This window comes from Lysinibacillus sp. NPDC092081 (assembly GCF_044755845.1).
GTDB lineage: Bacteria > Bacillota > Bacilli > Bacillales_A > Planococcaceae > Lysinibacillus.
The window spans coordinates 172,185-225,000 of record NZ_JBIVRU010000005.1 but is presented as its reverse complement, the minus strand read 5'-3'; the positions used below and the strand labels follow the sequence as shown (position 1 = coordinate 225,000).

The following is a 52,816-nucleotide window of genomic DNA, read 5'->3' as shown; positions in this document are numbered from 1 at the left end:
ATCGCAGACCAACTTTTGTTCTCGACTAATGCAACTTATGATAGCCTTAGATTATCTGGCATTCAATTATAATTTTTGGAGGTTTATATGAATACCTTAAAGGATTTAGTTTTATTAACGCCTTTTGATAAAGTCTGGGAGAAAATCGTTTTGCATTATCCAAATAGAATTGAAGAAAATTTTAGAGTTTTATATGAAAAACTTCATATTATTGACCTAAAAGACAATTATTCAAATCTGTTTATCTACATAAATGCGTTTGAAAATGATGAAAATGATGAAAATGATGAACCAGTTTTCCAATCATCTTTCGATGAAAATAATAAAAGCCTATATTTTGATGTTTCGGGAAGAGATGATGATCATATTGGGTATTCACTTGTTGGTAATAGTTTTAATGAGTGGTTAAATTTTTATATTGATTCAGACACTTTAGACTCAATGAGTGTTGAAAGTATTCTTGCACATTGTTTGTGGGAAATGACGTATTTTGGTTACGATAATTTTGATAATGAATATAAAGATTGTTGATTTCCTTGTTTATAAGAGGTAAGAAAAGGACTCCCTTGAGAGGTCCTTTCGTTCTTTGCCGTAATCAACAATATTATTTAACAGAGTTTTTTTATATGACGAATTGTAATATTAAGTGCAACACCAAGACAAAATAGAAAACGCCCATAACGATTCCGTGTAAAATGTAAGTTACCACACTAAACATCATACGGAGGAATCGTTATGAGCTATAAACATCTTACCATATCTGAACGTTCAAAAATAGAAACACTTCTTGCTTTAGGTTTCTCGATTCGTGCGATTGCCAAACAAATTAAGCGAAGTCCATCCACTGTGTCTCGCGAATTAAAACGTCATTTTAATTGCTCAGTAGAAGTTGCACAAAAGCGCTATAAAGTTAATAAATCGAACTGTGGTGCCAAGTCAAAATGTACACCTGAGTTAAAAGACGCTGTTCAAGAAAAATTGCGGGCTACTTGGTCACCTGAACAGATTGTCGGACGATTATTTCAAGGTAAACTCAGCTTTAAAACCATTTACCGCTGGATTTATGAAGGGTTACTTGAAGTCCCTCTCACGACGTTACGCCAAAAAGGAAAACGTCAAAAACCAATGGAAACCCGTGGTCTATTTAATGTCGGTACCCCGATTTCAAAGCGCCCAAAAGAAGTCCGTAAACGTGAAAAATTTGGTCACTGGGAGCTCGATACCGTAGTTTCTAGCCGTGGTAAAAGTAAAGGGTGTTTTGCAACATTTATCGAGCGGATGACCCGTTGGTACGTAGCCATTCCAATGCCAGACCGCTCTGCTCAGTCGATGGAAGAAGCAATAAAAACACTAGTCCATGCTCTACCAAAAGACAGTTTTCAAACGGCAACGACTGATCGAGGCAAAGAATTTAGTTGTTATACAAACTTAGAAAAAGACTTGAATATCCAAGTTTATTTCGCAGATCCTTACTCTTCTTGGCAGCGGGGCAGTAATGAAAATGCGAATGGTTTACTACGTGAATTTTTCCCTAAGCGAACAGACCTAGCTAGGGTAAGCAAAGATGAATTAAAAAAGGCGTTATATTTAATTAATAATCGCCCAAGAAAATGCTTGGGTTGGAAATCTGCACACGAAGCGTTCATGGAGCAAGTGTTGCACTTAATTTGACAAAGTAACATATCCAAAAGAATATTAAAGAATAGCAATATATATAAGAGACATTTCAACCAAGTGATTGGTGAAATGTCTCTTTACTATATTTTATACAGTTGCTGCTCGTAGCTCTATACGGCGAATCTTACCAGAAGTTGTTTTTGGTAGTTCATCAATAAAGACAATACTACGAGGATATTTATAAGGTGCTGTTAATTCTTTAACGTGCTCCTGTAGTTCTTTTGTTAACTCGTCCTCATCACGATCTCTGAAGCCTTCTCGCAAGATGACAAAGGCTTTAACAATATGCCCTCTAATTTCATCTGGTGCTGCGACTACAGCACATTCTTGGACAGCTTCATGTTTATTTAAAGCATCCTCTACCTCAAATGGCCCAATTGTATAGCCTGATGAAATAATGATGTCATCTCCTCGACCTTCAAACCAGAAGTAGCCGTCTTCATCGCATTTGGCTTGGTCACCAGTAATATACCAATCTCCACGGAAAGCAGCTTGTGTACGTTCAGGTTCACGATAGTACTCTTTAAATAGAGCAGGAGATGATTTGTGTACTGCAATATCTCCAACTTCTCCAATCGGTGCCTCGTTGCCTTCATAATCTATGATACGGATAATATTGCCTGGGGTAGGAACACCCATTGAACCCGGACGTAACTCAGTATGTTCAAGTGTGCCGATTAATAAAGTATTTTCCGTTTGGCCATAGCCATCACGCACTTTAAGACCAAAGTTGTTCATAAATATTTCGATGACTGGTCGATTTAATGGTTCACCAGCAGAAACAGCGCTACGTAGAGAAGATAGATTATAGTCTTTTAAATTATCAAGCTTCGCCATAATTCGATATTCTGTTGGAGTACAGCATAAAACATTGATCTTTTCATCTTGAAGCAGTTGAAGGTATGTTTTTGCATCAAATCCTCCGTGGTATACAAATGCAGTTGCACCCAGCATAATAGTCGATAAAAATGGGCTCCAGATCCATTTTTGCCACCCTGGAGCTGCAGTAGCCCAAACTAAGTCACCTTCACGTACACAAAGCCATTGAGAAGCGGCTGTTCTAATATGTGCATATCCCCATCCATGTGAATGGACAACTCCTTTTGGTTTGCCAGTGGTGCCAGATGTATAAGAAAGAAATGCCATATCGTCTCTTTTAGTAGCAGCTGCTGTAAATGTATCTGGTTGTGTACTTGCCAATTTATCTAAAGATGTCCAATCACCTGTAACAGTACCTATAACCAATTTATTATTTAAAGCTTCTACTGAAGAAGTAATACGATCTATCTCACCAGTGAACGCTTCATAGGCAATTACTGCCCTTGCAGAAGAGTGCTCCATACGATACTCTAAATCACTTGCACGTAACATTTCTGAACATGAAATAGGAACAATTCCAGCCTTTAGACAGCCAAGGAAAACAAAATAAGCCTCAGGCAGACGTGGAATAATAACTAATACGCGATCACCTTTTTGAAGCCCCTTCTTCGTCAAGGCATGCGCGTATTGATTCATTTTTTGAACAAGTTCAATATAGGAAATTGTTCGGCGATCCTGTTGAGTATTTAACCATCGTATTGCTTGACGATCGCTATCGTGAGAAAATTTCTCCAATTCCTCTGTAATATTATAGAACTCTGGTGCAATTAAATCGTTTGTTACCATGTGAACATTCCTCCCCCAAACAAATTTAATAGAAAATTCTTAAAACTATTTTCATTTTAACAATTACAATAATATACAGCAAGAATATTCTGTACATAAAATAGAAATATTAGATTTAATAGAGAACTATTAGGATTCTGGTTAATGTACAGGAAAGTTTCGACAAAAAATATAAAAATTTTCACAAAAAGTATTGCATAATTTATAATGCTTGCTATAATAATAAATGTACTGAGAGAGGTTTTAAAAACCAAATTGAATAGTATTGTTCCGAAGTAGCTCAGTTGGTAGTAGCACCTGACTGTTAATCAGGTTGTCGCAGGTTCGAGTCCTGCCTTCGGAGCCATTTTTTTGCCCATTTTTAAAATAATGATGTTATACATATAATAAATTATAAAAAAAGTGTTGCATTGGGAAGAAAGTAATGTTAATATAAATATTGTCTTGTTTGAGACATAAGAAATGGCCCCTTGGTCAAGTGGTTAAGACACCGCCCTTTCACGGCGGTAACACGGGTTCGAATCCCGTAGGGGTCACCATTTTTAAAGCATTGTAGTAATGCAAAGGCTTAAAAAGAAAATAAACTGTGAAGAAATAAACACCTGTTTCTATGGAGGATTAGCTCAGCTGGGAGAGCATCTGCCTTACAAGCAGAGGGTCGGCGGTTCGAGCCCGTCATCCTCCACCATAATGTGTTATTTCGGAGGGGTAGCGAAGTGGCTAAACGCGGCGGACTGTAAATCCGCTCCTTAGGGTTCGGCGGTTCGAATCCGTCCCCCTCCACCAGTTTTTATAAATGATTGGGGTATAGCCAAGCGGTAAGGCAACGGATTTTGATTCCGTCATGCCTAGGTTCGAATCCTAGTACCCCAGCCATTTTTATATTTTGAGCCATTAGCTCAGTTGGTAGAGCATCTGACTTTTAATCAGAGGGTCGAAGGTTCGAGTCCTTCATGGCTCACTTTTATAGAATAAAGCATATTCAAAAGTGTAACATTAACTACAGATACTAATCTCTTGCTGAAAACAGCAGGAGATTTTTTTATGCGCTATTTAATTGTATAAATATTCACGAAATTGTAAGGTTGAGCCAGAGAGGATATAGGCTTTACAATAGTCTTATAACTTAAAGGGGGTATGAAAAGATGAATAAACTAAATATTTCTATTATTGGGGTACCAACTGATTATGGGCAAACTCGCAGAGGGGTAGATATGGGGCCAAGTGCTATCCGTTATGCAGGTGTTGTAGAACGCTTAGAAGCTATTGGGCATGTAGTACATGATCAAGGGGATATACGTGTTAGTCAAAAGGAAGAAGGCACTATTGTTGATAAACAGCTACTTAATTTAGAGGAAGTTATCGATGTAAGTACATCCTTAGCAAACCGCGTAAATGAAGCAATTGAACAAAAGGCGTTTCCGCTTGTACTTGGTGGCGACCATAGCATTGCTATTGGCACACTTGCAGGGCTTGGTGAGCATTATAAAAATTTAGGCGTTATTTGGTTTGATGCGCATGCTGACCTAAACACACCTGAAACGACACCGTCTGGCAATATACATGGTATGCCGTTAGCTGTTAGCATTGGGCTCGGTCATGAACGCTTAGTGAAAATTCGTAATGATGTACCAAAAATTAAACCTGAAAATGTCATTATTATTGGAGCACGTTCCGTAGATCCGGGAGAACGTGACTTAATAAGTCAGCAAGGAATCAAAGTGTATACAATGCACGAGGTAGATCGTCTTGGAATGACACGTGTAATGGAAGACGCTCTTGCTTATTTAAGAGAGCGTAATGTAGATGGTTTGCATTTATCACTTGATTTAGATGGGTTAGATCCACTTTATACTCCAGGAGTTGGGACACCTGTACCTGGTGGTATTACATATCGAGAAAGCCACTTGGCGATGGAAATGCTTCAGGAATCAGGTATGCTAACATCTGCTGAATTTGTTGAGGTTAATCCAATTTTAGATGAAAAGAATAGAACAGCTGATGTTGCGGTAGCGTTAATGGGCTCCTTATTAGGTGAAACCCTAGTTTAAAGAAATTTGACAAAAAATTGCCTATTGCCACAATCTATAAAAATCTTTTGTTATAATTAATAACAAAATGAAACTTTTCTTATCGATGGGCCGTAAAGTATAAGACAGTTGTAAAGGTGGAGAAATCAACACAATGGATGCGTTAGTAAACAAGAAAATAAAACAAGTGCTTAAAGGCGATCAAAACGCATTTGCAGATATTGTGAGTCTCTATCAGCACAAACTGTACCAAGTATGCTATAGGATGTTAGGGAACAAACAAGAATCTGAGGACATTACACAAGAAGCGTTTGTTCGTGCCTATATGAACTTGCATACTTTTGATCAGAAAAGAAAATTTTCAACGTGGCTTTATCGCATAGCGACAAACCTTTGTATAGACCGTATCCGGAAGAAAAAGCCGGATTACTATTTAGATGCGGAAGTAGCTGGTACAGAAGGGCTTGATATGTATTCGCAGATCGCAGCAGATGACCAGCTACCGGAGGAACAGATAGAGCAAATGGAATTGCAAGATCGCATTCAATATGAGATTGGCCGTTTGCCGGATAAATATCGTTCAGTTATAGTATTGAAATATATTGAAGAATTATCATTACAGGAAATTAGCGAGATTTTAGATATGCCTCTTGGAACGGTGAAAACGAGGATTCACCGCGGACGTGAAGCATTACGTAAGCAATTAAACAATCTGTAGGAGGGAAGCGTCATGAATACTTGTCCAGAGCATGTAATAGACTATATCCATGATTATTTAGATGGTGACATTAGTCGTGAGCATGAGCAAGAGTTAAAACGACATTTGCATACATGCAGTGATTGTAAACAATTGATGCAGGAATTAAGTGAAACAATCGCCTTTGTGAAGAGTGCTTCCCACATTACAGCGCCTCCGCATTTTGAAGAAGCCGTGATGGCTCGTTTACCGAAACCCAAAAGTCGTGTAGGCATGCAAAAATGGATTCGCCGGCATCCATTCTTTGTGGCAGCAGCAGTATTTTGTTTATTCATGAGTGCAACTTTACTAGGTAGTTTCATGGATGATCAACAGTTCTCCGTGACCAAACAGCCAAACCTAGTTGTTGAAGGTCAAACGGTTATTGTGCCGAAGGGAGAAGTTGTAAAAGGCGATATTGTTGTTAAAAATGGTGATTTAATTGTTGAGGGTGAAGTGGATGGCAATGTCACTGTTATTAATGGACAGTATATGGCATCTTCGGCAGTTGTTTCAGGAAAAATAGAAGAAATTGACGAAGTATTCGAATGGCTTTGGTATACGATTAAAAACTCAGTGAAGTCTGCTGTAACATTCGAGGAGAAGCAAGCAACTAAATAACACTCTATACGTCCTAATAGATAGTGCACGTGAGAGGCTGAAAGGTCTACTCTTTTGAGTAGACTTTTTATTTGAAAAAAGTTACATTTGTTAAGAATGTGCTATACTTAAATGTGTATGGATTCGCAATGAAAAGTGGGGGATGCCACGTGCAAATTATCGAACATTTCGCTAATTTAACACCTGTGAATATTGTTATTAACTTATTAGATGTACTGCTCGTATGGTACGTTATTTATAAAATTTTAACCCTCATTAAAGGTACGAAGGCTGTCCAATTATTAAAAGGAATTTTCGTAATTATTATTGCGCGCCTTGCTACAGACTTTTTTGGGTTAGAAACGTTAGGTTGGATGTTAAAACAAGTCATCGAGTTCGGTTTCTTGGCAATTATTATCATTTTTCAACCTGAAATAAGACGTGGTCTTGAACAAATTGGTAGAGGGAAGTTATTCCAACGTTCAATTAGTCAAGTCGAGGAAGAACAAACAAGGCTTATTGAAGCTATGAAGAAATCTGTTAGTTATATGGCCAAACGTCGTATAGGGGCGTTAATTTCTATTGAAAAAGAAACTGGTCTAAATGAATATATCGAAACGGGCATAGGTCTAAATGCTGAGATTTCATCTGAGTTACTTATCAACATTTTTATACCTAATACACCGCTTCATGATGGGGCAGTTATCATGCAGAAAGATAAAATATCGGCAGCAGCTTGTTATTTACCGCTTTCTGAGAGTCCTTTTATCTCAAAAGAGCTTGGGACACGCCACCGTGCTGCACTTGGATTAAGTGAAGTGACAGATGCCATTACTATAGTCGTATCAGAGGAAACTGGTGCCATTAGTATTACACTAAATGGTAATCTGCATCGAAATCTTGCTTTAGAGGAATTCGAAGAACTGTTACGTAAAATGTGGTTTGGATCAGCACAGGAATCAAATGCAGCCTCTAAGTTAACTTGGAGGGGGAAAAAGAATGGATAAAATGATGGATAGCCCTTGGGTGTTACGAATCGTTGCGCTATTTTTAGCCTTGTTGTTATTTTTCTCCGTTCGTACCGAATTATCTCCTACAAATAAAACAATAACGAGTGAGCAAACAGAGGTAATTCGCGATGTACCGGTAGATGTTTTTTATGACGATAAGAACCTCATTGTAACAGGGATACCAAAGACGGTGGATGTTACGATAAAAGGTCCAATGCCACTTGTTATACAAACAAAGGCAACGAAAGATTTTTCTGTATTTGTGGATTTAAGCAAATTACTTATAGGTAAGCATAATGTTAAACTACAATACGAAAATATTTCTGATAAGTTGCAAGTTACATTAGACCCTGCAACTGTAAATGTAAACATTGAGGAAAAGGTCACACAAGAGTTTCGTGTTGACCCTGAGATGAGTAATCGTTTAATTGAAGAAGGATATATTGTAAACGGCATGACTGCTAATCCAGCTACGGTGTATGTTACAGGTGCCAAAAGTGCAATTGAAAGCATTAGCTATGTAAAAGCTACTGTAACGGGTGAACAAGGCTTGAAAGAACCGTTCTCACAGGTAGCGGCAGTTAAAGTACTAGATCGTGATTTAAATAAGTTAGACGTGACGATTGAACCGGGAACTGTGAAGGTACAAGTAGATATTGGAGCATACAGCAGAGAGTTACCTGTTGTGCTGAAGGAAATAGGGAAAGCGGCTAATGGTATTACCGTCAACCAATTAACATTGAGTCCCGCAAAGGTGAGAGTATACGGTAGAAAATCTATTATAGATGCTTTAGCTGCAATACCACTAGAGGTTGACCTGTCAAAAATTACAGAATCAAAAACTTATGAATTTGATGTAAAATTACCAGAAGGTGTGACAAAAATATCTGAATCAAAAATTAAAGTGAAAGCAGATATTACGAAGGAAGAGCAGGAAAAAACAACAACGACTCCTACTCCTACACCTACTCCTTCGAACCCTTCGGAGGAATCTAGCACTCCTTCTGAGAACAATACGTCGCCTACTGAGAAAACAGAAGATATTGATTCTTAAACAATAACTGACTATAATTTTATTTTGATTCAGTAGAGATTTCGTTCTCTATCGGTAAGGGTATTCATTTTCGGATTAGAAACATTAACGAGAAAAAGTTGCTCAGGCTAAAATCAAAATACCCTAGGCTAAATTTATCTGTGCCGATTTAAAGTCCAGGTAAATTACATGGGGCATAATTAATAGTTACCAAGGAATGAACGAAAATAGACTTTTCCAAAAGTAAGCAGACGAGTGGTCTAGTTGTCAGTGTAGACAAGCGTGACTACCGTCTTGCATTGAAGGAGAGAATAATCAAAATGGGTAAATATTTTGGAACAGATGGCGTCCGTGGCGTCGCGAATAGTGAATTAACACCGGAGCTTGCATTTAAACTTGGCCGCGTAGGTGGCTACGTTTTAACGAAAGATGCAACTGACCGTCCAAAGGTTTTAATCGGTCGTGACACACGTATTTCAGGTGAAATGCTTGAAGGTGCACTTGTAGCTGGTCTTTTATCAATCGGGGTAGAGGTAATGCGTCTGGGTGTTATTTCGACACCAGGTGTGGCTTACCTTACTCGAATAATGAGCGCAAATGCAGGCGTCATGATTTCAGCCTCACATAACCCAGTTGCTGACAATGGTATTAAATTTTTCGGTCCTGATGGCTTTAAGCTAACAGATGCGCAAGAAGCCGAAATCGAAGCAATATTAGATGCACAAGAAGATACATTGCCACGTCCAATTGGGGCTGATTTAGGTTCTGTGAGTGACTACTTCGAGGGTGGACAAAAATATATTCAATACTTAAAACAAACAGTGACTGAAGAATTTGATGGCATCCATGTAGCATTAGATTGTGCACATGGTGCTACGTCTTCACTAGCTACACACCTATTTGCAGATTTAGAAGCGGATATCTCAACGATGGGTGCCTCACCAACAGGCTTAAACATTAATGACGGTGTCGGCTCAACACATCCAGAAGGGTTAGCTAGATTTGTCACAGAAAAGGGTGCTGATGTTGGTTTAGCATTCGATGGCGATGGTGATCGTTTAATCGCAGTAGATGAAAATGGTAAAATTGTTGATGGTGATCAAATTATGTTCATCATTGGGAAGCATTTGAATGCAATTGGTCGCTTGAAAAAGCAAACAATCGTTTCGACAGTTATGAGTAACATGGGCTTCTATAAAGCTGTTGAAGATAATGACATGCATAGTGTACAAACAGCTGTAGGTGATCGTTATGTCGTGGAAGAAATGCGTGCTAATGATTATAATCTAGGTGGCGAGCAATCGGGTCATATTGTTTTCTTAGACTTTAACACAACTGGTGATGGCTTATTAACTGGTATTCAGCTTGTCAACATTATGAAATCTACAGGTAAAAAACTGTCCGAGCTTGCTTCTGAAATGAAAATTTTCCCACAGCGTTTAGTCAACGTACGTGTAACAGACAAGCATGCTGTGACGGAAAATGCAAAAGTTGCTGCAGTGATTGCTGAGGTAGAAGTAGATATGGCTGGTAACGGTCGCGTGTTAGTGCGTCCTTCTGGTACTGAGCCACTTGTACGAGTAATGGTGGAAGCAGCGACAGAGGAAGACTGCGAACATTACGTAGAGCGTATAGCAGATGTTGTCCGTACTGAAATGGGCTTAACAGAATAAATAGTAACTCGATTTCCTTTAATAGGAGGTCGAGTTTTTCTTTTTTATTGAAAGCTCTGCCAACGGAAAAATGAATGTTTTCGAAGAGAATGGGAACAGTAGTACAGAGTCACAATTACAAGGAGTGTTGTATTAACAATGGCTAAAATTGCTACAGTGATTACCAATATGTTTGAGGACGCTGAATATACGAGTCCTAAAGGAGCATTAGAAGCGGCAGGTCATGAACTAATAACGATTGATACAACAGCAGGCATTGAGGTAGAAGGTAAAAATGGAGAGAAAGTAAAGATTGATAAAGGGATCGATGAGGTAAATGCTTCAGAATTTGATGCATTGTTCATCCCTGGTGGTTTTTCTCCTGATATACTACGCGTAGATGATCGTATTGTGGCATTTGTAAAGGAGTTTATGGACGATATGAAACCAACCTTTGCCATTTGTCATGGACCTCAATTACTCATTACTGCAAAAACATTAAATGGTCGTGACGCAACTGGCTACAAATCAATTCGAGTAGATTTAGAAAATGCTGGTGCGATATTCCATGACGAGGAAGTGTTTGTTTGCCAAAAACAATTAGTAACTAGTCGTACACCAGAGGATCTACCAGCATTTAATCGAGAAATTGTAAAATTATTGGAGAATAAAGAAGGCTAAGCTTAAAAGGCACAAGTGAATTTGCCTGTGCCTTTTATCTTCAAATCAATTATAACAATCCTACTTTTTTTTCAACGCTATAATAGCATTGGTAATTTGCCCAAGTCCGATACCAATGATAATGCCAACTCCAGCGCCGATTGCCGTGTCAATCCAGCCTCTGTCAAAAAAAGCTTCATATCCACCGCCAGTTAGAAAACCGCTTAATCCACCGATACCTAATCCTAAAAACAGGAAGCCACCATAAAATAACCCGATCGCCTCATAATCTGCGGGATCACGATTTTCGTAATACTGCTGGAAGCGTTCATTTAAATCCTCAGATTGCTCAGAGTTACTAGCGAATTTCAATTCCTCGCTAGCCTTATTAAAAGCTTCCTGCTCCGTAAAACCTTGTGACATCAAATCATTCATATAATCGCTCATATATAATATCATGTCGTCTTGCGCCTCTCGTCCCTGATCGGAACGCCCTTTAAACTTGGACAGTTGCTTGTCGATTTTACGTTTAGTTTGCCCACTTTTTTTGCGCAACTTTTCCATATAAGTCATTTCAGCGTCCTGCAAATAATTCTGGGATTGTTCTTTCGAAAAACGATTAATTCTCTCCTGAATTTCACGACTAAAGCTCATGTTTGTTCCCTCCATTATTTCTTAAAATTTCAATACGACTACTTAAAAAATCCCATTTAGCCCAGAAGGACATCAATTTTTCTCGCCCTTGTTCATTAAGCGTATAAAATTTCCTTGGTGGACCCATTTCAGATGGCTTTTTGACAATATTGACAAGACGATTTCTTTCTAACCGCATAAGTAACGCATAAACAGTGCCTTCAGCTATGCCCTCGAACCCCATCTGCGTGAGATATTTGACAATCTCATAACCATAAATTTCACCACGGCTGATGATTTCTAATACAATACCTTCTAAAACTCCTTTGAGCATTTCACTCAGATTATCCACGATCTCACCCCCAGGCTTAGCTTTACCTGTACTAAGTGTTGCTAAGTACTGTATATAGTATTGCTAAGTAGTGGCTTTGTCAAGCGATTAATAAATGAGGTTTTCGTTCAGATGCATGTTTATTTTGGAGCAATTCATCTTCGGTTCTGTTCAAAATAAATCCATAACCAAAAATATTTGTTAAAAATTATCATATTTTTATTGAGAATTTTAAGATAATGCTTTATAGCAGATTGTTTGTCTACTTTTCGTCACTAAAAAGTAGGGTAAATAGGTGTTTTTTATAACGAAAATTTGACGTACAGCATATGATTGAGTATGATGTATAAGTTGAATATGAGGTCCGACCTTATCATTTAACGAGCGCATAAGGAGGGAAGAAAGCGCAAAATCGGAAAACAATTATAGCGCCTGAGCTGAAGAAATTGGACGAAGCAATCTTCAGCAGACGAGGTGGAGGTTTATCGAAAATTCGGCGGATGCCTCCCAATCGACATACCCGATTGTCACTTTTCATTTTGAAAGCATTTGAGTGATTGAATGTACAGAAAATGGAGAAGGTATAGTTAAAGCAATAGATAAATAGATAAACCGCACGTATCGAATGGGTACTGTTCAGATGGCTGAATGAGTGTTAACAATGTGCATGTATTAGTTTGCTTATTTTATATAAAAAATTGGCATGGCTTTTACATTCACAAAATTCGATAAGTTGAGGTCTAGTTTGTCATTGCGTCAAATTGACGATATCGGAGGACAAGAAATTTATGTGTGGAATTGTAGGATATATTGGTGAATCAGATGCAAAGGAAATCTTATTAAAAGGTTTAGAGAAACTAGAGTACCGTGGCTATGACTCAGCGGGTATTGCAGTACGTAACGAAGATGGCGTAACAGTCTTCAAAGAAAAGGGTCGTATTGCAGATTTACGTGACGCAGTGGACGAGGACGTTGCTGCAAAAGTGGGAATAGGTCATACACGTTGGGCAACTCATGGTGTGCCAAACCGTTTGAATGCACACCCTCACCAAAGTACGTCAGGACGTTTTACGCTAGTACACAATGGGGTTATTGAAAACTATCATTTATTACAAAAAACATATTTAAAAGGTATTCCGATGAAATCTGATACAGACACAGAGGTCATCGTGCAATTAGTAGAGTTATTTGTGAAAGAAGGTTTAAGTACGGCTGAGGCGTTCCGTAAAACTTTATCTTTATTACATGGCTCTTACGCACTAGCTCTTTTAGATGCTGAAGCGGCAGATACAATTTTCGTTGCGAAAAACAAATCTCCACTTTTAGTAGGTGTTGGTGAAGACTTCAATGTTGTAGCCTCAGATGCAATGGCGATGCTACAGGTAACAGATCAATATGTGGAGCTACACGATAAAGAGGTCGTAATTGTACACAAAGCTAGCGTTGAAATTACAAAGTTAGACGGTTCAATAGTAGAGCGTGCACCATATACAGCAGAGCTTGATATGAGCGATATTGAAAAAGGTACTTACCCTCACTATATGTTAAAAGAAATGGATGAGCAGCCAACAGTTATTCGTAAAATCATTCAAGCATACGAAGGTGAGAATGGCGAATTAACAATTGACGCTAATATTTTAGAAGCATTACAAGCAGCAGATCGTCTATATATTATTGCAGCCGGCACAAGCTATCACGCAGGTCTAATCGGTAAGCAATATTTCGAAAAAATGGCTGGTATCCCAGTGGAAGTTCATATTTCAAGTGAGTTCGGCTACAATATGCCATTACTTTCAGAAAAACCGTTGTTTATCTTTATTACACAATCAGGTGAAACAGCAGATAGTCGTCAAGTACTTGTGAAAATTAAAGAGCTTGGTTATCCAACATTAACAATTACAAATGTACCTGGCTCTACACTATCACGTGAGGCGGACCACACACTTTTATTACATGCAGGCCCAGAAATTGCAGTAGCTTCTACAAAAGCGTATGTAGCGCAAGTAGCCGTACTTGCTCTAACAGCGTATGTAACGGCGAAGGCTAATGGTAAAGGCTTAGAGTTCGATTTAAAACAAGAACTTGCGATTGCAGCAAATGGTATCCAAACAATTATCGATTCAAAAGATGTATTAGAGGATATCGCTGAGGACTACTTAAAAATCGCGCGCAATGCATTCTTCATCGGCCGTAACATGGACTTCTATGTAAGTCTTGAGGGTGCCTTGAAGCTAAAAGAAATCTCTTACATCCAAGCAGAAGGCTTCGCAGGTGGCGAGTTAAAACACGGTACAATTGCCTTAATCGAAGAAGGTACACCAGTGTTTGCTATTGTCACACAAGAAGCAGTAGCATTAAATATCCGTGGTAATGTTAAAGAAGTAGCTGCACGTGGAGCATACCCATGCATTATTGCAATGGCTGGCATAGATGAAGACGGTGACCGTTTAATAATTCCTCATGTTCATGAATTATTAACACCACTTGTATCTGTAGTGCCATTACAGTTAATTAGCTATTACGCAGCACTACACCGTCGCTGTGATGTGGATAAACCACGTAACTTGGCTAAATCGGTGACTGTTGAGTAACTTTATGCAGCTACCAGACTTCTTTTGTTGATTACAAATAAAGTTGTTTAATTACAAATAAAGATGTTTAATTTACAATAAAGTTGTTTAAAAATGGTGCGTACTTGATTACAATATATGTAATCAAGTACGTTTTTTATATTTGGAGGGATAAATTGCTGAATACTAAAAGGAAGACACTAACTACATATGTAATTAAGAATTTAATGCTAGAAGCTTTGTCTACTGAAGATGTGAAGCTTGATCCTCAAGGCCATATTTTTAAAACATATGGTTATTCAGGATCGCAGTATAACTTATTTAGATTAACTGAAGCATTAGCGATAAATAAAGGTCTCCTAATGGAAAATGTAAAATTACCACGTATAGCATGGGGAGTTACAGGTGAAAACTTATACGAAAACAGTAATACTAATTTTAAACGAAAAGAAATTGAATCTTTGTTTGAAGGATTTGCGCTGTTACTAAATCAAAATATAATTGCTCCAGGAATATATGGAGAGGCTACGATCTTACCAGCATTCCATGTAACAGATCATGGACATGCTTGTTTAAAAGAGAGGGCTATTCTACCTTATGATTCTGATGGATATTTAGGGCAGGTAAGAAGTATTAGTAATATTGATAAGTGGGTACAGCATTACTTGACGGAGGCACTAAGATGTTTTAATGCAAGTTGTTATCAAGCATCAACGATTATGGTTGGATTAGCGGCTGAAAAGATTGTATTAGATTTGCTAGAGGCTTTTAAAATTTATCTGAAAAAACATGATGCCAATTTACAATCGAATCAAAAGTTTAAAATTAAAAATAATTTTTCTGTAGAATTTGAGAAAGATGTAAATAAAAAGTGGCAGATATCATATAAATATTCGCAATTCGAAGAGTATTTTAAAGGAATTAAATTAGACACAACTATCACGGGCATTATCGATGAATCGGCAAGGAATACGTTTTATCAATATATAAGACTTCTTAGAAATGAGGTAAGTCATCCCACGGACGTACTAAAAGATGAAACAGAAACTATGCTCTTATTTGTTAGTTTTATTAAATATGTAAAGTTGCAGACAGACTTAATAAACGCTTTAAAAATATTGTAACTATTTATGAGGTGATGTTGTGGCCAAGCGTCAAACAGGTTGGACGGAAGAAAAAATTGCTCGCTACTATAAAGAAGGTCGTGGTAGCGGAGAACTAGGAAACTATAAATCATGGTTAACGATTCATGATGTTCCTTCAGATGGAAGAGCACATCGTGATAAAGGATGGAAAACGAAACGTGACCACCACCTATTATCTGATAAGGAATATGCATACTTTTGTCTACTTGATTGGTCTGAAGATGTTATTGATATAAGAGAACAGTATCCGTTAAATAGGGAAATCACTACTAAAATAGCTGATAAATTAAACATGAGACATCCTTTATATAGTGCAACTCAAACACCGATTGTAATGACAACAGATTTCCTAATTACATGTCGTAGGGGAAAAGAAATAATAAATATTGCTAGGACAATTAAAATGGAGAATGAGCTAAATAAATCCTCGGTTATCGGAAAATTTGAAATAGAAAGAACTTACTGGGAAGAACAAGGCGTTGATTGGGGAATAGTAACTGAAAAAGAACTGCGAAAAGAATTTATTGATAACTTAAAATGGATGAGATCTTCGTTTGAACTTTTTGATTTTGAAGAACTGCCTTTTTTAGATTTATTGCTGAAAGAACTTCAGGAGAAAAATGGTTCAATTATTAATAACCTTAACCGTTTCGATGAAGAATATAGTCTTGATGGGGGGACTGCATTAACACTTTTTCGCCATGCTATAGCTAATAAACTCATTAAAATTGATTTATACAAAAAATTTCATTTAACGGGAGATCTATCTACTATAGAAATATTAGAGGTAGGTCAAAATGAAAAGAGGTGGGCAACTTGAACTTTTATATTAATGAGATTTTAAATGAAGTTCAAGATAATAAGAGTTACCGCATTTTATGGATTGATGAGGGAAATAAAATTGCTTATATCATTGACTTAAATGATGAAAAAGCACTTCCGATAAAACGGCTTATTTCACAAATGAAAGACGATGTACTAACAGGAAATATAATCAAAATTAAAGAAGATATTTATACAGTTAATAGTGATGAAAAATACTCACAAAAGCATTTGGATGCTCGTAATCGTGCTTGGGAAGTAATTAAAGAAATGGTAGTAGACGAACCAAGTATATTTGAAAAAAGTACAAGAACTGATTACACAAAAAAAGCGATGGAAATATACGGAGTATCATATCCTGCTGTGCGTAAATATTTAAGGAAGTATTGGCAGAGGGGTAAAACAATTAATGGCCTTTTACCCGACTATCAGAACTCTGGAGCGAGAGGCAAAGAAAGAGAAGCAGGAGAAATAAAGAGAGGTAGACCTTCGAAATATTTAACTACAAAAGTAAATGTTGATGAAAAGACAAAACAGATATTTAGGGTTGCTATTGAAAAATACTACTTGACGTCAAAGAAAAACCGATTGACCGATGCGTACAATATGATGGTGAAAGAATTTTATGCAAAAGATATTTATTTCGAAAATGGTATTGAAAAGGTAATTATCGAAGTACAAGAGAACATCCCAAATATACGCCAATTTCGATATTGGTATGAAAAAGAATATACAATTACTGAGTCAATAATTGCTCGTAAAGGAAGAAAGAAATTTAATAAAGATCATCGTGCAGTATTAAACAATTCACTATCAGAGGTGGCTGGACCTGGATCACGTTATCAAATTGATGCCACAGTCGGTGATGTGTATTTAGTGTCTAAATATAATCGAAATTGGATAATTGGTCGACCAATTATCTATTTAGTAATTGATGTATTCAGCAGGATGATTGTAGGTATTTATATTGGTTTAGAAGGCCCCTCTTGGTTAGGTGCAATGATGGCTCTATCTAATACTGTAACAGATAAAGTAAAGTTTTGTGCAGAGTATGATATAGAAATTACAAAAGAACAGTGGCCGTCCGAGCACTTACCAGAGGTATTACTTGCAGATAGAGGGGAGTTTGAAGGATTTAATGTAGATCGATTAGTGGCCTCTTTTAATCTACATGTAGAAAATGCAGCACCATATCGTGCAGATTGGAAAGGCATAGTTGAGAAGCATTTCGATTTAATTCAGAAAAGAGTAAAGCCTCTACTCCCTGGATATATAGATATAGATTTTCGAGAGCGTGGGGCCAAAGATTATCGATTAGATGCAGTATTAACTTTGGATGAATTTACAAAAATCATACTAAGACAAATTCTTCATTATAATCAAAAACATTATTTGAAGGACTATATTCGGGATGAGGATTTAGTGAATGACGAAGTAATGCCGATACCATTAGATTTGTGGAATTGGGGGATTCTTAATAGAACAGGTAAACTAAAATACTTCCCAGAAGAACTAGTAAAAATTAACCTCATGCCAAGAGATAAAGCAACTGTTACTCATAAGGGAATTCGTCTTAAAGGAATTCTCTATAGCTGTGAACGAGCAATTAAAGAATCGTGGTTTGAAAAGGCGAGACAAAAAGGTGCTTGGAAAGTTGATATTTCGTATGATACTCGAAATATGTCTATCGCTTATTTGATTGATGATAGAAATAATAACTACGAAAAATGCCATTTGCTTGAGCCATCTAAAAGGTTCGAAAGTACAAGTTTAGATGAAATAACTATTCTACTACAAAATGAAAAGCAAACATTTAAAAGTGTTAGTCATTCACAGCTGCAAAAGGAAGTAGATTATTTATCAGAAGTTGAGGCAATAGTTAAAAGTGCGAAAAAGAAGAAAGAAGAAGTGAAAGATAGAAATCTAAGCAAAGCGGAAAGAGTAGGTTCTATTAAAGAATATAGAAGAACTGAAAAGCAAGCTCAGAGAACTGAAGAATCCTTCATTTTTAATCATGAAAATAGTATTAATCATGAAACTCAAATAGTTCCTTTCAAATCAAAGCCAGAAATTGAGCCAGATTATTCAAGACCAAGTGTAAGAGATTTTATGAAAAAGAGAAAGGAGATAGAGGATGAGTAGTGAACTCCATTTGAAAAATGCGGAGGTAGCTAATTATAAGGTACAGCAAATAATTGATTTTAAAGGAAATCCTTTGATAGAAGCTCTGCCGAATATATTATCTCCAGAAGAAGCATTTAATGGGCTCAGTTATTTCCCTGAATTTGATCGTCAAGAGAGAACGTTACCAACTCATATTCGCTATCATGCAATATTGAGATTGAATCGTTTTTTTCAACCAGTTATGCAGCATTTAGATTTAGAGCAACGTTTTTCACGATTAATCAGGCATGGATATATAAGCAGAAATCCTTTATCTCCAAATTTTACTGCTAGCCTTTCAACTGGACATAACCAATTGAATGGAGCGAAAATAAAAAATGATATTAGGTCGACTGCATCTAGTATGACTTTAATGGGTTTTTCCGGAATCGGTAAAACGACAGCAATCGAACGTGTATTGTCACTTTATCCGCAATTAATTATACACAAGCACCCACTAAATATAACTCAAGTAGTTTGGTTGAAGTTAAATTGTCCCCATGATGGGTCATTGAAGTCATTATGCATGGATTTCTTTTTAAAAATGGACCAACTCTTAGGAACCAATTATTTAGAGAAGTACGGTAGTAAGAGAAATTCAATTAGTGCTATGGTGACAAGAATGGGACAAGTGGCTAGGTTACATTGCGTGGGGGCTTTAATTATAGACGAAATTCAGCATTTATTGGCTTCGCGTGATAATAACTCGGAGAAGATGATGAACTTTTTTGTAACGCTGGTAAATGAAATTGGTGTACCTGTAATGATGATTGGGACAATGAGAGCCAAAAGTGTTCTTCAAAAAGACTTTAGGCAAGCAAGAAGAGGTAGTGGCCAGGGGGATATGGTCTGGCAACAAATGAAAAAGGACGATGATTGGGATTTACTGATAGAAAGTATTTGGGATTACCAATGGCTTAATAATAAAGTGGATTTAACAGAAGGATTGAACCAAACTATTTATGATGAGAGTCAAGGTATTGTAGATATAGCTGTAAAACTTTTTGCATTATCACAAGGAAGAGCAATTGAAACGGGGCAAGAAACGATCACCCCGGCTTTAATTAAAAAAGTAGCAAGAGATGATTTGAAATTAGTACAACCAATGTTAAATGCTTTAAAAGACGGAAGACTATCAGAGCTTGAGAAATATGAAGATATAATGCCTATGGATATTGCTGAATATTTACAACATCATCAGTCTAAAATTGATTTGCGAGCTTCTATTCAAAAGAAAAAGTCACTTATAGCTGAACAGAAAAAAGAAGTAAGAATATCTTTAGTAGAGAAGATTATGTTAACACTTATTAACTTTGATGTAGATCCCTTACTTGCTGAGAAGTTCACAGCTAAAGCAATTAATGAACTACCTCAAAGTTCAGAAGTTGAAATTGTTGGTAGAGCAATGCAATTGCTAGCTGAAGCGAAGAATAAAAAGAAGATAAACAGAACTAATGAAAAAGACAATAAATTAAAATTAGTAATAGACAAAGGGAAGAAAGAACAAAAGTCAGCATATGATGCATTAAAAGAAGCTGGATATATTAAAATGCCACAGGATGACTTTGCAATATAAGGAGGAAATCAGTTGCTTGCATACTTTCCCAAACTTTATGAGGATGAACTGTTATACAGCTGGTTTGCTCGCTATCATGTTCATTCTGCAAATAACAGTCCTAAACAGACAATGAGAGACTTATTTGGAACAACAAACACTATAGCAATTCCTGATCTACCTACTCATTTAAATGAAGTTTATGGACGCATAAAGCACTTCGATATTCCAGAAATAGATCAGCTAATAAAAGAGCACACTCTTTTTCGTTACTATACTACATTTCAACCAAAACACATAGGTGACTCGATTTTAAACTATATGAAATTTGGAAATCGATCAAGTACTGTTTATTTAAAGACAGGTGTGGCGGCTAGTTCTGTGAAAGAGTGCGATTATTTTCGATTTTGTTCTTTATGTCTACTAGAAGATACGCAAAGTAAGGGTGAACCATACTGGCACGTTTCACATCATATACCAGAGGTTTATACATGCTTGAAGCATGGTAGTTATTTGAATAATTCTACCGTGGAATTCAGAAATGGAAAAAAGCATGAGTATTTTGCAGCTTCTAAGGAAAATTGTTTGTTATCTAATAAAACTAGTATTCATACAGAGAAAGTAAAAACATTTTTAAAAGTGATTGCTGAACAAAGTATTTCTCTCATTTTGAAAGACTCTTCACTAGAGTTTGAAAATATACAAAGAACATATAAACATTTACTTAGACAAAATGGAATAGCAAATGCTAATGGTACAATAAATCAACAGAAATTAGCGGAGCAATTCAAGTTGTTTTATGGTGAAGAGCTTTTAAATATCGTACAATCTTCAGTTAGTTATGAAAATCCATCTTGTTGGTTGAAAAGTATTACACGTAAGCATAGGAAAGCTTTTCATCCATTACGTCATATTTTGTTTATCCATTTCCTTGCTAATTCGGTGGAAAACTTAAATAAATTCTCGGAGATAGAATATCAACCATTTGGTAGAGTACCTTACTATTGTTTAAATCCAGCTGCATTACATTATAAAGAAAAAGTTGTATTTGATCTGCAAATAAGCTTGTGTAAAGATACTAAACGTCCTGTTGGAACCTTCAGTTGTTCTTGTGGTTTTATATATTCAAGAAGGGGACCTGATAAATTTCAAGAAGATACATTAAAAATTGGGCGAATTAAAAAGTTTGGTCATGTATGGGAAGATAAATTGGAGCAATTGGTGCATCATGAGAAAAAAAGTTGGTATGCTGCAGCAAAAGAACTGAAATGTGATATTGGTACGGTTAAAAAGTACTCTACAAAAAGTTTATTTGAAGAAAATCAATCAAACCCAGATATAGTTGAAATAGTTCGATTAAAACAACTAGATTGGCTATTGCTATTGAAGAAGTATCCAGAACATTCAGTTACGAATTTACGTAAAATAGCTCCAGCGTTGTATGTGTGGCATTACAGAAATAATTTAGCATGGTTACAAAATAATTCCCCAAAGCAAACGTTAAAAACTAACATTTCGAAAAGAGTAGATTGGTCAGAAAGGGACATCCAAGTGCTTCATGATGTAAAGGAAGCATTTATTGAACTGAAATCGATTGAAAAGCCTACATTTATAAATAAGAGTAGAATCGGAAAAGAAAGTGGATGTTTAGTACTTCTTGAAAAACATTTAGATAAAATGCCAAGAACCAAACAATATTTAGAAAGTTGCATTGAATCTCGCGAAGAATTTCAAATTCGGAGAATTATTTGGGCTTGCAAAAAAATAAATGATAGTGGTCAAGAAGTAGTGATGTGGAGAGTTAAAAGGGTGGCGGGAATAAGAGAAAATGTGAATCCGCAGGTCGATATATACATGGAGGGAGAAATTTCAAAATATAAAGAAGGTGTTCAAAATACTGAAAATCAGACCATGGCCATTTTTGAAAGAAATAGCGACACTCCAGTGGCTTGGCAATGTACTATGGAAGAACAATCAATGGTTCATACAGACTGGCTTTATATGTAAAGGTAATTGTGAAATCATTGATTTGCCAATTGGTGTGCTACCGATTTTAAAGATAGGTGTGCCCTATCAAGATGGTATGCCTCTATTAACACAAAAAGTTGGCACACTATTTGAGGTAAGAGTGAGCAATTTTAAAAATGGAAAGTCTTCAAAAGCAATAGATGTGTGTCGAAATTTTAATTATTTTCTTCACAAGAAACCAGAGTTAATGATGCAAAATATGTGGTCATTTAAATCAGATGAAATTATTTATCATATACCTCAAACAGAAATAATTCGTGCTCTATTTGCTGTCAATAAAACAATGTCTAATGCTTTATTTCGACCGAATGGATTAGATTTTTTAGTAAATAGAATATCGATGAATGAGGATCTACTTGCAACAATTGATTTCGCAGATGAAGTACCAAATTCAATAGTGACAGATGATTTTGCTCGATACTTTGGTTGGATTTTTCTGCATCCAGAAATGAAAAAGTCCTACTCTTCTGTTCAAAGTAATTTATATGGGGAGATGACAGTTTCATCAAAGTTAAAAGGTATACAACCGGAAGTTGTAATACCAAAAATGTTGGATTTTAGGCTAACTGCACGAGGCATAAAACAAAACAATGAAGTGCTTATATTAGAATGGATAGGATCTGATATTGCTAATCCGCCGTTCAGGGAACTTGAATTGCGTCACAAGTCAATCAAGAAGCGAATTTACTCATCAGATAAAAGAAAAATGAGGATTTCCAATAAGGATAAAGACGGGGAATATGAATTAAATGAAAATAACGGAGAGCGGTCGAGAGAAGATACAAATCAACTAGTCATTGAAACAGATTCTACTCAATTAGCTTTCCGTCATTTACCTATAGTTAATAGAATATCAAATCATGAGCAAAAAGTGAATCATGGTGATGATTACATATCTAACATTGGTCAAGGAGGGGGAACACAGAGGAGGACCGTTGCATTGGATGAAGCTCTATTTGGAGGGAATATTAAGCCAATTGAGTTTAAAAATATTGAGGTTGCTGATACATTCATGAATTATGGTCTAGAGAAATTTTTAAAGATGCTAAATTACTTATCAGAAGAAAGAGAAATTCTGGCTGTATCAGTTAACTTTGCATATCTTCCGTTAGGTAGGAAATTCTCTTATCTATCTGATGGAAGAAGAAGAATATGTGCAATTGCGAAAGTCAAAAGTAAGAATAGAATACTTTTTATCCTTGAAATTGCAGTACCTGACAATAAATCAATATCTACAATGATAGTTTCATCGTCAGGGAATATGAAAAGTGATGAAAAAACTATTAATGATCTATTAACAAGACTTATATTATGGGGTGGTAGTTGGAGTGGAGAATATTTAATGAAAATGCCACACTTTAGGATAAGGCATTCGAATGAAATAGCGAGGCATTGGATGGCTAGGATAATAAAGTATATCTTATGAAAAAATATATAGTATAAATTTATAATATATATAGCTTATTTAGTTGGGTTTTTTTAAAAGTATATAGGGACTATTGGGAACATCAATGTGGTAAAATAGTGTATATAAGTTTAATAAATGAAATTCTATTATTGAGTGAATTATTATAAAGTGTGATTAATGCAAATTTTATTTAAGGAATATGCGAATGGGGACTATAAATGATGAACAATATTTACTTACCAAGTTTAAAAAAAATTCATATAAGAAACTTTTCTTTGTATAGTAAAGACATTGAATATGAATTTGTTAACGGCGTTAACTTAATTATTGGAGGAAATGGAGTAGGAAAAACAACTCTTTTAAATATTGTCAAATATGGGATAATAGGTCTGTATAAAAAAGAGTTAGATGTTAAGAGTTATATGGGTGAGAAGAGGCTCACTAGAACTTCTCGATCCATGTCCTATTTTAAAAACAGAATGAAGGATCCTTTAGAGAAGTCTGAAGTAATATTGACTTTTTTAATAAATAATACAACATTTATAGTAACTAGAGGATTAGACGAAATAATAATTAAAGATGTTGTGGTACTTGAGAATAATGAAGAATATAGATTAGAGGGGAAAATATTAAGACAAGACAAATATGAAAAGCTTGATGAAAAAGTAAAAGAAGACTACTTGCAATTTAAATTTGAAAGCTTAGTAACAGAACGTACAAATTTATACAGTTTTAATGACCTAATTTTTTTTGTAAATAACATACTATTCTTTGGTGAGGATAGAAAAACCATTTTATGGGATTCAAATATTCAGGCGATATTATCAAGTAAGTATTTTAATAATCCTAGTCTAGATAATCAATATCAAGAATTTTTGAGACAAGAAAAATACTATAATAGTTTATCGAGACATAAATCTGAAGATATTAGAGCTATTAAAAAGGTATTAAATAAAATTAATAATTCTGGTACAGGAAATAAAGAGATTGATTCACTTAAAGCATTGAATGAAATAAAAAATAAAAATGAATTACTAGTTAAAAGATTGAATAATACACAAATTGAAAGAAATGGTTTAGAAAATAAATTGAAGTTATTGAGAGCCAAGAAAACGAAATTAAATAAGCTATTGCAAGAAACTGATAATAAAATTCAGGAAAAAGAGACTGATATATATAAAGAAATATGGGAAAAGCTTAATCCGAAATATGATTTATTTATAGAAAATATAAAAATAATGCATAGTTGTCCAATGTGTAATCAGGAAATGGAAGAGAAAAAAGTAAAGAGAATACTTTTGGAAGACTCAAAGTGTTTTTTATGCGAACTAGACATAAAAACAAAGATTTATGAGCCAGAGGAACTGCAACTTTTAAAAGAAAACAATAATAAAGTATTGAAAGAAATACAAGATTTGGAAATTCAAATTTATAATGAAGAAAATAACCTTGAAGAATTGGATAATGAATATAGAAATACTAAACAAACAATCTTTAATAACAAGATAAAAGTTCGAGAATTAGAACATTCAATAGTTAGTAAGAACAACCAGGAAGATGATTTTACTACCTATAATGCAATGAATAACGAGATAGAAGAATTAGAACAAGAAAAAGAAAAATATTTAAAATTGAGCAAGGGAAATTTAGAAAAAGCAAATATTATAAGAAGTGAAATTGAAGGTAATCTTATATCCATCACTCAAGAACTATCTTCAATTTTTTCAATGTTCGCTGATAGCTTCCTTAATTTAAGAAGTAGACTAACGTTTGACGATTTAATAAAAGAGGGAGTAAAAATGTATCTTCCTGTAATTGATGATAAAGTAAGAATCGATGAAGAAGAACTTTCAGAATCACAAAGATTCTTTATTGATCACTCTTTCAGAATGAGTTTATTGAGTTATTTTTATACTAAGCCTTCATATTTTATATGCGAAACGCCTGATAGTAGTTTAGATATTTCATACGAAGAAAATGCCGCCTCAATTTTTCTAAAATATTTAGAGCATCCAAACGCGCTTATTATAACTTCAAATTTAAATAATAGTGAATTTTTGGAAAGTGTTATTAATCAATCTACAGTAATTGATTCAATAAATTTATTAAAACTAGGAAATCCTTCAACAATTCAGTCAAAAAATGATAAATTGTTAAGTCTTTCAATAAAAATTGAGGAGCAAATCAATGAAAAAAAGAGAAAGAATTCTCAGAATTAATAGTGACATTATATCAATAATGAAAATTTCTCATGAAGTTGGTTGGGTTAGTCTGAAGGAAATTTCAATTTCCAGGATTATTTATATATCCTCAGTATTATATTCTTTTAAATATCCTAACAATAAAAACCCTTTTATGGAGGATTATGATTTTATAACATCTTTAAGAGGGCCTTTTACAGAAGATATTAAATTTTCAATAAATAATTTATTAATAAACGATTATTTAATAAAAAATAATAACCAACTTTTTTTAGGTAAAGAAATATTTGAAGGAATTGAAAAAATGCCAAATTATAAAGAAAAGTATAATTGGTTCACTGTTGTTATATATATATTGGCAATTTATGGTGAAGAAAAAATATATGATTTTGTTGTAAGGGATCCTGAATATCAGGAAAAAGTTCAAAGTAATTCATTAAAAGATATTAATGTTGAAAAAGGTAATAAAACATATCGAAGCCTCATTAAGTTAAAAGGAATATTTGAAGATGCTCTAGGAAAGAACGCAGCAGAATTAGATGATAAAAAATACCTGGAACTTTATTTTGACTATATTTTCAGTAAAATTCTTAGAGGTGATTTAGAACATGAACTTTAATTTTAACGATCCAAATATAATAAATCAAATTATTGAAAATGCTGGTCCATTAATAAAACAAGCTAAATCACGAGTATTAAACCATGCAAAGTTTAAAATATTAAAGTCCAATCATTTGGAAAAATACTGGATGAAAAGAACGAATAAAAAAAATCTATTCACTATCTATTTAAAAGAATCATTATTTGACACTTTAGATTTCCAAAGTATAGAGACAAATTTAAATGGAATTATAAATAAAGCAATTCATGATCACAACTTCATTGAAGTAAGCGAAACGTTCAGTGTTTTGAATGCAGAGAGGCTAAATTTCGAAAGTACTCAAATTGCTAAAAGACACCTTAAAGATAAATCTGATGCTGGTTATTGTGTATTTTTCTTTGGGAAAGAAGGGGTAGACGTATTTGTTAAAGGCGAAAGTGTTACGGATTTAAACTTTTTTTATAATAATGAAGACTTAGAAAGATTCTATGAAAAGAAAGATATTTCTCAAATTAAAGAGGTATTTAAATCCTATCAGAATAATTGCTTAAGAAAGCAATTTGAGTATAGCAGATTTTTCTTAGACAAAGGAACAATTGAAAGTTATGGATTTGATAACAATACTTTGCTTAATAAACCAGAAAAGTTTATGCGAGACCACTTAAGAGATTTTCTAGCTGATAGGATACATCAGACATTTAAAATTGAGATTGAATTAGAAGCATCTAAAAGAGAAATTGATATTTATACAGAAGTTAATGGAGAATTTTATTTTTTTGAAATTAAATGGTTGGGTAAATCCGTCAATAAGTATAAAAATGGAATTAGTTCTACTTATACGGATTCAAGGGCTAGAGATGGAGTCAAACAAACAATAGAGTATATAGAAGAATTAGTTGAAGTAATGAGAATGAATGTTAAAACTGGATATTTGGTAATATTTGATGCTAGAGAGGTTAAACAAGAACTCGATTATAAGAATTTTACATACTTAGATCCAGAAATAAAAAAATACATGGATTTATTTGATATTATTCCACCATTAGAATTAAACAACACTCATCCTGCCTAATTGCCTTCCGGAATTAGTGAATTTAAAGTATAATATATTTATATACTGAAACAGCCTTGTATTTAAAGCATTTACGGGGTTGTTTTATCCTGAAAGAAGGTGTTGTTAGAATGGCAGAATATAAGTATATAGACTGTTTTAATAAATATGATAGTATAATGCAATTCAATAAAAATAAGAAAAAGTACATACATGGTTGGTATCCATTTGTAGAAGGATACTCAAAAGAATTTATTAACAGTATATTGTCTGAACTTGATTATGTGCCGCAACATTGTCTTGAACCTTTTTCCGGAAGTGGTACAACTGCCTTAGAGCTTCAAAAATATAATATTAAGTGTACTTCTTTTGAAGTTAATCCTTTCATGTATACCTTAGCAAGAAGTAAGTTGCGTACAGATTATACAGTCCAAAGTTTAAAAAGACATTTGAGTTCTATTGAGAAAACATTTCTAGATGTAATCCCGGAAATTGAAACCATACATTCTCCACCAATATATAAAAGTATGATGCAAAGAAAGAATTTGGATAAATGGATGTTTAATTTAGAGACAATGAGAGGGCTATTAGACATTAAGAGTGCTATAGAAGAAATTAATGATAGTAAGTATAAGCAATTATTTAAAATATCATTAGCTTCATTACTTTTGGAAATGAGCAATGTATATAGAAATGGAAAGTGTCTATCTTATAAAAAAGGATGGAAAGAAGTCAATGAAATTCACAGGGAAGATGTACATGAATTATTTGTCGAAAAGGTAAATAAAGCTATTCTACCCGATATTGAAAAAATTAATAGATATAAAAGGGCAAAAGGTCAGCTTTTTAGTAATCATAATAATTGTTACTTGGGCGATTGTAAGGAAAAAATCTCTCTATTAGAAAATGGATCTATTGATTTAGTAATAACTTCTCCACCTTACTTAAACTCAAGGGATTATACAGATACTTATATGATTGAATTATGGATGTTAGATTTAATTAAGGATTATGACCAACTAAGAGGTCTAAGAAGAAAAACGTTTAAATCACATGTTCAGGTTGCATGGGGAGAAATGCCACTTTTAAATATTAAGGAATTATCAGATGCGATTGAAAAACTAGAACCTTATAAGGAAAAGTTTTGGAATAAAAATTTATTGGAAATGATTAAAGGCTATTTTGTAGATATGGATATGCTTTTTGGTAAATTAAAGGGAAAAATGAAGTCCGGTGGAAAAGTGTATTTGAATGTTGCAAACTCTGCTTATTATGGGGTAGAGATTGAAGTAGATAAAATTATATCAACAATTGCTGAAAATCATGAGTTTGAAATTGAAGAGATTAGAAAGGCAAGGAAAATTAAACCAAGTAGTCAACAAAAAGAACTAATACCATATTTATTAGAAGTGGTTATCGTAATGAGAAAAAAATAGTAGTTTTTAAAATTAAATAACTTTATTGTAACTGTTATAGTCAATAGTTAAATGTGTAAGTATAGAATTAAATAACTTTATTTTAACACCGTCTAAATTTATAGACGGTGTTATGCATGTTCATGTACTAAAGATTAAACAACTTTATTGTAACTCTACATCTTTTTGTTGTATTGAAAAAAAGATTGATTAAAATTATCTCTCCTCTATAGATTTCTAAGAGGAGAGATTTTTTTATTGAATATCTATGTTATCGTCACTTTAGAATGTAGTTTTGTAAAAAAGACTGATAGTTTGTAATAAAAATCACCTTTAAGGGGTCACTACCTGATCATGAGGCCTTTTTATTCTTTTGATTCAAAAATTAAGTCTTTATTATGTTTGACTAAATCTCTAATTTCTTTAAGAGTCATATTTTTTCACTCTGATTTTGGGTACATAGTTAGCAATATTTCATTTTTTTCAGTTACTAGATAAAGAACAATCCTGAATCCACCTCTAGTGCCTTCATTCGTTTTTTTAAAACTTTATCCTTACAATTACCTAATACTTCGTCAATCTCTTCTTCCATTCCCTTGGTTGTAGAATTGAAATAAAGTTGCGACGAAACACCCCTTTAGATTGCTTTGGCAAAATATGTTAAAAGAAATAACTATGTTGAACAAGCATTTAAACAATATGATGCACACCGTCAAAAACGTATTCAAGATTTATATAAGCAATGCTGGCAACCAAGAGATGAATCCCCCTTGAAACCGAATAGGAGAGCAACATTTCAAATAATGTTCCATGATATAACTATCTATGTAATATAACTATGTTTGAACAAGGAGATGGAAGCATGAGTAAGTTAGCAGGCAAAATAGCTTTAGTTACAGGATCAAGTCGAGGAATTGGCCGCAGTATTGCATTGCGTCTGGCACAAGAGGGAGCCTTTGTCGTCGTTCATTACGGGAAAAGACGTAATGAGGCAGAAGCAGTTGTTCACCAGATCGAGCAAAGCGGAGGAAATGCTTGCGCGATTGGTGCTGACCTTAGTACTCTAGATGGTATTCAAGATTTATTTACTACTTTGGATGATACTATTCGGGAATATATGGGCGGTGGCGGATTCGATATTCTTGTCAACAATGCTGGAATTGGTCAAATTATCAGTTTAGAAGAGACGACGGAAGAATCATTTGACGAGGTAATGAAGATTAATGTCAAAGCACCACTTTTTGTTACTCAGCAAGCTTTGCCACGTTTAAAAGATGGAGGACGTATTATTAATATTTCATCTTTTGTGACACGTGCAGCTTCTCCAAGTGTCTTCACGTACAGTATGTCCAAAGGTGCTATCGACACATTTACGCGTCTTCTAGCCAAACAACTAGGGAGCCGTAATATTACGGTAAACGCCATCCAGCCTGGAATTATTAATACAGAGATGAATGCTGAAACTTTGGAAAACCTTGATGGACAAAAATATGCGGCTGGTCTTTCAATCTTCAACAGATGGGGAGAACCCGAGGATGTGGCAGATATTGCCGCCTTTCTCGCTTCCTCAGACAGCCGTTGGGTAACTGGTCAATTGCTCGATGCAAGTGGCGGATCTCATCTATAGAACCTGTAAGCGAATTTATAAGGAACTTCAAACGAAGTGACCCCAAAAAGTTAGACACATATTTTAAGCAGTTACTGAGGAATGAACTCCGTATTGGACAGGGCTCATTCCTTTTAATTTTCCTTTAATTCGTTTGTTATTGTAAATAGTAAATGTACTTCTCCAATTCTGAAATGAAATGCTCCATACTTTCAAACTTTTGATGACAACAAACCTCTTACCACATAGAAAGAAGGTTTTGCAAGATGATGCAACAACTTAATCTAATGAATCTATTTTCCCTTTTATATATTTCGCCCGTGCTTCAATATAATCCAATATATACTCTGGTTCCTTATCAAATAAATGGATATCGTCTTTTTTATAAGGATCTTTTTGAATATAAGGTCTTATTAAATTATGCATACCTTGTATTTTCGGTTTTAAAAAGTCTACATTAAATTGGTTGTTTAAAATAACGTTTAGCAAGTTTTTGTATTGACGTCGAAATGTTTCTACGTCGAGAATTCTTGCGGTAAGCGTATTAAATCCTTCGATTCGTAAATAGTCTTCCTCCATCACTTTCCCGTTTACATCCCTTCCCCATGTTGCATCGTAATCCCACGGGATGACTTCGAATTGCCTAGTTTCGCTATTTTGGTATAATGCGTAATTATGAACAAAACCATCAAAATTTTGGGTGAAAACAGCGCCAGCCAACCAGCTAAGATACTGATTAACATTGAGGTATTTCACAATTTCCTTTTCAAAATCAGCCTTTGAAATGGTATTAATTTCAATAATCATTTTTTGTAAATGAAATTCATCTTGTTCTGTCCCATATTTTAGTTCATAGCCAGCTTTAAGTGATTTCTTTACTTCTTTATCAAGATCACTCATCAACGAAAAGTTTGCATCGCCATCAACCGCATAGAATATTGGTCCTTGCGGTAGTTGTCGATTCTTAAGGAAATACTCATCCACTGATTCTAATTCCAAATAAAGCCCCTCATTTTTCCCATTCAATTTCATATTTACAAATTGGGACTTTGGCGATAAGCACCCTATTTCATTGAAAAAATCGAGCGATAGTTTATTTCTTAATAGAGAAGGATCTTTATATTCTGCGTTGATATGAATTTCTTTGGTATTTCTATACGTACTTGGCTTATTAAACGAAATGTGATACGACTTCTTTCGAAAATCCCGGATATGGGAGCCACGATAGGCGATATCAATATCATACTTTCTTTTGTTAATCGTTAGCTTGGCAGAGATAGGATCGTCACACCAAATATCTTTCCGAAGTTCACCTAAATCTAAAGGATGAATAAAAAGCTGATATTCAGGTATTACTATGCCATTTTCCACACGATTTCTTTCCTTTCATTTTTAAATTATTCGTATAAAACAAAATGTAAGATTCCACAAAAAGATATAGAGTTTATATTTACCTTTCGAAAACTATGCGATTGACTCTAACAACTTTAGTGCAACCTCATATATTACGATTAGGGAAAGAAATGTGCAGAGACATGGGTTTGATTCCTTTGAAAAAGGAATCTACCTTCTTTCTCTAATAAAGATGAAAGGAGGTTTGAATATGTTATTTATACAGAAAGCAGTAGAAATTGCTAACAACTCAGGGTTAGGTCACTACATGCACCAGGATCCTATTAGTAACGAACGATGCACGAGCAGGGTACGTCGAACTTCGCGAAACCAGCGACGCACGAGCAGGGTACGTCGAACTTCACGAAACCAGCGACGCACGAGCAGGGTACGTCGAACTTCGCGAAACCAGCGACGCACGAGCAGGGTACGTCGAACTTCGCGAAACCAGCGACGCACGAGCAGGGTACGTCGAACTTCGCGAAACCAGCGACGCACGAGCAGGGTACGTCGAACTTCACGAAACCAGCGACGCACGAGCAGGGTACGTCGAACTTCACGAAACCGGCGACGCACAAGCGGTAACTCCTTTTGGAATGACTTATTTTTTTAAAAACCTCAGGCGATTTTTCACTATCTGAAGAGTATGTTACTTAATGTTATTCAATGGACTATTGAATGCGTCTGTATAAAAAGTTAACTAGTTCTCACTAGTTAACTTTTTCTGTGTTATTCCTTTCGAAGTCCAAGGTTGAAAGAAAAGTGATGATCAGCTGAGGTGGGTTCCGTCGGAGCTTTTCTTTTATGTATATACTTCAGGATGAATTGTTATCGTTGTGTATTACAAAGCAGCTATCAGAATTGTTTAAATCACTGTAGCCTATCCACTTTTCACTTCCCTTCTTGGGGTATAGTAAAGGATATGTTTAATTAATGAAGAAGCTTAGACTAAGACCCATATTTGAGATCTTTGCATGGTTTGCATGGAACGATTTTGGATTGTCCGCAAATCGCCACCTATACAACTACTCTCCAATTACCACTTAAGTAACGCTCAACAGCTTATAATTTATATTCGGCAGTATATTTAACCATAGAAAAACTGCACTTCCTATTGTTAGATAAATGTGAATACGACAAGATTTTCAGAATTAAGGATTGGCACTTGATTGAAACAAGGATTATTAAAACAGAAGAATGGAAAGTCAATGAATTATCATTAATATATAATAAGGGTTTTAGCATAGAAGCTGTTTCAAATAAATTACATATCAATTCAATTGAAATTGTTGCTTAAAGAAAATAAGAGAGAGAAATGGTTTAAACCCGAGGACTTATTAGAAAAGCATAAATTGTTTAATGAATATCTATATAATAAAAGTAAATAGGAATCGATTTAGAATAGATATTCGAAAAAGCGTCTGAATAGTGTTTTAAGGTTACGTCACGTTTAAGTTGTGGTTAAAATAATTTGATTTTTAAAATTACATCATGACTAAGCTGTGTGTAGACATCTTTTGTTTCATGGTAATAAAGATATTTAAAAAACAATAAAGTCGATTAAAAAATAATAGAGTTGTTTAAAAAAGGCTATATCCTTGCCGCGAAATAGTGATTGTCCTAAGCTAATTCTGATTCTATAATAGTGAATGTAGAATCGTTAAATAACAATTAATGAGGTGGCTTATGAAAAGGCAATGGAACTTAATATTAGCACTAATTGTGGTCTTAATTATTGCGGTTTTTTCAGTTATCAATGTTGACATGGTAACGGTTAATTATGTATTTGGAAAAGCTGAGTGGCCGTTGATCCTCGTCATTATTGGGTCAGTTCTATTGGGAGCCCTATTAGTTGGATTAATTAGTATGATGAAAATTTATCAACTTCAAAGAGCTTTGAAAAAGGCAGGAAGTGAAATAGATCAACATTCTTAAATGTTGATCTATTTCACTAAGAGCCCTATTGTAAAACAACACTTAGAATTAAATAACTTTATTTGAATCCCGTCCTAAAAATCAGGACGGGTTATTTGTATTTGAGGTTAGAAAATTAAATAACTTTATTGTCACTCTACACTTCTGTAGCTTTGAAATAAAGTCATTCTGTTTACAAAAAAGATGTACCGTTTTTCCCCTTTAGATTATAGTTATCTATGGGGCGTTTTTTGTCTAAGAGAGCAAGGACATTGGAAGTAGAAAAGTGGATTAAAGAAGGTCGTGGTACTGGGCTAGGTGCAGGTTGGATGGTACTTAACGAGCTCGAATAAGATGGTTGAATTCGAAAATCCTGATGGTGGTTCTACAACAGGTAGAGCTTTTGAAAGTGTACTTGTTCAAGCAAATAATGACCAAGACTACATGTGGATTGGTGGTTTAAACATGGTTGTAGAGCTGCTTAAACATATAAATTCTAACAATGCATGGTCAAACTAACCCTCAGGTAAACTAGATTTGTTAGTTGATAGTTAATAAAAATATTTAGTTATATATTGAATATTTTTAACTGGATAGAAGTAAAGGGGAAAATATGAGAAAAAAAGTTATTTTATCATTAATGTTAATGACATTTCTTTCTGCTGTAGAAGGAACAATTATTAGTACAGCAATCCCCCGTATAACGAGTGATTTATCGGGCGTCGAACTTGTTAGTTGGGTATATGCCATTTATATGCTTGCCACAGCTGTTTCGACTCCAATATACGGGAAACTGGCTGATTTATTCGGTCGTAAAAAAGTTTTACTTATCGGAGCTACAATATTCTTAGTCGGCTCAGCACTTTGCGGTGTCGTTACATCGATGGAACAGCTCATCGCCTTTCGAGCGCTTCAAGGTCTAGGTGCTGGCGCTATTATGCCAATAACAATGACAATCATTGGTGACTTATATAGCGAAGTGAAAGACCGTGCAAAAGCACAGGGCTGGATTAGTGCTGTTTGGGGCGTCTCTGGTGTTATCGGACCATTAGTTGGCGGATTTTTAGTTGATTCTCTTTCTTGGCGCTACATCTTCTTCTTAAACGTTCCATTTGGGATTATCGCTTGCTTAATGATTGTCATTTATTATAAAGAATCTATTAAGCCTGCTAAGCACCATATTGACTATCTTGGTGCAACGGTATTCTCATTAAGTGCAATCGCTCTACTATACGCGTTATTAACAGGTAGCAGTAAGCAAAACTGGGGGGACATGACAATTATTGGCCTCTTAATTTTTGCAGCTGTTTCATTCGTTATTTTCTTATTCATTGAGAAAAAATCTCCGGAACCATTAATTCCGCTAACACTTTTCTCTAACCGTACATTATCTACTATAAACATTCTAACTCTTATTTCTGGAGCAATGCTTATTAGTATTACCATGTATCTTCCAATTTGGAGCCAAGGTGTATTAGGAAAAAATGCGACAGATGCCGGACTCATTTTAATGCCACTTCCTGTTATGTGGACATTTGGCACTATTTTTTCTGGTAAATTAGTTGATAACTTAAAAACGAAACAAATCATTCTACTTGGAGCTAGCATTCTTTCAGTTGCTGCCTTTTCACTATTTACATTGTCAACAGATTCACCAGCATTCCTTATTTATATTGCAGTTGGATTATTCGGCTTAGGAATGGGGCTTGTTGTACCTATTTACATGGTAACAATTCAATCAGCTGTTCCAAATCATACTCGCGGGACAGCGATTGGCTTAAACACATTTATCAATACGTTTAGTCAAACATTAGGTGCTGCAGTTTTTGGAGCAATTTTCAACACGATGATTCATGCACGCGGTATAAAAAACCTGGATCTTGTATCTTCTGGTGGACATGCAGGAACTACAGCAAACGTAGTAACCGAATCACAAGAAGCATTAGCTTCAAGTGTACATTTCATTTATATGGGTACTTTTATATTAGCACTAGTAACTTTAGTAATTGTTTGGTTCTTATTAAAGCCATCCACACAAACTAGTGAACAATAAAAAATAATGAATAAAATAAGCTGTGAAGAGATTTTTCTTTATAGCTTATTTTTATTTCTGACATGATCCTAGGTATAGTATACTTTTGGAATATCTGTTTTAATTCAGGTTAATATTGAGAAAAAGCTATTTCTCTTGTGAGGGATTATATAATGAGTAATTATCAAGAAGGTTATTTATGTAGATGTTGCGAGAAGTATCACAATGAACTTCCAATGAGTTATGGAAGTCCAGTTCCTGATTATTGTTATGACGTACCATTAGAGGAACAAGAAAGCCGAATAGAGATGAACGAAGATTTATGCATTATTGACAATGAGTATTTTTTTATTCGTGGATGTATTGAAATTCCTGTAATCGATGGAGAGGGGCTATTTATTTGGGATGTCTGGGTTTCATTAAGCAAAGGAAATTTTGATAAAACTAATGACTGTTGGGAAGTGGAAGGAAGAGAACAAGAACTAGAGCCGATGTTTGGTTGGTTATCCACTTCAATTCCTTGTTATCCTGAAACGATAAATTTAAAAACGATGGTTCATACTCGTTCCATTGGAGTACGTCCTTATATTGAGTTAGAACCAACTGAACATCCCTTAGCCATAGAACAAAGAGAAGGTATAACGATAGAACGTATAAAGCAGATTGCAGAAGAGCTATGTGATGAAAAGGAACAATAATAACTTTTCTTGTTGAACTAACAGAGTGTTTTAGTTGAATAAGGCACATTTAATTGATTAAACTTTTTTTAAAAATCTCAAACTTAGTTAGAAAGATTAACTCCATTTTGATCAAACTTTTTTCAAAATAATGGAGTTTTTGCATTTGCTGATTATAAAGGTTGAAGGAAATTTTTTAATCAATCTATATTCTAAAGCTACTCTTCATAAGCTAGAAACACTGATAAATCAACGATGAATAAAATCATACATAAACGAGTAAAAATGGAAAAGAGTCAACCTCTTCGTTTAGTTACATCAGGAGGACTAATTTGATTAATAGAAAAATCTGGGGCAGAATTTTATGCTTCATATTAGCGATTATAACCTTGACTTCATGTTTATTAAACAGAGCGGGTGAAGGTGAAGGAGAAGCTGAAAATAAAGAAATTGAACCTAAAGAGAGGGTTTCTCTAGCATTACCGAACTCCACACAATTACATTTGGAAGCCAATGGTTTACTACTGCAAAAAACAAAAAGTTCGAATAAAACGTATATTCGTTCAATGGATCAAACAACGGTCTATAAATTATTTGAAGATGGGGAAAACGTGGGTTCCATCAAGGTCACTATTCGAGAAATCGATAATGGGGATTTCTTCATTTTCACTCAATTACAAAACAAAAGCAGCAAAGGTTATAGTGCCTCGATATCGTACCCTATTAGGGGAAGTGTAAAGTATGATCTGACAGATTTCGAACGACAGGAAATTCAACATGAGCACGATCATGTATCCGGTGTAGATCCAACCACCTATCCTATCGGCCTGTTAAAAGTAAAGGAACACAAAAAATTAGTTACCAATATGATGATAAGCCGAAACTATGTATCGAAAGAATTGATAACAAAGTATGAGAACGGGGACAAGAGTGTGGTTCGGGAGTTGACGAGTGAAAATAAGGCCTTGGAATTAATTAATAATGATAATGGCCTTACTGTAACGCTTCCACTTCAATCAGTAGGAAAAGATTTATCTGAAAACTGGGTGTTAGTGTCACAAGAGCCTCTGTTTAAAAAAGAAGAAGGGCTCAATGAATGGATTAGTCAAAGTGCCAAACAATACAAAGAAACTAACAAATGGTATACAGCCGAAGGGCCTTATACAAAACTCCCGTGGTCGATCGAACCTGCAACAAAGTTAGGATATGGGCGAAACCTAGTGAGGGTCCAAGATAAAAAAGCCTTAGATCACTATGAAAGTATGCAGGAGCGATACTTCTATGATTTGCTATTAAACTCTGTTGCAAACTTATTTATTTTTCAAGGAGATAAAAAAGGATTATGGGAAACGGAGTATACGAGTTCGTGGCTGAAAAAAGATTACGGAATCCAAGCTCCATATATCGATACAAGGCATAACGAAAAAACTGCGTTATTCCTCAAAGAGGCAGGGGACATCCTTGACATCAAAGAACTCAAAAACTCGACCATCACCTATGCAGATTTTTTAGTCGATCAGGCAAACAATGGAAACATAATCGAAGTTCCCAAAGGCGGTTACCTTGTGACCGATTATTATTCTCCTCAGCAGACAAAGAAGACACATACATCCTTAAATCACGCTTTAGGAGAAATGAATTTCTTACTAGAATCCTATCAACAAACAAAAGAGAAATCCTATTTAGACGTAGCCAGAAATATGAGATGGGGTGTTGAAAATATCGGAGAAAAATGGTTACGAGAGAATGGGGATGTGTGGTATCAAGTGAATGGCGATTTCACTTTTGAAGGAACTGATTATCCTCTCTTGACGTTAGAAGATTTACTGAAATCTCAACAATCTTGGGAAGCTGTTGGAGAAAAAAGAAGTGAAATGTTTGATCTACTCATTCGCTCGAAAGCGCAATATCTCGTGGAAAGTAAGCAGGAAATTTTTCAATCTGTAGCGAACTCTCTCATCAACCAAGGGTTTGGGGATATCATAGAAGGATACAATAATATTCCTAAGTTCTAATAAACCTCATATGTTGTTCTTACGCTATAAACGGGTACGATTGTTTAACAACAAAGGCAGAAAATGCTTCTGTCTCTCTTATCGGAGACAAGGAGAGAATTCATCAATTAATGGTCATTTTATTAGATAAAGCTATAAAGTATACGAAAGAGGGAGGGGGAATTTTAATTTCTTGTTCCCAGACCTTTAATTCCGTTTTCATAAGAGTACAGGATAATGGCATCGGTATTGAGGAAGAGAATATACCCAAAATATTTGATCGATTTTTCCAAGGGGATAAATCAAGGACTGAAGAAGCGGGAGCTGGTCTTGTGCTTGCCATTGCTTCCCGATAGACAAGTTCTAGCTTTTTAAAATCATGAACTGTATGAACAATCCGTTACCTCAACAAAATATAACCAAAACTACTAAGGAACAATAAATATGCCCTTTTTAGTTTTGGTTTTTTGTCTATAAAAGTAAGATTAGTTTAAATCACGCCAATTACATTTAAAAATACGATAATAATTGCAATCGGTGCTATATAGCGAAGTAAGAATAACCATAATACAAATAATTTATAGCCTTTATTTTTACTCACACCCAGTTCTCTCATTAATACATCTTTCTTCATTTTAAACGGTACGAAGATCGCAACTAATAATACACCGAGTGGCATAAGAATATTACTTACTGTATAGTCTGCTAAATCAAAGATTGTTTTTCCAAACAATTGCACATCGCTTAATACACCAAATGATAGCGCCGATGGAATCCCTACAACAAAGATTAGTAATCCGACCATCAATGCCATTTTTTCGCGTTTCCCTTTACCCTTTGTCGTTAAAGAGGCAACGCTAATTTCCAACATCGAAATGGCTGATGTTATAGTTGCAAAGAAAAATAGTAATAAGAAAATAATGAAGAACAATTTTCCGAATGCCATTTTACTGAAAATCGCTGGCAATACTATAAATAATAGACCTGGTCCTTGAGACGGTTCCATTCCAAATGCGAATACTACTGGGAAAATAGCAAGCCCTGAAAGCAATGTAATGACAAGCGTTAAACCGACGATAGAAAATGCGGAACGCGGTAAACTTTCTTCTTTCGGTAAGTATGAGCTATACGTAACCATAACTCCTACCCCGACAGATAACGAGAAGAACGATTGCCCCATCGCATATAAAATAACTTCAGATGTAACATTTGAGAAATCAGGCTGTAAGAAGAAACGAACCCCTTCTCCTGCTCCATCTAATGTAAGAGCACGAATAATTAATACAAAGAATAAAACAAATAGTGCTGGCATGAAATACTTATTTACTTTTTCAACACCGTTTTGTACACCTTTACTTACGATAAAAATAGTCATAAGAATAAATAATAGCTGTGATCCAACCGCTAAAAATGGATTGGAAATGATTTCACCAAAGGTTGCTTCGTAAGAGCCATTTCCTTCCCATAGTCTACCTGTAATTGCATTCCATAAATATAATAAAATCCATCCTCCTACAACACTGTAGAATGAAAGCAATATGAAACATGTTACAATCCCTAATTTACCTAGCCCCGACCATAGCGTCTTAGGAGCAATATCTCTATATGCTGCAACAACCTCTTTTTGTGTACTTCTTCCAATTACAAATTCCGCCAATAATAATGGTAAACCAATTAATAAAGTAAAACCGATGAAAATAAGGAAGAATGCACCTCCACCTCCAATACCGGCCATATACGGGAACTTCCAAATCGCGCCAAGACCTATTGCTGAACCTGCTGCGGCTAAAATAAAACCTAATTTCGATGTCCATTGCTGTGATTTCATCTCTTTATCTCCTCTCTTTTTCTATTTCTTTGTTTATGACAATTCGGTTTTTATAATATTGTTCTATCGTGACTCCTTTCTCATACAACCACTTCTTTTTAAATAAAAAACGTCCCTACGCAAATACGTAGGGACGATAAAATATCGCGGTACCACCCTAGTTATGAAGATACAACAAGAGTAAGACCCAAATAAAAAACGCCCCTACGCAAATACGTAGGGACGATAAAATATCGCGGTACCACCCTAGTTATGAAAATACAACAAGAGTAAGACCTAAATAAAAAACGTCCCTACGTGCATACGTAGGGACGATATATATCGCGGTACCACCCTAGTTGTGAAAAAAATTCTTCACCACTTTATTTGATAACGGTATTCTCTACCGTCTTCCACTTCCTCACAACGTGTGATTTATGAAAGATGCTCCAGGTCGAAATTCATGATCATCTATATACTGATTCGCACCAACCATCAGCTCTCTGATATAGGGAGATTTTCACTACTTAATCCTATCATTGCCCAAATATTAATTTTCCGAATTGATAATATCATTTTTATCACACATTAAAAATAGTGTCAATTAGATTTTTGAATTTTTATACGGTTTTGCTTAACTTTATTTGTACTAGATAGTATAAATTCACTTAAAAAAATGAGGATTACTGCAGAGCAGAATCCTCATTTTTTTAAAAATTAATAGGGCTTAGTTTAATGTAAATACTACCAAATAAAATCTTTATTAGGCCATCTATTACAAAAAAGACATCTAGACTTACGTTAGTCAGGATTAATCCAATGAATGCATTGATTATTAAAGTGATTGATAGAAAAAGCATTAATTTCCCATGTACCGGAATAAAAGGTACGAAATGAATGCCGACAGCTAAAATAATTAATAGCCAGCAAGTTCTATAATCATTGGCAAATAATTGAAAACTGACAAAAACTAAAATAGCTAATAAAAAAATTGAAAAATTAGACCACTTTTTTTGTTCCGGTGTACCAGGACCAACTGCTAATTTCTCCCGGGTTTTAGGGCTTAATTGCCAAATCATACCTAGTACATAAACGATGGCAAAAGGCCAAACATTTGGATAGCCGTTATATTTTATTAAAAGTAAGAACATTGCAAAGCCAGCTATTATTAGCCAAATCCCATTAATCCTTTGTCTAGGATATTTGTAGGCTTGTGTTTCCATATTCTATTCTCCATTCTCGAAATATCTATATCTTCGAATAATAAATTCTAGAATAATATATCAAACTGAATTACATTTTTTTGTCACTATTTGTCGAAGAGATAAAAATATAGGTCCAAATTAAGTTGCGTTGTTTATAAAAAGTCATACTGTTTTTTGTTTGAAGATGTGTTGTTCCAGAGGCAGAGCTGCCTTTTTTATTCCGCTTATAACGGTCAATGAACTGTATTGTGATAAGATAAATTAAACATATCTTATGACTAAAGGAAGATTTGAATGGAGAATCGATTTTCAATAGGGGAAATGGCTAAGCTTCATAATACATTTGGGTTAAGATTATTATTTAATAGGAGAAATGCTTATGGTTGGAACAATATTTAATACAATGATGATAATAGTCGGGAGCATTGTGGGAAGCATCTTTAAAAAGGGGATAAAAGATGAATATCATAATATTTTAATGCAGGCTATGGGACTAGTAGCTATGGGGTTAGGAATAAATGCACTAGTGCAACATTTACCTTCAAGCAAATATCCGGTGCTTTTTATTGTAAGTTTAGCTATAGGAGGTTTACTAGGTCAAAAACTAAAGTTAGAAACAAGATTTAATGCTTTAGTAAATAAGTACTCTAAGGGTAATTTAGCTGAAGGTTTATCGACTGCTATTTTATTATTTTGTATTGGAACTTTATCAATTTTAGGTCCCGTTGAGGCTGCGTTAAAGGGAGACTATACATATCTGCTTGCAAACGGTATGTTGGATGGAATTACTTCAATTGTTTTAGCTTCTACCTTTGGTATTGGGATAGCTGTTGCAGGGATAGTATTATTTGTATGGCAAGGTTCTATTTATTTAATTGCGATATTAATGGAGAATTCTTTAAGCAATGATCTTCTAAATGAAGTGACTATTGTAGGAGGTATATTAATATTAGCTTCAGGTTTAAGTATTTTAGGGATCAAGAAATTTAATACGTTAAATCTTCTGCCATCATTAATGATTCCTCCTATAGTATTTTTGATTATTCATTTAGCCCAATTATAATTTTTATTAGATATTGCATTTAGAGGGCTTTAGTTATCAATTGTATCTGTAAATTTACTTAGGGAGCTATGTTAAGTAACTTTCCAAAAATTATACAACTTAATTTAAAATACCCTTCTAATTTATTGACAATTCAAATAAAGGGACTATAATAATTAACAAGATTTGCATAACGAAAAATTGTTGATAACAATTTGGAGTATAAGAGTAAAAGTGTTGAAGAGAACTAGTAGTTTTAATGGAACTTACAGAAAGTGGCCGGTTGATGAGAGGCGCAAGGAAAGTTAAAATGAATTCATCTTGGAGCTGCGTACCGAACTTTAGTAGGCTACGACGGGTTTGCATCCGTAATCAATGCAGAGGTATCGCTTTTAGCCGTACCTATTGAGTAGAGTTATGTGAGTAGCTCTTAAATTAAGGTGGTAACACGTTCATACACGTCCTTTAGGTTGATTCCTAAAGGGCGTTTTTTTATCTTCATTCAGTAGAAGTGGGTGGTAAGATGAATGCGATGTGATTCCTTATATAGAGGAGCTCAGTCTAAGAACGTCACATCCTGTGGCAATTTATCTGTAGCAAAAGCAAAGCGACAGCTACTATTACGCCAAGGTGAAATTGATTTTTACTCTTATAGAACTTGCAATATTAATTCAATATTTAAGGAGTTGTATTGTATGTTTTTAGAACTGGGAGAACATTTAGAGATGATTCAAAAAGGTGTAGGTATGATCGTTAATGAAGGACAGGTTTCGCCTGATAACATCCCCACAATGTTAATTGAAATAGGGGAAGAGTCTGTACTAGATATTATTCCATCATTAATTGCAAAAGGATATATTAAAAGTAAAAATGAGTTTATGCGATTAATGAAACAAAATGGTGTTTCTTTAAATGGGGAAAAACTTGTAGAAGATGATACTGACATAATATTAATGAATGATGAGGTTTTACAAATTGGGGAGCAACAATATATACGATTTATAAAATAAGGGAGCTAAGCAGATTACTAAAGCGCCAAAAATAAGGATGGTTATTGTATCGATTGTGCCTGTGAAATTTGACTGTGGAATGATCCATTTTATTTTCTTACTATAATAATTATGCAAGGTAGACGTCAGTATATTGTATACTTTATCAGCTTTATGGTTAAGGGAATCATACAATTAATCCAAGTACTTTAAAGGTTATCCGCTACAAGGCAATCTAATGTCATAATCCCTTTAAAACAAAAGATATCGATGAATAATTTATAAAAATGCAGTGAATTGTTATGTCAAATAATAGGGTATGAATATCTAGAGTTTAACTTTAAAATTGAATTTTTTGTTAATTTCTCTCTCATTTTACCATTATCATGCAAAATAATGGTATGCTATATCACGATAATAGTTTATGGAGGCGGTATTATGTATTACAGTAATGGTAATTATGAGGCTTTCGCACGTCCTAAAAAACCAGTGGGTGTTGATGAGAAATCGGCATATCTTGTTGGTTCGGGGCTAGCTTCACTGTCAGCCGCATGTTTTTTAATTCGTGATGGTCAAATGAAGGGAGAGAATATTCATATTCTCGAAGAACTAGATATCTCAGGCGGTAGCCTTGATGGTATTTTAAATCCGACAAGAGGCTTTATTATTCGTGGTGGTCGAGAAATGGAAGATCATTTTGAATGCCTATGGGATCTATTCCGTTCAATCCCATCTTTAGAAATAGAAAACGCTTCTGTTTTAGATGAGTTTTATTGGTTAAATAAAGAGGATCCTAACTATTCAAAATGTAGATTGATGGATAATAGAGGTCAAAGACTTGAGGATGATGGGAAGTTTACATTATCTGATAAAGCATCTGAAGAAATGATTAAATTATTCTTTACGCCTGAAGAGAAATTAGATGATGTAAAAATTACAGATGTTTTCTCTGAAGAGTTCTTTGAATCGAACTTCTGGCTATATTGGTCTACGATGTTTGCTTTTGAAAAATGGCATTCAGCAATGGAAATGCGTCGTTATATTATGCGTTTTATTCATCATGTTGGGGGTCTACCTGATTTATCTGCATTAAAATTTACAAAGTATAACCAGTACGAATCTTTAGTACTTCCTATGATTAAATATTTGGAAAGCCATAATGTTGATTTCCAATTTAATACTGTTGTAGAGAATGTTTTAGTTGATAAAGTTGGCGATAAAAAAGTTGCTCATACTTTAGTGTTAAAACAAAATGGTGTGAAAAAGAATATTGAGCTAACAGAAAATGAATTAGTGTTTGTTACAAATGGTAGTATCACAGAGAGTACAACTTATGGTGACAATAATACGCCAGCCCCTATAAGTACTGATTTAGGCGGAAGCTGGTCACTTTGGAAAAACATCGCTTCCCAAGATTCTGAGTTTGGTAAACCAGAAAAATTCTGCGATAATCTTCCGGAAGAAAGTTGGTTTGTTTCAGCAACACTTACTACACTGGATGATCGAGTTGCTCCGTATATTGAAAAAATCAGTAAAAGAGATCCATATGCTGGCAAGGTAGTTACTGGTGGTATTGTAACTGCTACAGATTCTAATTGGATGCTAAGCTATACGTTGAACCGACAACCTCATTTTAAAGAACAACCAAAAGACCAATTAGTAGTTTGGATTTATGGTTTACTATCTAATAAACCAGGTGATTTTATTAAAAAGAGTATTACCGAATGTTCTGGAAGTGAGATAGCACAAGAGTGGTTGTACCATATGGGTGTGCCTGTAGAGGAAATACCGGATCTAGCACAAAATTCTTGTAATACAATTCCGTGTTACATGCCTTATATAACATCTTACTTCATGCCTAGAGCAATGGGGGATCGTCCTTTAGTTGTCCCTAATGGATCTGTTAACTTAGCCTTCATGGGGAACTTTAGTGAAACTGAAAGAGACACTGTATTCACTACTGAGTATTCAGTAAGAACAGCGATGGAAGCTGTTTATCAATTATTAAATATTGATAGAGGCGTTCCTGAAGTATTTGCATCTACTTTTGACATTCGTACTTTATTATCTTCAACTGCTCGCTTACTTGATGGTAAAAAATTAACAGATGTAGATGCTCCATTTATCTTAAAACAAATAGGTAAATTTGGTATTCATAAAACAAAAGACACGATCATCTATGATTTACTGAAAGAAAGTAAATTGATATAAAGATATGTGCTAAAAAAGCTGATTCATAATTGAATCAGCTTTTTTACATTAAATAGTGAATTTTTTCATTTCGTCTCTTAAAGCATCAGCAATAGCATTTAGGTCTTTAGCTTTTTCAGAGACAGTCTCGATGCTTTTAAGCTGTTCATTTGCGGATGCCGAAACTTGTTCTGTTCCTGCAGAAGTTTCTACGGCAGAAGCGGATATGTTTTGTACGGCACTAATGATTTGCTCCTTGCGCTCATCCATCTCATGAGATAAATGTTTCACCTCTTGTGCCACTTCACTCGTCTGATCTAGAGCTACCTTTATTGTATGGAAGATTTCGCTAGTATCCTTTGTAGCTTGTGCATTTTGTTCGACAATGCTAAGGCTTGTACTAATTTCCTGCACAGCACTTTTAGAAATATCCTGAATTGCAGAGATTTTATGCTTAATATCCTCAGTAGCATTAGATGTCTGTTCCGATAATTTTCGAATTTCATCAGCAACGACTGCGAAACCTTTCCCTGCTTCACCCACGCGAGCTGACTCAATGGATGCATTCAGAGCTAATAAATTAGTTTGAGTTGCGATATCTGTAATTGTATTGACAATACTTGATATATCAGATGAAGTTTTTTCTACTTCTTGAACGATTTTACTTACCTGTTGTGAAGATTCACGATTCTTCTCTGACCAAACAGAGAGTTGGTTGACAGTTTCTACACCTTCATTACTTAAATGATCAATATCCTCTGTCATGGAAGCGATCTTCTCTGTATGCTCAATAACACGATCAATATTTCCAGATAGTTGATTTAATTGTTCTCCGCTTTTTTCTGTATCATGAGCCTGCTCTTCTGTAGCTTTTGCCATTTCATTAATGGCTGAACTAATTTCGTCAGTCGTACGTACCGTATCTTCTGCTATTTGAATAAGAATCTTAGAAGAATCTGATAACTCGGAACTAGTATTATGTATGTTGACGGTAACATTCTTTAATGCAGAGCGCATGCTAGAGATGCCTTTTGCCATAAGACCAATTTCATCTTGATGATTTAATAGCTTATCTAACTCAGGATTTTCGGTAAAGTCTAAGCTAGTAGTTTGATGAATGACATTTTCAAGATTTTTAATGGCAGCAACGATGCGACCAATAATCCACCACATTAAAGCACCTATAATGATAAAACTCACTACACCTGTAATAATCTGATAGCTTAGTACAGAGTTTGTAATAGATTGAATACCGCTTTCTGGCACCCCTATGTCAATTACTCCATAAAGTTCACCATTTTTATATATAGGCTCCATGATGTCATATGTCCAAAAACCTTGAACTTCAGCATACCATCTCGTAAATTGCTTTTTTCCGTGTTTAGCACCATCGATTGTGTATGCATCCTCATATGTTTTTCCTAATTTTCCTTTATCACTATGTGCCACTGCTTTTACATTGGTATCAATGACAATAGCATAAGTCACATTCTCTTGTTGTGCTTTTAACTCCACAAAATCTTGTAAAGATGAGATGGGATCACTCTCAGAATTTAATATAGTCTCTGCTTGTTTTGCAATTTCATAGACCTGTTCATTAGCTTTCTCAATTAAAACATCTTTACTATTTTTCCCAACAACCCACACACCTAATACGGAATTGATTACAGATGACAATAACAGCAAACTTAATGTAAAAAACAATAATCGCCGCTTAATGCTTTTGTTTTTCATATAGTTCCCCCTCTGAGTTTTCGGAACTTTATACCTAAAAAAACTCAAATTTTAAGTATAGTATTATGTAATAAAACAGGAATGTCAATAATAGATTGCGAGACTTCCTGCTTAGTTTGTAGAAAAGTGAGGTATAAAAGTCCTTTGAAATTTCAACGATTTTATGAAGCTTTGAACAGATCGAAAATACCTATTTCGGAGAGTTAATAGTTAGTGTAATAAAATAATAAATCGATGCAACTAACTATCAATCAAAATGCTCTAACGGTATGTAAAGAGAAAAAGAGGTGATTATATGCGTTCCGAGTTTCTTGTCAAAAAAGCAAAGAAGGGAGATGGAGAAGCGTTTATACAATTAATCCGTCAATACGAAATGACGCTTTACCGGACAGCAAAACGACTTGGTTTGAAAGATGACGACATTGCAGACCTTTTACAGGACACAATACTGACAGCGTTTGAAAAAATAGATTCTTTAAAAGAAGCAAAATATTTTAATACATGGCTTTGTCGAATTCTTTTAAATAACTGCTATCGATTTATGAAGCAGGATCAGCGTACTGTACCACTAGATGTGACGACATTGCATGAACTGCGACACCAAGATCAAATTTCACTTGAGCTTGATGAGGCATTAGAGAGTCTAGATGATAGCTATCGCATTGCTTTAACGCTTTATTATGTGAATGGACTCACGACAAAAGAAATTAGCGAATTTCTTCATGAATCAGAAGGGACGATTAAGTCGAGGATTTCTAGAGCGAAGCAATATTTGAAAAATAATTATTATGTTGAGGGGGCACAATTACTATGAAAAAATCATTAGATGACCGTTTACATGAGGAAATGAATAGAGAACAAGAAATACCGGATATTGTGCAAAAAGCTTTTGATCGTTCATATACAGAGATTCGATCTAAATTAAAGAGAAAGACAACAAAACGTTGGTTGAAGCCTATTTCAGCTGCGGCTGCATGTGCAGTGCTCGCTTCGGGTATGATCTTGTCTAATGATACAGCAATGGCCAAACTAAAAGCATTTCTAGGGTTCGAGGACGCTGGGATTGAACTTGCTAGTCAAAACGGAGAGGTACAATATGTTGGTGTATCGCAAAGTTCACAAGATGTTAAGGTTACACTTGAAAATACATTTGCGGATGCCTATCGAGTAGGGCTTCAAATGGAAATTTTACCGAAAAATATGGATATAAAAGATATTTATCACGTAGGCATTGAATATCGTATGTATGATTCGAAAGGAATAGAAATTGATGCCCTTGTTTCAGATACAAAGCCTCTTAATTCAAAAGGTATTACGGGTAATGCCGAGGAGCAAATTTTGAAAGGAAGCGGACAATCCATAATTTATGAATTACTATTACAGTCCAATGAACTGGCATGGCCATCTCTAGAGAACGCTCAATTAGTAATTGAATCCATTCATTTCTATACAGAAAAGAAAGGGATTATCACTATTAATGGAGAATGGCCATTTACATTGACACCAACGAAGGTTGTAACACAATCATTTGAAGCGGAAAAAGCTGTTGAAGGTATTCAATTACAATCAGCAACCCTTACGAATGGCTCTATGCATGTATCTTTAATGGTCGATGCAAATCTTTATGAGGATGAAAATCAATTTTTTGAATGGGTATTAACAAATGAAAAGGGAGAGTCCTTTTATGCACGAGGAGCCAATATAGAATTGAAGGATGGAAAAACCGTTGTTAATTTAGTTTACCCTTATAGTATTTGGAATAAGGAAAAACAACTAAGCTTAAATATAAAGGGCTATGAAAAAATAAAATTAAAAAGTAAAGAATGATAGATAATTTAAATATTTAGGAGTACATATAGCAGCTATATCGCTAATGTACTTTTTCATTTGTTTATCAATAATAAAGCGAACAGGAATCTATAAAATCTCTTTGTGTTTTTGGATAATATGGGGCTCATCACCAAAAGTTGTGGACGACATTAGTTAAAACGTATGCTATGTATATAAGTTGATTGGAGTGAAGGCTGGGTGACTCCTTGGGGATTAGCGGCTCATCGGACGCCCCCAGGAAAGCGCCCAGCCGTAACGGAAATCAACCAACGTTTTGGTGATGAACCTTATATGGTATAGTAGGAATAAAATTACAGAAACACAAGGGGGATGTTTGAATGAGAAGAGATACTTTTTTTGCATAGCAAAGGCTATTGCAATATAAAATAAAGCAAAAATAGCCTTTGCTCTTCCTAAAAGAAAAATTACATTTAGGGGTGCAATATGAGCTATAAAAAAGCAAAGCATATTCTACCGGCTGAGTTGCTAGAGTTAATTCAAGAATATGTTGATGGTGAGTATATTTATATACCGCGAAGATCAGAACATAAAAAGAACTGGGGATCCGGTACTACGATAAGAGAAGAATTCGATGTAAGAAATTCTAATATTTATAACGATTATCTATCGGGAATGGATCCGGCTACTTTGGGCGAAAAATACTATTTATCATCAAAGAGTATTCAAAGGATTGTACTAAAAGAGAAAAGAAGAAGAAAAAAATAAGTCAGGGTGGTTTTAGACCACATTGGCTTATTTTCTTTTATGAAATATGAATGAGGTTTTTTCAGGTAATGTAGGTTAGATATAATTTAATCAGCTTCTTTTGAATTTTCACCTTTAGTTTATTTTGATATTCATTAAAAAAATAGGAGAGAAAAAAATGAACTTTACCAAATTATTAGGAACCTCTTTCCCATCAACACAAACTGAACGCATTAAATTAAGAAAGTTGAAGTTGGAGGATGCTCTTACGTTATTCAAGTATTATTCAAATGAAAATGTATATCGTTATCTTGATTGGAATGGACCAGAAACTTTAGAAAGAAGTTATGAAGTAATTAATTTTTGGAACAAAGGCTATGATGAAGGTTGGATTATTCGTTTTGCTATTGCTAACAAAGAAACCGATGAAATTATTGGTACTATTTTTTTAAGTGAATTTGTAGGCAAACGAGCTGAAATGGGGTATGAATTATCTGAAGAATATTGGCATCGTGGTATTATGTCAGAAGCTGTTAAAGAAGTATTATCAATAGGATTTAATCAATTAGGTTTAGTAAGAATACAGGCAATTGTTACAGATGAAAATATAGCTTCAAAGAAGTTGTTATCGAAATTCAACTTTAAGGAAGAAGGCTGCTTAAGACAATTTGAATGCCATAGTGTTACAGGAGAATGTAAAGATATGTTGATCTATAGTTTGTTGCATACCGAGTTTTCAAAGAAGAATATATAAGTTTTATAGTAATTCAAGGATTTCCAATAAAAAGTGCGACAAAAACCTATTTAATGAGTTTTGTCGCATTTTTATATAGTGTTCTATTTTCCTCTATTTTCGAAAATTCCTGTTAATAGAATTTCCAATATGTGATAATTACCATAAATTGAGGTAAGGGAAGGATGATGAAATGGAGAAGAATATTTTAAGTTTAAAACTGAAAAGATATCGAGAAGAAAAAGGAATCACTCAACAAGAACTAGCTGAGATTTTGGTTGTTAGTGATAAGTCTATATCTAAATGGGAACTTGGGAATGGTTATCCAAGTAAGAGGAATATGTTGAAGATATCGGAAATTCTAGATATCAGTGTGGAAACATTGTTATTAGAGGAAAAAAACGATGATAAAGAGAAAATAAAGTTAAGTATTAAATATAGCTTAATTAGTTATATCATTATTTTTGCTGTAACCTTAATGATCAAAGGTTTGACAGGTGCAGAACAGTATCAAAACATTTTATCTAAAGATATTATTGAGATTTTTAAACTACTTGCAAGTGCATTTGTACAAAATATAGGAATTGCTTTACCACCCGCAATTATTATTGGTTTCGTTTTTTATTTTTATATTTTTCCTAAACAATCAAGAGAGTAGATATAAATCTGCTTTCTTTTTTTACAATAAAGCTTTATAACTGATAATTTAGAGTTATAACGTATGAGAAGGTGAGAAAATGCGGATTCAATTTTGGAAAAGTAAAAAGGAAAATAAGGAATGGCGAGGGGGAAATCCAAATGGACGGCCTAAAGTGGCCATAAACGAATCGAAGTTGCTGCATTTAAAGGATACCGAAAAAAGTAATCGAGAAATTGCACGAATACTTCGCGTTTCAGAAGCTACTATTCGGAGACGATTGAAAGATTTAGAGGGTTGATTTTTCTCTTTTTTCGATTTGTTATACATATATTATACACCAGAATGGAATGTGTATATTTTTCTTCATTTCAGGACTCCAATGGATTAAAAACAAACTCTTCGGTATGATATCGTAAAGAGTTTATTTTTTCTTAAATATGGATTATGTTACATATTTTTCGGAATGAGGGTGAGAAGCTTGGAAATATCAATTAATAGCTTACAAGAACGTGACGCAGAAGAATTGTATCAGTTCGAAAAGAATAATAGACAATTCTTTGAACAAATGGTACCTAGTCGTGGAGAAGATTATTATAATTTTGAAACGTTTAAATTAAGACATAGAGAGCTTTTAGTAGAACAGCAGGAAGAAAAATCAAAATTCTACTTAATAAGAGATAACTCAGGCAATATTATTGGAAGAATTAATTTAGTAGATATAGATACAACGAATGATTTAGCAGAAGTCGGTTATAGAGTGGGGCAAGAATATGGAGGAAAAGGAATTGGGGCTAGCGCTTTAAAGCTACTATTGGAAACAGAAATCAGAGTAAAAAAGATAAAAGCAAAAACAACAACAAATAATATTGCATCTCAAAGAGTTCTTGAAAAGAATGGTTTTAAACAAGTGTATATAAGTGATGATGAATTCGAAATGAATGGCCAAAAGCTGCAGTTTATCGATTATCTTTTGGAACTCTAAAAGCCATGGTGTCTTCTGTTGGTCTTGATGGATAGTAAAAATCCTAAGAGGGGTGGTTGAAAGACAGTGTTTAAACGAATCATGATACTTTTTTCAAGTATTGCAGCGATACTTTTGTTGATCATTACGACAAGTTATATTATTCATCAAATACAATTATCAAAGGAAGATAAATTATTTAAGCCAACAGGAAAAATGATAGAAGTTAATGGCCATCAAATGCATGTGTACATAGAAGGAAACGGAAAAGAAACGCTTGTATTTATGTCTGGAGGAGGCACAAGCTCACCTGTTTTAGATTTTAAATCATTATATTCATTGTTAAGCGATAAATATAAAATCGTTGTCGTTGAAAAGG

The 52,816-nt window shown here is 34.6% G+C and carries 45 protein-coding genes, 6 tRNA genes, 2 pseudogenes and 2 other annotated features (1 of these 55 running past the window's edge); of the genes and pseudogenes, 45 read left to right on the top strand and 8 right to left on the bottom strand.

Annotated elements, in window-relative coordinates; genetic code table 11:
- The first annotated feature begins 87 nt into the window (after nucleotides 1–87).
- Together ACIQLB_RS11370 and ACIQLB_RS11365 are read left to right on the top strand one after the other, a co-directional pair.
- A complete protein-coding gene (locus tag ACIQLB_RS11370) occupies nucleotides 88–531 on the top strand; it encodes a DUF6557 family protein (protein ID WP_400725316.1) in 444 nt (147 codons plus the stop codon).
- A gap of 204 nt (nucleotides 532–735) precedes the next feature.
- Nucleotides 736–1,671 (top strand): IS30 family transposase, encoded by a 936-nt coding sequence (locus ACIQLB_RS11365; RefSeq protein ID WP_400725313.1) that lies wholly within the window; start codon nucleotides 736–738, stop codon nucleotides 1,669–1,671.
- Between the two features lie 93 nt (nucleotides 1,672–1,764).
- On the opposite strand, the gene mbcS is transcribed toward ACIQLB_RS11365, so the two are convergent.
- Entirely contained in the window at nucleotides 1,765–3,342 is a 1,578-nt protein-coding gene (gene mbcS / locus ACIQLB_RS11360) for an acyl-CoA synthetase MbcS (protein WP_400725310.1), read from the bottom strand.
- A gap of 269 nt (nucleotides 3,343–3,611) precedes the next feature.
- Between mbcS and ACIQLB_RS11355 the strand changes: the two genes are divergently transcribed.
- The 13 genes from ACIQLB_RS11355 (at nucleotide 3,612) to ACIQLB_RS11295 (ending at nucleotide 11,084) form a co-directional block, all read left to right on the top strand.
- Nucleotides 3,612–3,688 (top strand) — tRNA-Asn (locus ACIQLB_RS11355).
- A 118-nt stretch (nucleotides 3,689–3,806) separates the two neighbouring features.
- Nucleotides 3,807–3,881 (top strand) — tRNA-Glu (locus ACIQLB_RS11350).
- A gap of 73 nt (nucleotides 3,882–3,954) precedes the next feature.
- A tRNA-Val gene (locus ACIQLB_RS11345) sits at nucleotides 3,955–4,030 on the top strand.
- 14 nt (nucleotides 4,031–4,044) lie between these two features.
- A tRNA-Tyr gene (locus ACIQLB_RS11340) sits at nucleotides 4,045–4,128 on the top strand.
- 15 nt (nucleotides 4,129–4,143) lie between these two features.
- Nucleotides 4,144–4,218: transfer RNA gene (locus ACIQLB_RS11335), tRNA-Gln, on the top strand.
- 12 nt (nucleotides 4,219–4,230) lie between these two features.
- Nucleotides 4,231–4,303 (top strand) — tRNA-Lys (locus ACIQLB_RS11330).
- Nucleotides 4,304–4,487: 184 nt separating this feature from the next.
- Nucleotides 4,488–5,393: an arginase gene (rocF, locus tag ACIQLB_RS11325; RefSeq protein ID WP_400725307.1), complete on the top strand. Its 906-nt coding sequence runs from the start codon at nucleotides 4,488–4,490 to the stop codon at nucleotides 5,391–5,393.
- Nucleotides 5,394–5,526: 133 nt separating this feature from the next.
- A complete protein-coding gene (gene sigW / locus ACIQLB_RS11320; RefSeq protein ID WP_400725304.1) occupies nucleotides 5,527–6,090 on the top strand; it encodes an RNA polymerase sigma factor SigW in 564 nt (187 codons plus the stop codon).
- 12 nt (nucleotides 6,091–6,102) lie between these two features.
- The gene (locus ACIQLB_RS11315) at nucleotides 6,103–6,729 is read left to right on the top strand and encodes a zf-HC2 domain-containing protein (protein ID WP_400725301.1); all 627 of its coding nucleotides are present in this window, start codon (nucleotides 6,103–6,105) and stop codon (nucleotides 6,727–6,729) included.
- 149 nt (nucleotides 6,730–6,878) lie between these two features.
- A complete protein-coding gene (cdaA, locus tag ACIQLB_RS11310; RefSeq protein ID WP_400725298.1) occupies nucleotides 6,879–7,715 on the top strand; it encodes a diadenylate cyclase CdaA in 837 nt (278 codons plus the stop codon).
- Nucleotides 7,708–8,772 (top strand): CdaR family protein, encoded by a 1,065-nt coding sequence (locus ACIQLB_RS11305; RefSeq protein WP_400725295.1) that lies wholly within the window; start codon nucleotides 7,708–7,710, stop codon nucleotides 8,770–8,772. Before cdaA ends, ACIQLB_RS11305 begins: the two co-directional genes overlap by 8 nt.
- Nucleotides 8,773–9,071: 299 nt before the next feature.
- Complete coding sequence (gene glmM, locus ACIQLB_RS11300; RefSeq protein WP_400725292.1) at nucleotides 9,072–10,424, top strand: phosphoglucosamine mutase; 1,353 nt, start codon at nucleotides 9,072–9,074, stop codon at nucleotides 10,422–10,424.
- A gap of 138 nt (nucleotides 10,425–10,562) precedes the next feature.
- The gene (locus ACIQLB_RS11295; protein WP_400725289.1) at nucleotides 10,563–11,084 is read left to right on the top strand and encodes a type 1 glutamine amidotransferase domain-containing protein; all 522 of its coding nucleotides are present in this window, start codon (nucleotides 10,563–10,565) and stop codon (nucleotides 11,082–11,084) included.
- A gap of 60 nt (nucleotides 11,085–11,144) precedes the next feature.
- On the opposite strand, the gene ACIQLB_RS11290 is transcribed toward ACIQLB_RS11295, so the two are convergent.
- Together ACIQLB_RS11290 and ACIQLB_RS11285 are read right to left on the bottom strand one after the other, a co-directional pair.
- Nucleotides 11,145–11,717: a hypothetical protein gene (locus ACIQLB_RS11290; RefSeq protein WP_400725286.1), complete on the bottom strand. Its 573-nt coding sequence runs from the start codon at nucleotides 11,715–11,717 to the stop codon at nucleotides 11,145–11,147.
- Entirely contained in the window at nucleotides 11,707–12,048 is a 342-nt protein-coding gene (locus ACIQLB_RS11285) for a PadR family transcriptional regulator (protein WP_387084696.1), read from the bottom strand. Before ACIQLB_RS11285 ends, ACIQLB_RS11290 begins: the two co-directional genes overlap by 11 nt.
- 767 nt (nucleotides 12,049–12,815) lie before the next feature.
- Between ACIQLB_RS11285 and glmS the strand changes: the two genes are divergently transcribed.
- The 12 genes from glmS to ACIQLB_RS11225 all read left to right on the top strand — a co-directional run bounded on the left by glmS (nucleotide 12,816) and on the right by ACIQLB_RS11225 (nucleotide 30,613).
- A complete protein-coding gene (gene glmS / locus ACIQLB_RS11280; RefSeq protein WP_400725283.1) occupies nucleotides 12,816–14,618 on the top strand; it encodes a glutamine--fructose-6-phosphate transaminase (isomerizing) in 1,803 nt (600 codons plus the stop codon).
- 155 nt (nucleotides 14,619–14,773) lie between these two features.
- Nucleotides 14,774–15,721, top strand: coding sequence for a hypothetical protein (locus ACIQLB_RS11275; protein ID WP_400725280.1), 948 nt, complete (start codon nucleotides 14,774–14,776; stop codon nucleotides 15,719–15,721).
- Nucleotides 15,722–15,740: 19 nt separating this feature from the next.
- Entirely contained in the window at nucleotides 15,741–16,562 is an 822-nt protein-coding gene (locus ACIQLB_RS11270; protein ID WP_400725277.1) for a TnsA endonuclease N-terminal domain-containing protein, read from the top strand.
- Entirely contained in the window at nucleotides 16,559–18,706 is a 2,148-nt protein-coding gene (locus ACIQLB_RS11265; RefSeq protein WP_400725274.1) for a Mu transposase C-terminal domain-containing protein, read from the top strand. Before ACIQLB_RS11270 ends, ACIQLB_RS11265 begins: the two co-directional genes overlap by 4 nt.
- Nucleotides 18,699–20,303, top strand: coding sequence for an ATP-binding protein (locus tag ACIQLB_RS11260; RefSeq protein ID WP_400725271.1), 1,605 nt, complete (start codon nucleotides 18,699–18,701; stop codon nucleotides 20,301–20,303). Before ACIQLB_RS11265 ends, ACIQLB_RS11260 begins: the two co-directional genes overlap by 8 nt.
- A 12-nt stretch (nucleotides 20,304–20,315) precedes the next feature.
- Nucleotides 20,316–22,289 carry a TnsD family Tn7-like transposition protein gene (locus tag ACIQLB_RS11255; RefSeq protein ID WP_400725268.1) on the top strand — a complete coding sequence of 658 codons (1,974 nt, stop codon included), beginning with the start codon at nucleotides 20,316–20,318 and terminating at the stop codon, nucleotides 22,287–22,289.
- 22 nt (nucleotides 22,290–22,311) lie between these two features.
- Nucleotides 22,312–23,736, top strand: coding sequence for a Tn7-like element transposition protein TnsE (locus ACIQLB_RS11250; protein WP_400725266.1), 1,425 nt, complete (start codon nucleotides 22,312–22,314; stop codon nucleotides 23,734–23,736).
- A gap of 200 nt (nucleotides 23,737–23,936) precedes the next feature.
- The gene (locus tag ACIQLB_RS11245; RefSeq protein ID WP_400725263.1) at nucleotides 23,937–25,937 is read left to right on the top strand and encodes an AAA family ATPase; all 2,001 of its coding nucleotides are present in this window, start codon (nucleotides 23,937–23,939) and stop codon (nucleotides 25,935–25,937) included.
- Complete coding sequence (locus ACIQLB_RS11240; protein WP_400725260.1) at nucleotides 25,906–26,538, top strand: hypothetical protein; 633 nt, start codon at nucleotides 25,906–25,908, stop codon at nucleotides 26,536–26,538. The genes ACIQLB_RS11245 and ACIQLB_RS11240 overlap by 32 nt, the downstream gene beginning before the upstream one ends.
- Nucleotides 26,528–27,592: a hypothetical protein gene (locus tag ACIQLB_RS11235; protein ID WP_400725257.1), complete on the top strand. Its 1,065-nt coding sequence runs from the start codon at nucleotides 26,528–26,530 to the stop codon at nucleotides 27,590–27,592. Before ACIQLB_RS11240 ends, ACIQLB_RS11235 begins: the two co-directional genes overlap by 11 nt.
- A gap of 110 nt (nucleotides 27,593–27,702) precedes the next feature.
- Nucleotides 27,703–29,007 (top strand): hypothetical protein, encoded by a 1,305-nt coding sequence (locus ACIQLB_RS11230; protein WP_400725255.1) that lies wholly within the window; start codon nucleotides 27,703–27,705, stop codon nucleotides 29,005–29,007.
- Nucleotides 29,008–29,848: 841 nt separating this feature from the next.
- Nucleotides 29,849–30,613: an SDR family oxidoreductase gene (locus ACIQLB_RS11225; RefSeq protein WP_400725252.1), complete on the top strand. Its 765-nt coding sequence runs from the start codon at nucleotides 29,849–29,851 to the stop codon at nucleotides 30,611–30,613.
- Between the two features lie 63 nt (nucleotides 30,614–30,676).
- On the opposite strand, the pseudogene ACIQLB_RS11220 reads toward ACIQLB_RS11225, so the two are convergent.
- Nucleotides 30,677–30,809 (bottom strand): annotated as a pseudogene (locus tag ACIQLB_RS11220) (IS3 family transposase); the annotation flags it as partial.
- A gap of 62 nt (nucleotides 30,810–30,871) precedes the next feature.
- The gene (locus ACIQLB_RS11215; protein WP_400725249.1) at nucleotides 30,872–31,963 is read right to left on the bottom strand and encodes a CotH kinase family protein; all 1,092 of its coding nucleotides are present in this window, start codon (nucleotides 31,961–31,963) and stop codon (nucleotides 30,872–30,874) included.
- 214 nt (nucleotides 31,964–32,177) lie between these two features.
- Between ACIQLB_RS11215 and ACIQLB_RS11210 the strand changes: the two genes are divergently transcribed.
- From ACIQLB_RS11210 to ACIQLB_RS11180, 7 genes and pseudogenes are all read left to right on the top strand, one after another.
- Complete coding sequence (locus ACIQLB_RS11210; protein WP_400725335.1) at nucleotides 32,178–32,597, top strand: CotG/ExsB N-terminal domain-containing protein; 420 nt, start codon at nucleotides 32,178–32,180, stop codon at nucleotides 32,595–32,597.
- A gap of 1,073 nt (nucleotides 32,598–33,670) precedes the next feature.
- A complete protein-coding gene (locus ACIQLB_RS11205; RefSeq protein WP_400725246.1) occupies nucleotides 33,671–33,919 on the top strand; it encodes a LapA family protein in 249 nt (82 codons plus the stop codon).
- A 333-nt stretch (nucleotides 33,920–34,252) separates the two neighbouring features.
- Nucleotides 34,253–34,417: a hypothetical protein gene (locus tag ACIQLB_RS11200; protein WP_400725245.1), complete on the top strand. Its 165-nt coding sequence runs from the start codon at nucleotides 34,253–34,255 to the stop codon at nucleotides 34,415–34,417.
- 94 nt (nucleotides 34,418–34,511) lie between these two features.
- The gene (locus ACIQLB_RS11195) at nucleotides 34,512–35,951 is read left to right on the top strand and encodes an MDR family MFS transporter (protein WP_400725242.1); all 1,440 of its coding nucleotides are present in this window, start codon (nucleotides 34,512–34,514) and stop codon (nucleotides 35,949–35,951) included.
- Nucleotides 35,952–36,103: 152 nt separating this feature from the next.
- Nucleotides 36,104–36,628 carry a DUF2199 domain-containing protein gene (locus ACIQLB_RS11190; RefSeq protein WP_400725239.1) on the top strand — a complete coding sequence of 175 codons (525 nt, stop codon included), beginning with the start codon at nucleotides 36,104–36,106 and terminating at the stop codon, nucleotides 36,626–36,628.
- Nucleotides 36,629–36,939: 311 nt separating this feature from the next.
- A complete protein-coding gene (locus ACIQLB_RS11185; RefSeq protein ID WP_400725236.1) occupies nucleotides 36,940–38,622 on the top strand; it encodes a hypothetical protein in 1,683 nt (560 codons plus the stop codon).
- Nucleotides 38,623–38,693: 71 nt separating this feature from the next.
- Nucleotides 38,694–38,951, top strand: a pseudogene (locus ACIQLB_RS11180) (ATP-binding protein); the annotation flags it as partial.
- A gap of 140 nt (nucleotides 38,952–39,091) precedes the next feature.
- On the opposite strand, the gene ACIQLB_RS11175 reads toward ACIQLB_RS11180, so the two are convergent.
- The gene (locus tag ACIQLB_RS11175; RefSeq protein WP_400725233.1) at nucleotides 39,092–40,429 is read right to left on the bottom strand and encodes a sodium-dependent transporter; all 1,338 of its coding nucleotides are present in this window, start codon (nucleotides 40,427–40,429) and stop codon (nucleotides 39,092–39,094) included.
- Nucleotides 40,430–40,733: 304 nt separating this feature from the next.
- Nucleotides 40,734–40,957, bottom strand: a binding site (T-box leader).
- 161 nt (nucleotides 40,958–41,118) lie between these two features.
- Nucleotides 41,119–41,631, bottom strand: coding sequence for a DUF6609 family protein (locus ACIQLB_RS11170; RefSeq protein ID WP_400725231.1), 513 nt, complete (start codon nucleotides 41,629–41,631; stop codon nucleotides 41,119–41,121).
- Nucleotides 41,632–41,992: 361 nt separating this feature from the next.
- Here ACIQLB_RS11170 and ACIQLB_RS11165 point away from each other — a divergent pair, with 361 nt between their 5' ends.
- From ACIQLB_RS11165 to ACIQLB_RS11155, 3 genes are all read left to right on the top strand, one after another.
- On the top strand, nucleotides 41,993–42,676 hold the full coding sequence (locus ACIQLB_RS11165; protein WP_400725228.1) for a DUF554 domain-containing protein: 684 nt from the start codon (nucleotides 41,993–41,995) through the stop codon (nucleotides 42,674–42,676).
- Nucleotides 42,677–42,883: 207 nt separating this feature from the next.
- Nucleotides 42,884–43,124 (top strand) — a binding site (T-box leader).
- Between the two features lie 226 nt (nucleotides 43,125–43,350).
- Entirely contained in the window at nucleotides 43,351–43,665 is a 315-nt protein-coding gene (locus tag ACIQLB_RS11160) for a hypothetical protein (protein ID WP_400725225.1), read from the top strand.
- Between the two features lie 417 nt (nucleotides 43,666–44,082).
- Entirely contained in the window at nucleotides 44,083–45,855 is a 1,773-nt protein-coding gene (locus ACIQLB_RS11155; protein ID WP_400725222.1) for an oleate hydratase, read from the top strand.
- Nucleotides 45,856–45,903: 48 nt separating this feature from the next.
- Here the strand turns inward: ACIQLB_RS11155 and ACIQLB_RS11150 are convergent, their stop codons facing one another.
- Nucleotides 45,904–47,568 (bottom strand): methyl-accepting chemotaxis protein, encoded by a 1,665-nt coding sequence (locus ACIQLB_RS11150; RefSeq protein ID WP_400725219.1) that lies wholly within the window; start codon nucleotides 47,566–47,568, stop codon nucleotides 45,904–45,906.
- Between the two features lie 295 nt (nucleotides 47,569–47,863).
- Here ACIQLB_RS11150 and ACIQLB_RS11145 point away from each other — a divergent pair, with 295 nt between their 5' ends.
- From ACIQLB_RS11145 to ACIQLB_RS11110, 8 genes are all read left to right on the top strand, one after another.
- A complete protein-coding gene (locus ACIQLB_RS11145) occupies nucleotides 47,864–48,382 on the top strand; it encodes an RNA polymerase sigma factor (RefSeq protein ID WP_400725216.1) in 519 nt (172 codons plus the stop codon).
- Nucleotides 48,379–49,395 (top strand): DUF4179 domain-containing protein, encoded by a 1,017-nt coding sequence (locus ACIQLB_RS11140; RefSeq protein WP_400725213.1) that lies wholly within the window; start codon nucleotides 48,379–48,381, stop codon nucleotides 49,393–49,395. Before ACIQLB_RS11145 ends, ACIQLB_RS11140 begins: the two co-directional genes overlap by 4 nt.
- Nucleotides 49,396–49,842: 447 nt before the next feature.
- Nucleotides 49,843–50,124 carry a CD3324 family protein gene (locus tag ACIQLB_RS11135; protein ID WP_400725210.1) on the top strand — a complete coding sequence of 94 codons (282 nt, stop codon included), beginning with the start codon at nucleotides 49,843–49,845 and terminating at the stop codon, nucleotides 50,122–50,124.
- 157 nt (nucleotides 50,125–50,281) lie between these two features.
- Nucleotides 50,282–50,857, top strand: coding sequence for a GNAT family N-acetyltransferase (locus tag ACIQLB_RS11130; protein ID WP_400725207.1), 576 nt, complete (start codon nucleotides 50,282–50,284; stop codon nucleotides 50,855–50,857).
- Between the two features lie 172 nt (nucleotides 50,858–51,029).
- Nucleotides 51,030–51,494 carry a helix-turn-helix domain-containing protein gene (locus ACIQLB_RS11125; protein ID WP_400725204.1) on the top strand — a complete coding sequence of 155 codons (465 nt, stop codon included), beginning with the start codon at nucleotides 51,030–51,032 and terminating at the stop codon, nucleotides 51,492–51,494.
- A 79-nt stretch (nucleotides 51,495–51,573) separates the two neighbouring features.
- Nucleotides 51,574–51,774 (top strand): winged helix-turn-helix transcriptional regulator, encoded by a 201-nt coding sequence (locus tag ACIQLB_RS11120; protein WP_400725201.1) that lies wholly within the window; start codon nucleotides 51,574–51,576, stop codon nucleotides 51,772–51,774.
- 180 nt (nucleotides 51,775–51,954) lie between these two features.
- Nucleotides 51,955–52,458 (top strand): GNAT family N-acetyltransferase, encoded by a 504-nt coding sequence (locus ACIQLB_RS11115; RefSeq protein ID WP_400725198.1) that lies wholly within the window; start codon nucleotides 51,955–51,957, stop codon nucleotides 52,456–52,458.
- A 66-nt stretch (nucleotides 52,459–52,524) separates the two neighbouring features.
- Nucleotides 52,525–52,816: the 5' portion of an alpha/beta fold hydrolase gene (locus tag ACIQLB_RS11110; protein ID WP_400725195.1), read on the top strand. It continues 137 nt past the right edge of the window; the window shows 292 of its 429 coding nt (coding positions 1–292); the start codon lies at nucleotides 52,525–52,527; its stop codon lies off the right edge, out of view.

Coding starts and splice junctions, on each gene's coding strand:
- glmS (WP_400725283.1), top strand. CDS start 12,816: ATGTGTGGAATTGTAGGATATATTGGTGAATCAGATGCAAAGGAAATC.
- ACIQLB_RS11170 (WP_400725231.1), bottom strand. CDS start 41,631: ATGGAAACACAAGCCTACAAATATCCTAGACAAAGGATTAATGGGATT.
- ACIQLB_RS11235 (WP_400725257.1), top strand. CDS start 26,528: ATGAACTTTAATTTTAACGATCCAAATATAATAAATCAAATTATTGAA.
- ACIQLB_RS11160 (WP_400725225.1), top strand. CDS start 43,351: ATGTTTTTAGAACTGGGAGAACATTTAGAGATGATTCAAAAAGGTGTA.
- ACIQLB_RS11155 (WP_400725222.1), top strand. CDS start 44,083: ATGTATTACAGTAATGGTAATTATGAGGCTTTCGCACGTCCTAAAAAA.
- ACIQLB_RS11365 (WP_400725313.1), top strand. CDS start 736: ATGAGCTATAAACATCTTACCATATCTGAACGTTCAAAAATAGAAACA.
- ACIQLB_RS11175 (WP_400725233.1), bottom strand. CDS start 40,429: ATGAAATCACAGCAATGGACATCGAAATTAGGTTTTATTTTAGCCGCA.
- ACIQLB_RS11210 (WP_400725335.1), top strand. CDS start 32,178: ATGAAAGGAGGTTTGAATATGTTATTTATACAGAAAGCAGTAGAAATT.
- ACIQLB_RS11245 (WP_400725263.1), top strand. CDS start 23,937: ATGATGAACAATATTTACTTACCAAGTTTAAAAAAAATTCATATAAGA.
- ACIQLB_RS11295 (WP_400725289.1), top strand. CDS start 10,563: ATGGCTAAAATTGCTACAGTGATTACCAATATGTTTGAGGACGCTGAA.
- glmM (WP_400725292.1), top strand. CDS start 9,072: ATGGGTAAATATTTTGGAACAGATGGCGTCCGTGGCGTCGCGAATAGT.
- ACIQLB_RS11150 (WP_400725219.1), bottom strand. CDS start 47,568: ATGAAAAACAAAAGCATTAAGCGGCGATTATTGTTTTTTACATTAAGT.
- ACIQLB_RS11305 (WP_400725295.1), top strand. CDS start 7,708: ATGGATAAAATGATGGATAGCCCTTGGGTGTTACGAATCGTTGCGCTA.
- ACIQLB_RS11145 (WP_400725216.1), top strand. CDS start 47,864: ATGCGTTCCGAGTTTCTTGTCAAAAAAGCAAAGAAGGGAGATGGAGAA.
- ACIQLB_RS11195 (WP_400725242.1), top strand. CDS start 34,512: ATGAGAAAAAAAGTTATTTTATCATTAATGTTAATGACATTTCTTTCT.
- ACIQLB_RS11225 (WP_400725252.1), top strand. CDS start 29,849: ATGAGTAAGTTAGCAGGCAAAATAGCTTTAGTTACAGGATCAAGTCGA.
- rocF (WP_400725307.1), top strand. CDS start 4,488: ATGAATAAACTAAATATTTCTATTATTGGGGTACCAACTGATTATGGG.
- ACIQLB_RS11260 (WP_400725271.1), top strand. CDS start 18,699: ATGAGTAGTGAACTCCATTTGAAAAATGCGGAGGTAGCTAATTATAAG.
- mbcS (WP_400725310.1), bottom strand. CDS start 3,342: ATGGTAACAAACGATTTAATTGCACCAGAGTTCTATAATATTACAGAG.
- ACIQLB_RS11130 (WP_400725207.1), top strand. CDS start 50,282: ATGAACTTTACCAAATTATTAGGAACCTCTTTCCCATCAACACAAACT.
- ACIQLB_RS11190 (WP_400725239.1), top strand. CDS start 36,104: ATGAGTAATTATCAAGAAGGTTATTTATGTAGATGTTGCGAGAAGTAT.
- ACIQLB_RS11315 (WP_400725301.1), top strand. CDS start 6,103: ATGAATACTTGTCCAGAGCATGTAATAGACTATATCCATGATTATTTA.
- ACIQLB_RS11165 (WP_400725228.1), top strand. CDS start 41,993: ATGGTTGGAACAATATTTAATACAATGATGATAATAGTCGGGAGCATT.
- ACIQLB_RS11230 (WP_400725255.1), top strand. CDS start 27,703: ATGGCAGAATATAAGTATATAGACTGTTTTAATAAATATGATAGTATA.
- ACIQLB_RS11135 (WP_400725210.1), top strand. CDS start 49,843: ATGAGCTATAAAAAAGCAAAGCATATTCTACCGGCTGAGTTGCTAGAG.
- ACIQLB_RS11125 (WP_400725204.1), top strand. CDS start 51,030: ATGGAGAAGAATATTTTAAGTTTAAAACTGAAAAGATATCGAGAAGAA.
- ACIQLB_RS11140 (WP_400725213.1), top strand. CDS start 48,379: ATGAAAAAATCATTAGATGACCGTTTACATGAGGAAATGAATAGAGAA.
- sigW (WP_400725304.1), top strand. CDS start 5,527: ATGGATGCGTTAGTAAACAAGAAAATAAAACAAGTGCTTAAAGGCGAT.
- ACIQLB_RS11205 (WP_400725246.1), top strand. CDS start 33,671: ATGAAAAGGCAATGGAACTTAATATTAGCACTAATTGTGGTCTTAATT.
- ACIQLB_RS11290 (WP_400725286.1), bottom strand. CDS start 11,717: ATGAGCTTTAGTCGTGAAATTCAGGAGAGAATTAATCGTTTTTCGAAA.
- ACIQLB_RS11240 (WP_400725260.1), top strand. CDS start 25,906: ATGAAAAAAAGAGAAAGAATTCTCAGAATTAATAGTGACATTATATCA.
- ACIQLB_RS11200 (WP_400725245.1), top strand. CDS start 34,253: ATGGTTGAATTCGAAAATCCTGATGGTGGTTCTACAACAGGTAGAGCT.
- ACIQLB_RS11370 (WP_400725316.1), top strand. CDS start 88: ATGAATACCTTAAAGGATTTAGTTTTATTAACGCCTTTTGATAAAGTC.
- ACIQLB_RS11120 (WP_400725201.1), top strand. CDS start 51,574: ATGCGGATTCAATTTTGGAAAAGTAAAAAGGAAAATAAGGAATGGCGA.